This is a genomic window from Rickettsia sp. Tenjiku01 (assembly GCF_001653015.1).
In the GTDB taxonomy this organism is placed as follows: domain Bacteria; phylum Pseudomonadota; class Alphaproteobacteria; order Rickettsiales; family Rickettsiaceae; genus Rickettsia; species Rickettsia rickettsii.
Window position 1 is genome coordinate 1 of sequence record NZ_BCMR01000009.1, and the last position, 54,495, is coordinate 54,495.

Sequence of the window (54,495 nt, forward strand, 5' to 3'; positions counted from 1 at the left end):
GCGGGAATGACATAAAACACCATATAAATCTACCCTTTAAACTTCTTAGTTATTTCAACTATTCTTTTACCAAAGAAATTAGCAGTTTTTACATCGCCTTGAGTAGGAGTAATATCAGGAGAAGATTTGTGGTTAGATTGAGTCATACGTCCTGACCAGCTACCTAAGCGGTTAATTTTATCGGGATCAGGCATCTTATGATCAGAAAAATTTGGAGCAGCTTCAGCTTGCCCGACCCAAATCATACAATGCTGTATAGCGAAGTGAAATAGCTGCTGAATACTGCAAACTTATCACCTGAATAAAAAGCAGAATTAGTAAAAGCTGCAGCTATTTTATCTTTCCATTTTTTTGTTGTGCCCATCTAGTTGAGGTAGCTTCCATAAATATTTTAAACGATCTGGCTAAACTACCCATATAGGTTGGGACTCCGAAAATGATAGCACCTGCATTGTCTAATAAATCCCAATCGAGATTATTAGGTTTATCTTTATTTGTATAAGAAACATTTGCTCCTGCTTCTTTTATGCTCTTATTTAGTTTTTCAGCTACTTTTGCAGTATGACCGTATCCACTATAATATTACGATAGCTACTTTAACCATTTTATTCTCCATATTATAAATTGACTATAAACTCGGCTTCAGTTTTAGACTTTATTTCTTCAATAGTAACATCGTCAGCTTGTCTAACTAATATCATTTCATCTTTATCAATATCAAAAATTCCAAGATCGGTAATTACTCTGTTAACTACTTTTTTACCTGTTAACGGAAAGCTGCATTCTTTAATAATTTAGCACCGCCATCTTTTGCGTTATGTTCCATTATAATAACTACTCTTTTGGTGTTAGCGACCAAATCCATAGCTCCTCCCATACCTTTAACCATTTTACCCGGAATAGTCCAGTTGGCAAGAGCGCCTGTTTGTGAGACTTGCATAGCACCTAAAATAGTTAAATCGACATGTGAACCTCTAATCATCCCAAATGAAAAGCTACTGTCGAAATAGCTGCTTTCAGGAATAGCAGTAATAGTTTGCTTACCGGCGTTAATTAAATCAGGATCTTCCTCTCCTGCGTAAGGAAATGGTCCCATACCAAGCATACCGTTCTCGCTTTGAAATATTACATTCACTCCTTGATGTATATAATTTGCTACATGCGTAGGCATACCTATACCAAGATTGACATATAATCCGTCTTTAAGTTCCTCTGCGGTTATTTGATAAATTTCTTCTTTGCTCCAAGGCATATCTTATTTTTCCCTGACAGTTAATTGCTCAATACGTTTCTCATATTTTGCACCTACTATTAATCGCTGTATGAAAATATTAGGTGTGTGAATATTGTTAGGGTCAAGCTCTCCCACCTCAACTATTTCCTCTACTTCACAAACTGTAACTTTAGCGGCACCTGCCATGACTGCATTAAAATTTCGTGCAGTTTTATTATAAATCACGTTGCCGCTTTTATCAGCTTTAAAGCCTTTAATAATAGCAAGGTCAGCTTGAAGGGCAGTTTCCATTATATATTTTTTGCCGTTAAACTCCTTTGTTTCTTTACCTTCCTCTACAATTGTACCTATACCTGTTTTAGTATAAAAAGCCGGAATTCCCATACAAGCAGCCCTAATTCGTTCAGCTAAAGTTCCTTGTGGGTTGAGCTCAAGCTCTAAAACCTTATCAAGATATTGATGCTCAAAAATCTTATTTTCTCCGACATACGAAGAAGTCATTTTTTTTATTTGTTTAGTTTGAAGAAGAAGCCCAAGTCCGAAATTGTCAACACCGCAATTATTGCTTATAACTATTAAATTTTGAACATTGCTTTTAAGAAGTGCATTTATTAAATTTTCAGGAATACCGCATAGACCGAATCCGCCCGACATTATAGTCATGCCGTCATAAAGAAGTCCTTCAAGAGCAGCTTCAGCCGAAGGATAGAGTTTATTCATATTAAAGATAGATACATGGCAAGTAACAAAATTAATCCTACTTACGGTATAGGTTATTTATGGACAAGACTAGATCAAGCAAGTTATATTTTTAGTACTAAGTTTGATGGCACAGATAAAAGCGGTAATGATATAAATACATATGTAAAAGCGATTAACTCCATATACGGTAAAAATTATATTACTAAAAATAAAATTTTTTCATATGCTTATTTAGATTTATTTGATCCGTTTTTATTCTATTCAGGATATTCATTTATTAACTTAAATAATATTCCGATGATTGAATTAGGACCGGTTAAATATTTACCGGCTACTAGAGCGATACTTGCTCCATACGGTTTAGAGCGTGGTTTAGTTCACCATTTTGTTGTTGATAACAAATATATTCAAGTTAATATTAATTACGGCAAAAATCAAAAATTTAAGTCTTACGGTATCGGAGTTAAAGCTAATAACTTAGTCAAAGTTGAATTTATCGGTTTAGGTTTAGAAACGACATTTTAATCAGCCTAAATATGTTAACCGCTACCCCTTTAAAAGAAGGTTGTAAGCAAGGTGGACTTGGAGCCGTTAATTTTGAGCTTAGCTTAAATGAAACATTTAAGATAGTCGGCTCAGACGGTTACAAAACAGCGGGATTTATAGAAGGTATGCCTTTAAAATCCTCAGCTATAGTTAGAGCAGGGTTAAAATTAGATTTATAAGAGAAGGCTTTGTTGCATGATTAATATGTCATTCCTGCGAAAGCAGTAATCCAGAAAAAAGCGCGATACATCAAGCTTTTAATTTTCAAAACTTACTGTGTATACACCGTTTAATTACTGGATTCCCGCTTTTGCAAGAATGACATATTAATCATAATTTATATATTTTATTATTCTTCTTTTATTATAAAGTATATATATATATTGGTATATAAGATAATTATGACTATATATGCTAAATATTTTAGAAAAATTCTTATTCTCTTCTGTAAAAACGTTCATCAATATACGTGCAGATACCGTATCTGCTCTTAAAAGGCTTGGTATTAACAATATTCGTGATTTATTATTTTATCTACCTGTTTCATATCAAAATAAAATATTATCGCCTAATTTAACTGAAGTTAGAGACGGTGACATAATCCAAACAGAAATTGTAGTTGAGAGCATTAATTTACCAAAGAAAAGTAGTCAGCCTTTAAAAATTACAGCTAGCAATGATACTGGTTCTTTGTTATTAGTGTTTTTTCATAAACCCCCACCGTTTATTTTTAATAAGCTGCAAGTTGGTACTTCTCATATTATCAGCGGAAAGGTACAATTTTTTGATCATTACTTACAAATTGCGCATCCTGAATTTATTGTAAATCCTAAACTCGCAAAAGAAATAGAGCCGATTTATTCCCTGACATATTTACTTAGTAACAAGCAGTTATATTCATATATCATAAAAGCAATAGAGATATTTGAAGAGAAGTGTAAGAGTATAGAAGATAAAGAAGTAAAAGATTATTTAGATATTATATTGCAGAATTTGCAAATGTTGCATGTTTTCCATCATTGCGAGGAGGCATGCATGCCGACGAAGCAATCCAGTAATGTAAAATTAATAAATTCTAGATTGCCGCAGCCCCTAAAGGGGCTTCGCAATGACGATTTATATACTAACGCCAAAAAACAACTAGCAGCTAAGGAGCTTATCGCTAATCAAATATCTCTTTTAAATGTACGTACGCAAATAAGTAGAAGACAAGGTAATATTTACCCTAAAGCTGTATCTATTCAAGCAAATATATTAAATGAGCTAGGATTTGAGTTAACTTCTTATCAAAAGCAAGTCATAGAAGAAATAGAGTGTGATCAAAGCGATAAAATAGAAATGATGAGATTGTTGCAAGGCGATGTTGGCTCCGGTAAAACTTTGGTAGCTCTGCTGACGATGGTAAATGTGGTAGCCACTGGATTTCAAGCAACGCTTATGGCTCCAACTGATTTGCTTGCCAATCAGCATTATGAGTTTTTTGTTAAAGCTTTAAAAAATACTAATATAAGAGTCGGATTACTTACAGGTAAGATACTGGGGGCAGCTCGTAAAAATATTATGATACAACTTGACAACGATGAGATTGATATATTAGTCGGCACTCATGCTTTATTTCAAGAAAAAGTAAGTTTTAAGAAACTAGGTTATATAGTTATTGATGAGCAGCATAGATTTGGGGTACAACAGCGTTTGAATTTAATAAATAAAGGAGTAAATCCCGATGTGTTAGTTATGACTGCAACGCCGATTCCTCGAAGTCTTGCACTTACTATGTTTGGTGATATGACTATCTCAAAGCTAATGGGTAAGCCGAAAAGTCGTTTACCTATCGCTACAAATACCATCTCTGTTAATAAGATAGAGCATATTATAGTAGCGATAAATAAGAAGCTTATTGCAGGTGAGCGGGTATATTGGATTTGTCCATTGATAGAGCAGGGAGAGAAAGAAACGCCGGAAGAGGATAGTTTATTGATGGATGTGATGAATCGTTTTAACTCTATCGACAATATCTATCAAGGTTATACCGGTATTATTCACGGTAAGATGAAGAACGAGCAGAAAGACCAAATAATGAAGCAATTTAAGGAAGGTGAAATTAAGATATTAGTTGCAACAACCGTTATTGAAGTCGGAATAGACATACCTGAAGCCACTTTGATAATTATTGAAAATGCTGAGCAATTTGGTCTCGCTCAACTTCATCAGCTTAGAGGTAGAGTAGGGCGGGGTAGTTTGCAGTCATATTGTATATTGTTATACAATCCTAAAAGGCTTAGAAAAGTTGCACGAGGTAGGTTTGAGATAATGAAACAAACTAATGATGGATTTTATATAGCTGAGCAGGATTTAAAACTGCGAGGTAGCGGTGAGATTTTAGGAGTAAAACAAAGCGGCGAAATCGCATTTTTCTTCGCCGATTTAGCCGACGATTATGACCTACTTCTTAAAGCGCATAAATTTGCGGCAATAGGCTCGAAAGGTAATGTAAATTTTGTTAACTTTCAGATCAAGCTCTTTGCCAAATCTCAAGTAAGCGAGTTGGTTTAGTTTGAATATGCTATTTCCGCTTGGCATTGGCGTTGTTGCGTGGATCGATTTTTCCGTCATTGCGAGAAGAATTACGCAGTAATTCGGATAAAGCAATCTCGTGCCAAAATCCTGAGATTGCCGTGCTCCTTTCAGTCGCTCGCAATGATGAAAAACCGTACCGTGCAAGCAAGCTTTTTTATAAAATCTAGAATATATAAGTTAAAGCTAATCCTGTATGATTTCAGCAAGTCTAGTAAACAGAGCGTCAATCATATCCCAGCCTTTTTTTTGAATAATGAGTAAAGAAGAATCATTAATGTTTATTTGTTTTAATAAAGCTATTCCCATTTGTTCATGTTCAGGATCAACATACATATGTGTTTTGAAATGTTTTGCTGCTTTATGATTAAAAAATATTGATCCTAGTTTTGCATAAAATATAGTAGCACAAGACTCTATTACTAAATGGACAAGGACGGCTCTTTCACTATCTCCAAGAGTCATCATTTTTAGTGTAAACCAAGAACCTAAGGCCTCAAAAATAGAATCTGTAGTTTCTTCATTATTTTCTAGATTTTGGAATAATTCTATATTATGTCCAAATTCATCGGTAAGATGCTCCCATGCAAGTTGTTGAAATTCTTTTGTTTCAGAAAACACTACTCTTGCTAATACCATTTTTTGAAATTCGTCTGACCAAATCCGAAAATGTTTAAGAAATTTATTTTTTCGTAGCGTACTATCTAACTTAATTTTAAATAGTTTGTTTTTTTTAAATTGCTCTTTATATTGTTCATTATCCAAAATTAAACGATCTATTATATTCATATATTTAATTATCAATTTATTTAAATATATTAATATTAACTAAATTACGCTGTCACTCATTATTAATGTTTATTTACCAATTTTTAAAACCATATGTGTGTTTATAGATGAATATGAATTGTAAGATCATAATGTGTATGCAGTAAATATATAAAACATTGCGACTTATCCATTTTAGATGTATAGCTATTTTTTGTGAATAATTGCTTAGGATCATTAATATATAGGTCATTGTTAAGAAAGTGAGGTTTAAAATTAAGTCAGTATTTGAAAAATTAAACTCATTAAAGGAAATCGCAAGAGTAAAAAGAGTTGAATGCATGAAAGCAGCAAAAATTGCTATAAAACAACAAAGTTTTAAGTTTGCCTGCTCATGTTTTGAAATAAATCCAAGTATCATTGTAGCAATTACAAGAGTCCCATAATCAATCAAAGTCCAGCTAATATACCACAATAGTACCATTATAATTGCATGACAATAACCGCTATAGAAAAAGCGAGTTAAAGAATTACGAAAATAATAAATATACCATTGCCCTAAATAGATAGAGATTAGAATATTTGTAGTAAGAAACTGTTTAAATAGTACAGTGGTATATATTTGTAATAAAACACCGAATATTATTATATGGGTTTTTGGTTTATCATGAAAATTATAACCGGCAAAAAAGCAAAATACTGGCATAGCTGTACGACCTATGATCCGTATAATCGTTAATTCAGGATATAGATATAAACCTACATGATCAATGATCATGGTTATAATAGCTAAGGCTTTTAGCCAATCCTGATAATTTGATTGGTGCTTATTTTTTGTTATTATCATAATTAACCGCTTTTAATAAATATGCCGTGCCGAAAAATGCTCCCATTCCAACTGCAATTGTACTACCTAGCATACAGACTTTAATCAGTAAATATTCCGAATAAAAATATTCTAAATAATAATGCTTTATTAAAGCAATTATAATAGACATTAATATACAGCATAACAAAATTTTACCGCAGAAAAGTTTTATACCGGCTTCTATATGAAGCTTATTTTGTTTTGTATTATAGCTATATAATAAACCTAGATTATACCAAGCTGCAATAGATGTACCGACTGCAATACCGATATGTTTCAAAGAATCCATTAATAATAGGTTCATGCCGGTATTAATTATTATTGAAAATAAGGTTATTTTGAGCGGTGTTTTAGTATCTCCGTTAGCATAAAAAATAGGAGTTAAAATTTTTGCCAAAATAAAAGCAGGGAGCCCAAGTGCAAACGCAGAAATAGCCTCAGCTGTATTTGTAGTATCTTGGCTCGTGAATATTCCTCTTTCATAAATTATATTAATAATCGGATGAGATAGAATTATAATACCGAATGTAGCAGGCAACGATAATAATAATCCCATTCTAATAGCATTATTCTGTATTTTTTTTGCAGCTACTATGTCATTTGATTTATAGATTTTTGACAGTTCCGGTAGCAATATAGTAGAGAAGCTAGTACCTATTATTGATAGAGGAAATTGATATATCCGGTCGGCATAAGATAATATAGAAATAGCACCTTCAATAAAGCTAGCAATAGATTGGGATATGAAAAGGTTTAATTGCTGTATGCCGGAGCTAATGGTTGCCGGTCCCATATTAATCAAAAGCTTTTTTACATCGGGATCGCTTGGGTTAAAAATTATCGGAAAGTTTAAATCCGCTCTTTTCACACAGACAAACATAAACGAAACTTGTAATATTCCGGCCATTATTAAAGATAAGCTAATTGAGATAGTAGATTCTATATAATGATCAAATGTTAAAGTAAAAATTATTACGCATATACTTAAAATAACCGGTGAAAAAGCAAATGCAGCGAATTTTTTTACAGAGTTTAATATTCCGCCAAGTAGAGCCGTTAATGAAACAAATATTAAATAAGGTATTGTAATTCGGCATAAAAATACCGTAAGTTCAAACTTTTCTTTTTTACCGTGAAATCCAGGAACAATAAACAGCATTAATTGTGGCATGAAGATTTGCATTAATGCTATTATTACTATTAATGTCAGAAGTAAAAGGGTAAAAATCTCACCTGAAAAATTATTAGCGGCTTTCTTAGAAATAAGCATTTTTTCATTATAAATAGGAATGAATACGCTTGATAATGCTCCTTCTGCAAAAATTCTTCTAAATAGATTCGGTAGTTTAAAAGCAACATTAATGATATCACCCATAGGCGTAGAGCCGAATAATGATGCGATAAACTGTTCACGCACTAAGCCACATATGCGAGAAATTAATGTGAAAAAAGCTACTACGACTCCTGAACGAAATAAGCGACTTCTTGCATCACTTGCTTCTAAAGGTAATTTGTGCGTCAATCCGGTACTCGCATTCTCACGTACTAAAGTGTACGCTGCGGTACTGCGTTCCGTGTTTCCTTCAAATTCCTCTTTATTAGCTACGTTATGCAAGAAGTCGGTCACTGTTTGTTTTTTATCTTATTTTTCTGATGTCATTCCCGTGGAGGCGGGAATCCAGTAAAACCTATAAAAACTTGTTTTTATAGGTTTATTTTGTTAATTAATGTGTAATTGTTGAGATTGGGATTAAGGCTACTTTTTCTGGATTCCCGCCTCCGCGGGAATGACATCAAGCACCATGCAAGCAACGTCATGAATTCTTATCCCTAGCTGACCCTATCTATTCCTTCATTGATTAAAGCGTCTGCTTTTGATTTATTTTCCCATCCAGTAACTTTAACCCATTTACCTTTTTCTAAATCTTTATAATGCTCAAAGAAATGCACGATACGTTTCTTGAGCATGTCACATAAATCATCTAGCTCTTTAATATGATCGAAAGTAATATCGAGCTTAGAAGTTGGTACTGCGATTATTTTCTCATCAAGCCCTGATTCGTCTTCCATCATCAATACACCGACTGCTCGGCATTTTATAATCGACCCAGGCACTACCGGATGATGAGCTACGACAAGTACGTCTACCGGATCACCGTCATTTGAAAGAGTATGAGGAATAAAACCGTAATTGCATGGATAGCTCATGGTAGTTTGCATAAAGCGATCAACAAAAACTGCTCCTGATTCTTTGTCAAATTCGTATTTGATTGGACCGCTATTCATCGGAATTTCGATAATTACGTTTATTTCGTAATTATTTGCTTTTGCTTTGATTTTATCTATAAACATGTTTTTATTTATTTGGTTTAGTTATTTTTCGTCATTGCGAGGAGAATTACAACGTAATTCGACGAAGCAATCTCAGGCCTATTTTACTAGATTACCACGTCGCTGCGCTCTTCGCAATGACGTTGTTATTGCGGAGGTCTGTAATGCTCATCATGTTTTGCAAGTAATTGTCTTGCTATAAATTTCCCGTTCGATAATTGCCCGATGGCAATAATTCCTTGTCCTTTACGAAATAGAGCCGGAAGGGCTCCTTGATATAATATCTCGAAATCCTTAATATTATCGGTAATAACAAAACTTATCTTATCATCAGCAATTTTATTTATTGAGTCTGTTTTAACAAGCCCACCGACTCTTAACTCTTTGCCTTGTTCTATTTCATTAATTTTTGACGGCGGCAAAAAAAATACTATATTTTTCTCTAAATTGTACAGTATTATACTAATTCCTAAACATGCTGAGCAGAAACAAATAATTATTGTTATTAATCTATTTCTTACTCTCTTTTTCATTAAAGTTCTGTTCATTTTTCAATGACTTGTAATTTAAAAAACTTACAATTAACAATGTCGCTAAGGTTAAAAAGGTAAATAAATACGCTACCGATATATAATTATTCATTTCTTAAAAATTCCATAATTTCCTTAGGTGAAGAATCTAAATAGAAATGTTTCAGATATTTGCCGTTTGCATCGATTAAATATGTAAAAGATGAATGATCAAGCATATAGTTCGGGTCGTCATCATCACCATGCACACGAGCATAGAAAACCTTGAATTTATCAGTTACATCTTTTATTTGCTGCTCATTACCGGTAAGACCTATAAATTTCGGATGAAAATGTTTTAGATATTCTTTAAGTGCTATAGGAGTATCACGTTTTGGGTCAATAGTGATAAAAACAGGTAGAATATCTATTTTATGTTTATTTAAAATTTCTACAATCTCCGTCATTTTATTTAGAGAGGTTGGGCATATATCAGGACAACTAGTAAATCCAAAGTAAATGAGGCTTAAGTTGCCTTTCAACTTATCACTATTAAATATCTCTCCATTTTGGTCTATTAGTTCAAAATTACCGCCGATTTTTACGTTATCTTCATAGATATTAACTTGACCGGCAAGTGGCTTTTCAGGCGTTCTTAAAGATAACAACAAATATAATGCTCCTACTCCTATTAATAAGCTAATTACGATAATTATTTTTATAACATTTGACTGTACTTTCATAAGATATTATCCATTTTTGCGTTGTCATCCTAGCTGCTCCTGCTGTGGCGCTTATGTTATTCCTGCGAAAGCAGGAATCCAGAAAAAAGTGAAAATGTCATATCGTGTGGCTTGACTACGGTATCTTATATCACAGGCCGTGTTCTGAGATCCCGCAATCAAGTTGCGGGATGACATTAAAGGTTACTGGGTTCCCGCTTTCGTGGGAATGACATAAAAAGACCATACAACAAAGTCTACTCTTTTACACAAGCCCTAATTTTTTAGGTTTTAAATATTGTACCCAAATATCTATTAACAATTTAGTAATGATAATCGCCGAAAACATTGAAGATATAATCCCGATCGTTAATGCAACGGCAAAACCTTTTATTGCACCTACTCCAAATATATAAAGTAAAAAAGCAACGATTAAAGTAGTTAGGTTAGCATCAAGGATAGTGGCAAACGCAGATTCAAAACCGGTTCTAATAGCATAAAGATTAGATACTCCTTTATGTAGTTCCTCTTTAATTCTTTCGTAAATCAATACATTAGCATCAACAGCCATACCCATAGTGAGTATTATTCCTGCAATTCCCGGCAGAGTTAAAGTAGCTTGGAAAAGTGAAAGTAAAGCTAAAATATATAACAATGCAAGGCTTAAGGCTATATTGGCAAATAAACCAAGCACACCGTAAGACCAAACCATAAATATACACACTGCTATAAATCCTATAAGTCCTGCCTTTTTGCCCGACTCTATAGAATCAGCACCCAAATTTGGACCTATACTTCTCTCTTCAATAATTTTAAGTGGGGCAGGAAGCGAACCGGCTCGCAATAATAGTGCAAGCTCATTTGCCGACTCAACGGTAAAATTTCCTGTTATTATACCGCTTCCGCCCATAATCGCTCCGTTTATCGTTGGAGCACTTAGTAATTTATTGTCTAAAACTATAGCAAGACGTTTACCGGTATTATTTTTAGTTATTTCACCAAATATTTTACTACCTAAATTGTTGAAAGAAAAAGCAACTACCGCTTGCGAATTTTGGTCAAAAGAAGCTGAAGCGGTTGTAAGCTGATCCCCACCCAAAACAACTTTTTTCTTTATAACGACATAATACTCTCCATGACTTTCGTTATCTCCCTTAACTAGCATTGAACCTACTGGAACATGTCCTTTTATCGCTTCTTCGATATTGGCATTTTCATCAACTAAATGAAAAGTTAGCTTTGCAGTTTTCCCTAATATATTCTTCAGGTAAGAGGGATTTTCTTCACCGGGAACTTGCAGTAATATATGCTTATCGCCTTGTTTCTGTAGGGTCGGCTCTTTAGTGCCGGTACTATCAACTCTCATGCGAATGATCTCAATAGATTGGTCTACTACCTTATTAAGTAAGTCATTTAATCTAGATTTGCTGTAGCTAAGCTTTATTTTATTTTCATTTACTTCAGCGATAATTTCTGGATCGATTTTATTAATTATTTTCTTTAACGGCTTTAATTTTTCAGGCGATCTTACTTCTAATTGAATGCTATTTTGTCTAACTAACAGATTTTTATAGCCGATTTTATCCTCACGAAAATTTTTGCGTAAAGTGTCGGCAAGATTTTCCATTGAATCATTTAAGTAGGTGTCAAAATCAACATCGAGTAATAAATGGGCTCCTCCTCTAAGATCAAGTCCTAGATTTACTGAATCATGAGGTAGAAACTTAGAGTTTACCTGCATGAAATTAGGTAAGGCACAAATAACCGCAAAAACCGTACATATAATTGAAAGAAAAATTTTCCACTTAGGAAGATTTTGCACCGCTTACCTTCGTATTTTTTTTGTTTTCTTTTTTTACTGCTACTTCTTTTGTACGACTAGTTATATCGATAATAGCACTTTTTAAAACTTTAATACGTACATCTTTAGCTATTTCGATTTCAATATTATTGTCATTTTCACTTACTTTAGTGACAATACCATAAATGCCGCTATTTGTTAGAACTTCTTCGCCTTTTTTAACTTCACTTACTAATTTCTCTCTTGCTTTGCGTCGTGTTTCTTGTGGACGTAATAATAAGAAGTAAAATACAGCAAAAATTAAAACCATCGGTATTAAGCTTGTTAACCCCGATTGTAAAGCATTTGTTTCTACAGGCACTACATCAGTTTCCTGTATTTCTATAGTGTCATTATTATTTGCCTGATTATCTTGCGTATTTGTTGACATATGTAATTTCCTAATTGTTGCAATAGTCTTCCTATATAACCTCTTTCTAAAAGTAATTTGTATACCTTTGATACCTCAAGATTTGGTACGTCAAATTTTAGGCTTCGCCTTTGCTCATGTAGTTTTCTACGCTCCGCAGGCTCACCACTTAATTTGGCTTCCAACTTTTGAAGTATCTGCGGTATACATCAATCCGGTACTCGCATCTCACATTCCTTTTTGTACGCTGCGGTGCTGCGTGCCGTGTTTCCTTAAAATTTCTCTTTATAAGATAGGTTATGCACTAAGTCTAATAAAATAAAAATAGCTACCTAATAGCTTGAATGCAAGGGTAAAATAAAAAATATATTTAAATGTATTTTATACTAATATAAGTTATCACAAAACCGATAAATGGCTATTTTTATGACAGTTATAACTACTAGAATTTCTAATGAATTAGATATTATACTTTCTAATGTTGTTAAGGAAATCGATAGACCCAAAGGATATATTATACGTAAAGCAATAGAAAGTTATATAGAAGAAAAAGCAGATTTATTAATTGCTTTGTCTTGTATAGAAACAAAGAGAAGAAGTAATTTCATTAGAAGATATTAAGAAAAAATATGGTTTGGAAGATTGAGTTTATGATAAACTTACTGATGTCATTTGCAAAAGGGCGTTGTTGCTTAGCTTGAAAAACATACTCTATGTCATTCCCGCCTACGTGGGAATGACATAAAACGGACAAAATCACTGGAGCGGGTGAAGGGATTCGAACCCTCGACTTCAACCTTGGCAAGGTAGCGCTCTACCCCTGAGCTACACCCGCTTAAATAAAATAACGGTGTTTTAATGTAAAAAGTTTAAGGGGATCAAAATTAATTATATATAAAACACCTTAGTGCTTTTTAATCTAAGCGAATCTGAATATAAGTAATTATAAGATAAATTGCAAGTATTAAATTAGAAATTTATTGGCATTGCTAAATAAAGATAGATTATTTAATAAATTAACGCCATTGCAAGGAAATTACAAAGTATATTGACTAAGCAATCTAGTTAAACACTCTGTAAACTAGAATTTATTATTATTTTTTTAGATTGATATGCTCCTTTCAGTCGCTCAGCTCATTACGACACCTGTATTGAGTTAGCAATGCTATAAAAAATCTAATTTTGTTAACTTGACTTTTATTTTTATATAAAACAGTATAGTTCTTTATTAATTTTAACTAATCTGTCAAAAAGTATGTAAAGTTACGCAAAAGAGCAAAAAAGTTTAGCCCGTAATCAAGAAGAAGCAATAGGGCTACTATCGATAGGTACGTTTCTTGAATATTTTGATCTCACGCTCTATGTACACATGGCGGTAATACTTAACGAGCTATTTTTTCCTGAAGCCGATGCACGAGCAGCTTCTCGATATTCTGCCATTGCATATTGTGCAACATATGTATTTAGACCTATCGGTGCTTTAATATTCGATTGGATAGGAGATACTATAGGTCGTAAGGCAACGGTCATTATTACAACTTTTTTAATGTCGCTTTGTTATCTTATAATGGCTAATTATAAAAACTTATGCCGTAATTGGTATTACGGCGACTTTTGTAGTAACTGCGTGTCGTATCGCTCAGGGGATGTCCTTTATAGGGGAGGTAGTAGGTGTCGAGCTTTATCTAAACGCAATGACAAAAATTCCTCAACGTTATTGGGTGGTGGCTTCGCTTGTTGTTTTTGTAATTTTAGGTGCAACCGTGTAGCATTGGCGGTAGGAACACTTGTTACTTCTTTTGGACTTGATTGGCTGTATTGCATTTTGGTTTGGAGCAGCTATTGCTATAGTTGGTGCTATTGTAAGGACAAATCTTAGGGAGAATCCAGATTTCATTGATGCAAAAAGACGAATAAAGAAAACTGTAGCACAAGCAGGGATAGATAGTAATCGGCTAAAATCAAGCCCTATTTGGAGTGAAAAAATTAATAAACCAACAGCAATCGCTTTCTTTTTGGTACATTGTGGAGATCCGTTATGGTTTTATATTGTTTATATTTATTGTGGTAATATGCTAAAAACTCATTTAATTACAGTGCTACTCAAGTAATTCATCAAAATTTTATTGTTTGTGGTACAGAATTAATAAGTACAATAATTGTTACTGATTTGGTTTGTAAAATACATCCTTTAAAAGTCCTTAAAGTAAGATTAAGAATATTTTCTATGGTAGCCCTTATGTCTCCTATCTTACTAAATAATATTTCAAATACTATAGAATTACTTTTATTCCAATTATTTATTGTAGTATTTGCCCCTACTACTTTTCTGGCAGGTGCAGTGTTTTATGCAAGATTGCCAGTATTAAAACGTTTTACATGCGGCAGTTTTATATTTGCTTTATCACGAGCTTTAATGTTTGCAGTTTCTTCTTTTAGAACAATTTACTTGATAGATTATTTTAATCACTGGGGATTATTATTCTTGATTATTCCAATTCTAATTGGTTATACATTTGGAGTAAATCATTTTATAAAGTTAGAGGAGGAAGCAGAGAGTTATTATTAAAAAAAGCTTTGTGTCTTTCAAGTTCAATATTAAAAACTTTTAGGCATAACTTAGCAAATTCTTGTTCTAGTTTATAATTTATATTAGCAGCGACCAAAAGAAAATTTATTAAAGTTGCTTCAATAATTTTTCTAGCTTTCTCAGGTGATTTAACTCCCAAAGTTTGCAACATTATGAATTCGGTCAAATAATTTTATTAATGCCGTATTGTATCTTTTCTCTTTAATTAATAAGTTTAGGCTTTCTCCGCTACGTATCTTCCCTTCTAGTTAGACCTTCTACGTGTTTTGCTACTTCCGGTCCAAAAATGTCGGTAATTGCTTCTTCAGTTAATTCAGTGTCTTCAATAGTATCATGAAGTAAAGCGGCTTGCAGCATAATAATGTTATAAAGTTTAGGTGCTTCTTCAGCTACAAATTCAGCAAGCATAATTTTTACCTCAATCGGGTGCGAATAATAAGGATCGCCTGATTGACGCATTTGAGAACCGTGTTACGTGCATAGTAGATACCTTTTTTGATTTCGAGTATATCTATAGGATTTGCTACTTTAGTATTTAAATATTCGAGTTTATCAAGTAATGTTTACTATAAACACAAATTGCAAACTTTTCTTTCCAAGAGCTTATATCTTCTATAAAAGTTATTTCTTATTTCATTATAATTTGTGGGCTATTAATTAAAAAATTAGGCATTGCCTAGAAAAAGTTGATAATTTGAACAGTTTACGTCATTGCCACGCTCTTTGCAGTCGCTTAGCTCATGACTATATCAACCTTTTCGAGGAAATGCCAAAAATTGCAGTAATAAATAGCTGCAGATTAGGTTCTATGAAGGAAAATTAAATTAATCTATTTTTGCTGTAAATCATAAGATTTTTTTGAAATAGGAACAACTATTACTGCAAAAATCTTATTAATGTTCGCTAAAAAATATCTGAAAATATAAATAATTTAATTTTCCTTCACAAAACCTAAAGATTATTGTTATATTATTTTAAATATTAATCCTAAAGTCAAAATATAACTATGCCAAACCGTAATAGTTTAGAAGTACAAGAGTACGCACAAGCTAGCTCCTTAAATAATACTAATCTAACTGCATCACAGGGTGAGTTAATACTAACTGTTGCAAATTTATTGTTCAAAGAGTCAAATATTAATAATAATCAGAATATACAAAGAGATAATAATATATCTTATGAGAATAATATTACCGACTTTGAAAATCCGGATACAAGTTGTGGTATATGTAAATGTCTTGGAGCGATAGCTACTGTTTGCTGCAATGTGTATGTATGTTTATTTGAATAAATACCAAATTTTACACTAAAAAAATATGCGCAAGGCTTAAGAAAGTTAGGAAACCTAGAGCATCGGTTATGGTTGTTAGAAATACACCGGAGCCTGTAGCAGGGTCTATATCAAAATAATGCAGTATTATAGGAATAGCAGAGCCGAATAATCCGGCTACTAAAAAATTTAAAATAACTGCAATAGCAAAAATAACGCTCAGATTTAAGTCAAGCAACATCACAAAGCTAAGTCCTGCTCCGATAATTGCAAGTACAAAACCGTTAAAAGCCGATACGGCTATTTCTTTTAATATAACTTTATTGACATTATTATAATGAATATCTTTATTAGCAAGGGCTCTAACCGTAACGGTCATGGCTTGTGTTCCGGCATTTCCGCCCATTGAAGCTACAATAGGCATAGTGGCTGCAAGCGTTACAAGTTTTGCAATAGTATCGTTAAAATGGTTAATGATAAGTGAGGTCATGCAGGCAGTGATTAGATTAACAAAGAGCCAAGGAAAACGATGTCTAACGGTATAAAATACATTGAAGAAAGTATCTTGAGTGTGTACCCCGCTTAATGATAATATATCTTTGCCGGCTTGTTCTTCAATAATATAAATTATATTATCGATTGATACGCTACCTACTAACTTACCGCTTTTATTTACTACCGGTACAATAGTTAAAGCATATTGTCTAAAAATGAAGCTTAGTTCATTTAAGTCGGTAAAAGCATCTGCAAGCTTAAAATCTTTGTTCATCAAATCTTTTATCAATTCATTTTTTTTGCCTTTAATTAGCGTGCTAAGAGAAATAATACCGATAGGGCGTAATTTATTATCTGTAACGATTGCCGCATAAAAGTCATTCTTTACGTTCTTGATAAAATTTAATGATTCCTCGACCGTCCATCCTTCTTGCAGATTAATAAAATCTCGTTCAATTACCCTACCTACCGTATTTTCGGGATATGTACAACCTACGGTAATTTGGTGTTTTTTTTCTTTAGTGAGATTACTTAGGATAAGGTTTTTTATATCATCGTCTAGATCGATTACTACTTCAATAGCATCTTCTATAACTAGCTTATTGATTAATTCTGCAGATTTTTTTATGCCTAAAGTTTCTATTATTAAAGGTTTACTATAAGCATTTAATGATACTAACGTTTCAGGCTTAATTTCATCCTGTAATAAAGGAATAATTATTTTATATGTTTTATTGTTAAGATTATCTAAGAAATCTGCTAAATCGGCATAATGAAGCTTGGCCAGCCTGCTTGCAGCAGCATCATAATTGTGATCTTCGATCAGATTGTTAATTTGATCAAAAATTTCAGCAAATTGATCGTGATGATCTGGTAAGATGCTTTTAAATATATTGAAATTAGGCATAGCCTATTGACCTAATAGTTTATTATAGACTTATTATAATTATTTAAAGCTGGGTAGGCTTGGCACAGAATTGTGTACAATTTGCTAATCAATATAAATCACAGAGTACAAATAAGCAATAGTTTTTATTTCAACTCCTTTTCATTTATCAGGAGTATACAATTAGCACAAACATTTGCTAACAAGACGAACTTAGGAGTAAATATAAAATCTGAAGTGTTGAAACAAACAAAAATTTGACTTTGTGAAAAACCAGCGAATGGTGCGGTCGAGAAGACTTGAACTTCCAATCTTTTTACAGAACAGCACCCTCAATGCTGCGCGTCTACCAATTTCGCCACGACCGCTTAAGTTTTACTCTATAGCAGATTATGAGTAAAATATCAATAGAATTCTTTTGATGTTATTTCCACCTTTCTATGTCATTCCCGCTTCCACGGGAATGACATAAACTAGCCATGCGACAACACCTTTAGTCGTTCGCAATAATGGCAAAGCTATTCAAGATAAATCAACAACAAAACTAGGTGTAATCGATTGCTTAACAGCAGCTTTCATTAAACTATCTAGTTTTTCATCAATATTATCAAAATCAATATGATATTCTCTAGAATTTCCGGTTAACACTAGGGCAGAGTCTATACCAAGGCGATTTGCTGCAAGTATATCGGTGTAAACAGTGTCCCCAATCATTAACATGCGATTTTTAGGGGTATTATGACATTCTTTTAAAATTTTACTATATATTTCTTCATATGGCTTACCACTATAAATTACTTTTCCGCCAAGCTGCTTTATTTTTTCGGCATAATAGCCGCTACAATATCTATAAACACCGTGCTGATTTATTCCAAGGTCAGGATTAGCACAAATATTGACCATTTTACGTTGTACAACAATTTTAAATAATTCATTGAATTCGTTTAAATCTAAATTTTCGTTTTCGTCTCTGTAAATAGTCATTAAGAAAATATTAGCTTTGTTAATATCATCAGTGATAGGACATTGAATTCTGTTTATTATATCATTTTCTAAATGTCCTAAATGATATATTGCTGGTTTTTCTATACCGAACCGCTTTTTACTTTCTAGTATCATTTCTACTGCTATTTCGCCTGAGCTAATGATCATTTCCGGTTCTACATTTAATCCCCACGATTTAATTGTTTGATGCAGTGACAAAATATTGCGTGGAGCATTAGTAACAAAATATACTTTTTTTCGTTCAATAATCTTATTGATATTTTGTACGACGCCCGGATAGGTACGCCCCCCTTCAATTATTACCCCCCAAAGATCGAATAAAAACACGTCATAATCATTAATTACGTCGAAAATATGTTTTAACTTTAATATATTCATTGTTATCTCGCTAATTTGGTATTGACTAGAATCAATTGATATCGTCATTGCGAGCAGCCGTAGGCTGCGTGGCAATCCCGTCAAATATTCTGAGATTGCGGACGTACAATTACTTCGTAATTTTCTTGCAATGACGTAATCTTTTTAGATTATCAATCTTTATTTTGTTATCTCGCTAATTTTAAATCAAGAAACTTTACTATTTTAATAAGTTACGTTATAGTCATTTTTATTGTTTCTAGCAACAAGTAATAGAGCCAAATATATAATATGTCGGAAATTGAAGAAAAATTTAACGAATCATCATACGGTGCTGATTCCATAAAGGTTTTAAAAGGTCTTGAAGCCGTAAGAAAAAGACCGGGAATGTATATCGGGGATGTTGGAGACGGGTCGGGTCTACATCATATGATTTATGAAGTAGTCGACAACGCTATCGATGAGTCGCTTGCTGGTTATTGCGATCTAGTACGAGTAACATTAAATAAAAACGGTTCAGTAACTGTATCCGATAACGGGCGAGGTATACCCGTTGAAATTCATGAAGAAGAAGGAATATCGGCAGCTGAAGTTATTATGACGCAACTTCACGCCGGCGGTAAGTTTGACCAGAACGCTTATAAGGTTGCAGGCGGTCTACACGGTGTTGGTGTATCGGTTGTAAATGCTCTTTCTGAATGGCTTGAGCTGCGTATTTGGCGTAATAATAAGGAATATTTGATGAGATTTAATAACGGTATAACGGAAGCTCCGCTTGCAGTTGTCAAAGAAAATATTGATAAAAAAGGTACGGAAGTTACTTTTTTTCCGTCTGTAGAAACGTTTACTAATATAGAATTTGATTTTGGCACTATAGAGCATCGTCTTCGTGAGCTTGCTTTTTTAAATTCAGGCGTAAAGATTTTACTCGTCGATAATCGCTTTGAAGAAGTTAAAGAAGTAGAGTTTTATTATACGGGCGGTATAGAAGCTTATGTAAAATATATAGACAGAGCGAAGCACGCTATCCATCCATGTATAGTAGTTAATACGGAGAATGCTGAGTCCGGTATAAGCCTTGAGCTTGCGATGCATTGGAACGATTCTTATCATGAAAATATTTTATGCTTTACTAATAATATTAGGCAGCGTGATGGCGGAACTCATCTTAGTGCTTTCAAATCAGCGATAACACGTGTTATTACCTCGTATCTTGATACTACGGGTCTTAATAAAAAAGCTAAAAATTACTTTAGCGGTGAAGATACTAGGGAAGGGCTATGTTGTGTGCTTTCCGTTAAAGTGCCTGATCCTAAATTTTCTTCTCAAACAAAAGATAAGCTAGTAAGCTCCGAAGTACGACCGGTTGTTGAGAATGCCGTTTATACAAAGGTTCTTGAGTGGTTTGAAGAGCATCCAGCAGAAGCTAAGGCAATTATAGCTAAGATTATGGAAGCTGCGAATGCTCGTGAAGCTGCTAGAAAAGCAAGGGAACTCACTCGAAGAAAATCAGCTTTAGAAGTTTCGAATTTACCAGGTAAACTTGCAGATTGCCATGCAAAAGATCCTGCTATTTCAGAATTGTTTATTGTTGAGGGGGACTCTGCGGGCGGTACTGCAAAGCAGGGTAGGGATAGCAAAATTCAGGCTATATTGCCTTTGCGTGGTAAAATTTTGAACGTTGAACGTGCAAGATTTGATAAAATGCTCGGTTCGGACCAAATCGGTACGTTAATTACAGCGCTTGGAATTAGTGTTGAACGAGAATTTTCCTTAGAAAAGCTTAGATACCATAAAGTTATTATTATGACCGATGCTGATGTTGATGGCTCGCACATTAGAACTTTATTACTCACGTTTTTCTATCGTCATATGCCTGAGCTAATAAATAAAGGCTATCTATATATAGCTCAGCCACCGCTTTATAAAGTAAAGAAAGGAACAGCCGAGTTTTATTTAAAGAATGAGCAAGCGCTGCAAGATTATTTGATCAAATCAACTATTAATGATGCAACCTTAATTCTAGACGATAAAGAGCAGTTAGTGGGTGATAATTTAGAAGAGCTAATTAATAAAGTGGTTAAGTTTAATGGCTTGCTTGACCATGCTAGCAAAAAATTTAATCGCTCAATTACCGAAATTCTTGCTATTAATGACTTACTTAATAACAAAATATTTGAGCCTGAAAGTGATTTAAGACTTAAAAAAGCTTTAGATGTTTTAAATAGCTTAGAAGATTCGCCTGATAAGACTAATTGGGAAGTTTTAAAACATGAAAATAAAATAGAGTTCTTCCGCTTTAGTAGGGGTTTAAAAGAAAGTAAAATATTATTGAAAGAGCAGTTAGAATCATTTGAGTTTGTACAAATATCAAAGCTTGCTTTAACAATTTTTGATATATTTAGTAAGCAATTAAAGCTTATAGTGAAAAGTCAGGAATTCGATATTTTAACACCGAGTCAGTTGTTAAATACCATTATAGAATGTGGAAAAAGAGGTATAAATATTCAGCGTTTTAAGGGTCTTGGTGAGATGAATTCCGACCAGCTATGGGAAACTACTCTTGACCCTACAAAAAGAACTTTGCTTCAGGTAAGAGTTGCAGAAATTGATGAAGCAGAAGGCATTTTCTCTACTTTAATGGGTGACGTTGTTGAACCTCGCAGGTTATTTATCCAAGCAAATGCGTTGAATGTAGTGAATTTGGATGTGTAGTATAATCAGTGTCATACCGTGGCTTGACCACGGTATGACAGTTTAATCAGTTTCTCCTTGCAATGACGTTACAATTTTATCATAATAATTTATGCACAAATTAATTATTCAAGGTGGTACACCTCTTAAAGGTATTATTAATATTAGCGGTGCTAAAAATGCCGTGCTACCTATTATGGCAGCGTCTATTCTTATCGATAAACTGCATATTACTAATGTTCCAAAGTTAACGGATGTTAGTACTATGAAAGATTTGCTCCGAAGTCACGGGGCAGATATTGAAATAATAGAACATCAAGATGAATTTGAGCTTATAATTGATACCAAAAATATAAATAACTTTACTGCAGATTATGAAATAGTCCGTAAAATGAGAGCATCGATTTGGGTGCTTGGTCCTTTGCTTACCAAATACGGTAAAGCAAAAGTATCGCTTCCGGGTGGTTGTGCTATTGGAGCAAGGCAAGTAGATTTGCATATTGCTGTATTAAAAGCTATGGGAGCTGAGATTGAAATAGAAGACGGTTATATTAACGCTTCAAGTAAAGGACGCTTAAAAGGTACTCATTTTGTTTTTGATAAAGTTTCCGTAGGTGCTACGATTAATGCAATACTTGCAGCTGTTTTAGCAGAGGGGGAAACTGTGCTTTTTAATTGTGGTCGAGAGCCGGAAATAGTTGATTTATGTAATTGTCTTATCACAATGGGAGCCGATATTGCAGGTATCGGCACTAGCGAAATAACAATTAAAGGCAAGGATTCTTTAAATAAAGCGAGCTATAAAGTACTTTCTGATCGTATTGAAGCCGGTACTTATATGTTTGCGGCAGCTATTACTAAAGGTGATGTAAAAATTTGTGGGATTGATTACCATATTGTAGAAAATATAGCTTTAAAACTTATCGAAACGGGTATCAAAGTCGTGCCGATCAATAACGGAGTTCAAGTAACTTATGAAGGGCAGTTAAATTCAGTTGATTTAGAAACTAATCCCTATCCTGGCTTTGCTACTGATTTGCAAGCTCAATTTATGAGCCTTATGACGCTTAGTAGCGGTGTTTCAATGATCACCGAGAATATTTTTGAAAATCGTTTCATGCATGTCCCTGAATTATGTAGAATGGGAGCAGATATAGTAGTACGAGGTAATAAGGCGGTTGTTCGAGGTGTAGAAATGTTAAAAGGCGCAGAAGTTATGGCAAGTGATCTTAGAGCTTCGGTATCGCTAATACTCGCCGGTCTTAGTACTAATAGCAAAACCGTATTACACCGAATATATCATTTAGATCGTGGCTTCCAAGATTTAGAAAAAAAATTAAGTAATTGTGGTGCAGATATAAAAAGGGTATAATATATTCGATCAACTTCAAAAATGGGCTAAGTCGTTCTACAAGAGCTGCGGTACGCACGTATTAAGTATACGCTGTGTTCCTCGCCTTGTGAACTCCTTGCTCTTTTTGAAGTTGATCTGCGTATATTCGTTTCCTATTTATTTGTAGTATACTATTTTTAACGGAGAAAAATTATGGCACGAATTACAGCAGAAGATTGTAATAAAATTATACCGGATAGGTTTCGGCTTGTTGTCCTAGCAACAAGATATGCTAAATTATTAAATTATAAAGTAGAAACTAATCAAATCAAAAAAGAAAAACGTGATAAGCCTCCTGTTATCGCATTACGTAGAATTGCTGCCGGAAAAGTATCGGTAGCTCAGTTAGAACAAGATTTAATAAATAGTCTGCGTGCAAGAACTATGATAGAGCCGCTTGTTAATCAAGATGAATCAGAAGCTGTAGAAGAAAAATTTGAGTATTTACCTGAAGTTTATATCGGGGAAGATTATTCTGATTTAGATGATCAAATCGTTATTGATGAGAATGGCGAAGATTATGAAACCGATAAGTAAATGCTTATCGGTGTTGGTACTGATATAGTACAAATTCCTAGAATCGAAAAAATATTACATTTATATCCAGAACTTTTTGCTAAAAAAATTCTAACTTCAAAGGAATTAAAACAGTTTGCTTTGTTGGGAAAAATAAACCATGCTGCTTTTTTAGCCAAGCGTTTTGCTGCTAAAGAGGCTGTTAGTAAAGCCTTTGGAGTCGGTATAGGTCAAGGTATAAATTTTAAAGATATTACTATACTAAATAATGATTTAGGTAAGCCTATAGTAGAAGTTAGCTCAAACTATACAAACAAACTCTCTCCTTTTAATATTCACCTTTCTCTTGCTGATGATTATCCTGTGTGTGTAGCATTTGCTGTGATTGAGAGTAGTTATAATGTTACTCTTGGGTAGAGGCGTGTTACTGAACCCTATTTCATTCCCGCGGAGGCATTGTTGCGTGGATACCCAAACCATCATTGCGAGGCGCGAAGTGACGTGGCAATCTCATGCAGTAATAACAAACTCCTGAGATTGCTTCGTCAAAACTTAAAGTTGTTCCTCGTAATGACGACTTGGTATACGGGGAATGCCCGCTCTCGCAATGACAAAATATAAATTACGATCCGGTTTTGCTGTCTGTTTTAGGTAACATGATTTTTAAATTAGCTTTAGCTTCTAAATCAGCAATATATTTCTTTAGTACTTCTGCAGCTAATATATTATCAATAGTTACTTTTGCTTCTTCTTTTGTTGGAATAGGCACAGGTTTTTTCTCAAGCACTTTGATAATATGCCAACCGAAATCGGTTTTTACAGGAGTTGAAACTTCATTTACTTTTAACGCAAAAGCTTTCTTTTCAAATTCTGGTACTAACTGCCCAGGTTGATTTAGTAGAATGTAACCGATGACGCCGCCGTTTGAAGCTGAAGCTTTATCAAGAGATAACTCTTCTGCAAGCTTAGTAAAGTTTCCGCCTTTGCTTAATTTGGTTTTTATATCATTAGCTTCTTTTTGAGATTTAACTAAAATATGAGCAACTTTTATTTGTTCTTTACCTTTAAGATTACCGACATATTTATTATATTCGTCATCAAACATCTTATCTGTAATGTTAGATTTTATGTAGTTTGCTAGTAATTCTTGTTGAGCTAATTGATTTTTTGCATTTTCAAGTTTTTCTTGGAATTCTTTAGAAGAAGTAATATTTGACTTAGCAACTTCTTCTTTTAACAAAAGATTGTTAACATAAATTTTTATTAATTTTTCCTGATCTTGTGGTGGAAAATCATCAAAATTTTTGATTGTTTCACCTGATTGAAGATTAAGCTGAGGCTTAAATTCTTTCATAATTTGCGATTCTTTTACTTCACCGCCTTTATAGGTAGCAACTACCTTGTCTTTATCAGCAAAAGCAATGCCGGAAAGCATGCTAACTGATAAAAATATAACAGATAATTTTTTCATTTATGACTCATAATTGTGTTAAATATAAGCTTAAATTTTATAAAAATAATATATAACCGTCAACAGCTATTTGAGAATATTTTATTTATTAATAATAATTTACAAATATTTGTAGTAAAAAATTATTCATTTAAATAAAATTATAACATTTGATAATTTTATAAAATATACCTATATTTAAGTACTAAAATACTAAAAATATCATAAGGACTTTAATGCTTTCTATTGTAAAAAAACTTTTCGGTACTGCAAATGATCGTACTGTAAAAAAACTATTTTCTGAAATTACAAAAATTAACTTGCTTGAACCTGCTATACAAAAATTATCAGATGAGGAGTTGAAGAATAAAACTGTGGAGTTTAAAGAAAAGCTTAAAAACGGAGCTACTTTAGATGATATAGTATATGAGGCGTTTGCGGTAGTTAGGGAAGCAGCTAAAAGAGTTTGCGGTATGCGTCATTTTGATGTTCAGCTTATAGGTGGCCTGATATTACATCGAGGTATGATTACCGAAATGCGTACTGGTGAGGGTAAGACCTTAGTTGCAACGCTTCCTGCTTACTTAAATGCTTTAACTGGAAAAGGTGTACATGTTGTAACCGTAAATGATTATCTAGCACGCCGTGATTCTGCTTCCATGGGTAAAATTTACAATTTTTTAGGTTTATCGGTTGGATGTATTGTTGGCGGTATGCCTGATGAGGTAAAACGAGCCGCCTATAACGCCGATATTACTCATGCAACAAATAATGAACTCGGTTTCGATTATTTAAGGGATAATATGAAGTATAGCTTGCAGGAGCGGGTACTTCGTCCTTTTAATTTTGCTATCATCGATGAGGTTGATTCGATTTTGATAGATGAAGCAAGAACTCCGCTCGTTATCTCGGGTCCGGTTAATGATAATGCAGAATTATACGGTAAAATTGATAAAATAGTACGTCTGCTTAATGCAAGTGATTTTGAAAAAGACGAAAAATTAAAAACTATCAATTTAACGGAAACCGGCATTACACATATAGAATCGCTTTTAAGTAAAGAAAATATTATAACACCAGATACCAGTTTATATGATTTTGAGAATTTAACTTTAGTACATTATGTTAACCAAGCCTTAAGAGCTCATAATATGTTTACTGTTAATGTAGATTATTTGGTGCGTGAAGGTAAAGTAATGATTATTGATGAGTTTACCGGTCGTGTAATGGAAGGGCGTAGATATTCGGAAGGGTTACATCAAGCATTAGAAGCAAAAGAAAATGTGAAAATTCAAAATGAGAACCAAACTTTAGCATCTATTACTTTCCAAAATTATTTTCGTAATTATCCTAAATTATCGGGTATGACCGGTACGGCTATGACTGAAGCACCGGAACTAAAAGATATATATAATCTCGATGTGGTCGCAGTCCCAACCCATAATAAAGTTACAAGGCTTGACCTTGATGACGAAATTTACGGCAGTAAAAAAGAAAAATATGATGCTATCTTAAAGCTAATTAGGGATTGTTACAATCGTGGACAGCCTATACTTGTCGGTACGATAAGCATAGAAAAGTCAGAAGAACTGTCAAGCGTTTTAAATAAAGAAAAAATCCCTCATAAAGTATTAAACGCCAAATTTCATGAGCAGGAAGCTTGTATTATTGCTCAAGCAGGTAGGTTGAAGGCAGTAACGATTGCAACTAATATGGCAGGGCGGGGTACTGATATTATGCTTGGCGGTAATCCTGAAATGTTAATAGAACAGCTGGATAAAGAACATAATTATGAAGCTAAAATAGCTGAAATAAAAGCTCAAATTGCCGAAGAAAAGAAGCAGGTTATTGAAGCAGGCGGCTTATTTGTGATAGGTACGGAAAGGCATGAAAGCCGTAGGATAGATAATCAGCTAAGAGGAAGATCAGGTAGACAAGGTGATCCTGGTAAAACTAAGTTTTTCCTATCGCTTGATGACGATTTAATGCGTATTTTTGCATCAGATCGTATATCAGGAGTCCTTAGAACACTTGGATTGAAAGACGGAGAGGCTATCCACCATCCAATGATTAGTCGTTCACTTGAGAAAGCGCAGCAAAAAGTGGAAGGACATAACTACGAAATGCGTAAAAATTTATTACGTTTTGATGATGTAATGAATGACCAACGTAAGATAATATACGAGCAACGTACTGAAATTATTAAATCTAAAGATAGTCACGGTTTCTTAGATAGTACTACTGAGGAACTCGCCAAAAAGATAGTATTAACTTTCATGCCGGTAGGCTCTTATAGAGAAGATTGGGATATAGAGAATTTAAGTGTAGAATTACATCGTGTTTTTTCTATAAAATTTGATCATAATGTAGTAAGTAAAAATGATGTAACGGAAGAAGAAATCACGAAGACCGTTATACAAATGGCTCATGATATATATAAGTCAAAAGAAGAAGCCTATAGTAGCGAGTTAATGCATAATGCTGTGAAATATATTTTATTAACTACCCTTGATCAAGTTTGGAAAGATCATTTATATAGCTTAGATCATTTAAGACAAGGCATATCTCTTCGAGCTTATGGCCAAAAAGACCCTCTTAGTGAGTATAAAAGAGAAGCATTTAACTTATTCGAGCAGATGCTTAATAATTTAAAAGAATTATTTATTCAAACCGTATACCATTTCCATATTGACTTAAAACATGTTCAAAAAGAAGATGTTTCGCTTGAGTATAAAAAACTTCAGAAAAATATGCGTGAGAGTCGGGAAGATCCGGCATTTAGTAAATATAACGCAGGCAGTAGCCTTGAGACTGACCTTAAACCAGTCGTATCACGCATTGATCCAAAAGATAGAAACCCTGACGATCCTACTAGTTGGGGTAGGGTATCTCGTAATGAGCTATGTCCGTGCGGTTCAGGCAAGAAATATAAATATTGTCATGGTGCAAATGAATAGATGAAAACCTATAATACCCTAGATTTTTACTCTATGTTTTACCTCAGCGTTCTCTAAAAATCCAAGCTAGGCTTAATTTTATAGTGTAGCAAATTCTAGATATTGCACAAGATAAAATCGCTATGATTATCTTTGGCGCTTTTGCAAGAGGTGATTGAGTGCGTGATCTACCTAACGGTTACCATACGGCAAGGATTAATCAGTAGGAGTGCTCAGTATTGTCTGCGTGACTTCCTAATCGTCATTGCGAGGAAATTGCATAGCAATTGACGAAGCAATCTCAGGAGTTTGTTATTATTTCATAAGATTGCCACGCAGCCTACGGCTGTTCGCAATGACGATTTGGGTATCCAAGCAAGCCTTTTGCAGGAATGACAATGAGATCTTTATCACCTTTAAGAAATACAAAGTATAAATAAGTAGAATATGATAAAAGAACTATTAAGTAGTAGTGCAAGATATAGAACGTTATGTAAAACAATGTAGCTTTGAAAGTGTTTTAAAAGAGTCTATGGTTCTCTTGATAAAGTGGGCGTAGTAAGGAGTTTAAATGAATTACGTGCAGTATCTACTACTGAACTATTTGCGGTATCTACAAATCATGCACTAAAAGTTGGCTAAATAGTTAGTTGAAGAAAAAAAAGCAAATGTTAATATGTGTAGTGATATTTTGAAGAATACTCCTTGAAATTCAGCCGCACGTCACGGAAATTGTAGCAGAATATCTAATATCAAAAGGCGCTGCAGTAAACGGGAACGAGGAGCTTGGCTAGGATCACCTTTATATGAAGCAGTAAGCACTTTAATGTAGCAAAACTATTACTTAAGAACGGAGCTGAGGTGGATCAAAGAAAATCCGGAGGCATACCTTTGCATGCGGTTGCTAAAAATGTTCGATGTACTTCTAAAGATATTAAGGATGATGAAATATATAAGCTGTTATATGGTGCTGATATCAACGCAAAAGTAGAATTTAAAGGAGTAGGGTTTAGTATATATGATGGAAAAACGATATCAGAAATAGTAGAATTTAAAATAGCATTTGTCGGTGAAAGTGAAGTAATAACGGAAGAATAATGATGTTTTGGGATATCTTAACATATTTATAGGCATTGCCTAGAAATCGTTGATACCGTCATTGTAAGCGGCTGTAGGCTTCTGTTGCATGGATACCAAATCGTCATTGCGAGCGACTGTAAGGAGCATGGCAATCCAGAACAATAATAAAAATGCTACGCATTTTACTAGATTGCTTCGTCAATTACTTTGTAATTTTCCTCGTAATGACGTCAACTTTTCAAATTATCAACTTTTTCTAGGCAATGTCTATTTATTGACACGGTAGTTATTGACAAGTTTAGGAAAAAGTTTTATATTCTTCACAAGTGTAAGAAAAAGTTAATAGTATATGTCTAAAGCAAAAACAGCTTCCAAAAATAACCCGACTTCTAGGGAACAGGCTAAAGAATATTTTCATAACGGTCAGAAAATCAAACCGGTCAAGCTTATTGCTGCTCAAAAGTCTTTTCTAGCTGCCGAATATGAATCTTCCGGAGATTTAGTCGTAGGAAGCAATGGTCAGCCATTACCTTGGGGATTAGTTAAAAGCTTATCTTAATATTTTCACTTCCAAAAACCTCGCCAATAAATAATCGGGGGCATAGCTCAGGGGTAGAGCATCTGCTTTGCACGCAGAGGGTCAAGGGTTCGATTCCCTTTGCCTCCACCACTTCCAATCAGGGTTCAAGGCTTTTTGAAATTTAGTAAAAACTTTGAATGTTCCTTTTGTTTTAATTTTCGCTCCATGTCTTGCTAAAAAAATATTCTGTACCTACTATTATTGGTTATGGGAAGTATTTACAACAGCAGAATCTAGGCAAAAATAATAATCTACATACTCAAAAGCTGAGGTGACTATTTCCTTGAGAAAGAAATATACGAAGCTTTGCTAGAACTCAGTAATTATAGCAGTGAAGATATTAAATACGACTTATTGACTTATTAATATTATTTTCTTATAAATTAACAAAAAAATAAGGACATAAATGAGTGGTACAACAAAAAATATAAATGCAAAGGGAGCGGCAAGCATGGGTCTTGATAGTTGGCTTGGCGTTACTGTAGGTGATAATATTACTCACTCTTTTAGTTTAGATACTAATAGTAATATTTTTTAGGTATCACCAATACTATGAATTACTATAATGGCTTAGGTAGTATAGACATAAATAATGCACGTGTTAATTTTAATATAACTAATAGAGCTTTAGAAATAAATGCTAATAACAGACCTTTTAAATTGATTGTAGACGAGGATTTTTCTGTAAAAATTGCAGAGTTTAACACCTATGATTCTCTTGTAATAGAGATATATCAAGGCATTATTCTTAGAATACTAGACGAAGAATGTCCTTCTATGCCTATAACTTTGGGGCAAAATGCTAAAGTTAATTTTATTTATGAAAATGAGCAATATACTTTTACAAATCATTATCAAGATAAAATAAGTTTCCAAGATATAAATACGTTAGCAAAAATAACTAATCTATCTCATAAAGAATTTGTTAAAATTTTATCTAATAATTATACGCTAGAAGAAATAAAGGAGATTGCAGATAAATATAAAGCAATAGATAAAGAGGCATTAAATTTATTTATAGGACAAAATTATAAGCTTTTTTATAGCTCTGATCAAACTGAAAATCCTTTTAAAGATCATACTCCATTTTTAAATTAGTAGACAAGTCTTTAGAAGCAAGTCCAATCCTTAATCTAATGCCTGTTGACCTTAAAATATCATATAGCTTCTTATTTAGAGGACGAAGTCGATATAATACAGCTAAATCCTCTATCTACTACAATGCAAGCTGGCATACAATACATATTGGCATGCAAGCAGATTTAAGCTATACTGCAAAGTTTGCCAATCACTTAATACATAATGGCTTGATGTTCTAGATCAGGCATTAAATTTATACCAGCTAGGTACTCAGACTATGCAGATAGCAGGCGATATAAGAAAGCTAGTAGCAGGCACATCGCTGGTAGACTTAAAGAAAAATTTACAAAATCTTGACTCTATAAGATTTGGTATGTAGGTATCAAGGGGAGTAAGTACTACAAATAATTTAGTAGTTGAGAGTTTGCAGGACGTAATACAAGATTTTGATATGATTACTAATGGATTAAATCAAGAAGAAAAAGCAGCTTTGAAAACAAGATTCAGTTGCTCAAAGATGCTTGCTCAAACAAAGGAAGCTATGTATGCCAAAGCATTTGATATTTCAACGCACTATTTAAAAACGTTTAAAGGCACAGGTTTAAAAGGTATGTTAATAGCTCCTTCTAGATTAATTGCCGTTCGTTTTAAAAAATTTTTAGATGATATAGGACAAGTAAGTTCTGAAGTTGTTATATCTGCTAATGATGACCGGGACGGTTATAAAGATATTGAAAGCGAAAATGAAGTAGATAAATTTATAAAAAACATGAGGGAACAATATGGAGCAAAATTCAATAATAGAATTATTAAAAATTTAAAAGTTCCGATGATCCTGAAATTTTAATTGTAGTTTCAAAATTACTAACCGGTTTTGATGCACCGCGTAATGTTGTTATTTACATATGCAAAGAATGAAAAGAGCATAATCTTTTACAAGCAATTGCTCGTGCGAATCGTCTATTTGAAGAAAAAGGGAAAACAAAGAATACGGTTACATAATTGACTATGTAGGGTTATCGAATCAATTAAAACAAGCACATCAATTTTAGGAAAATTATGGTTTAAACAATTTTGATAGAGAAGATTTAGAAGATGCTATATTTTTTGTAGATGATAAATTGAAAGCATTTTTTCCGTTACTACAAGACATTAAAAATATTTTTATAAATGTGCCTAACGATTTGGATTCTGAACAGCTCGAACAGCATTTAGCCGATGAAGTTATACGCAATAAGTTTTATTTCTTGTTGAATAAATTTAAAAATCTGATGTCTATAGCTTCTAATTCTTATGAATTTTATGAAGAAAAAGAATAAGTTAATTTACAATATGAATAAAATTTAATAAGCTCAAAGAGATAGTGGAAAAGCGTTATAAAGAAAAACCGGATAAAAAAATATATACCGCTCAAGTCATGAAGTTGCTTGATGAGTATGTTATTGCTGGTCATTTTACTAAAACTGAAGTGGTTAACATTCGGTCATGGATATGGCTAATCAAATACAAGATACTATTAAGGATTATATCAATATCGATCCTGCCTTTTATCAAAAATTTTCTACCCTTAATAAATAACACAATAATACAGCATCATAATAAACGTTTATCAGATAGTGATCTTTTAAATAGAATTAAAAAATAAGAGCTGAATTTAAAAATGATGTGCCAAGTGAACTCGGCACTAACAAAACAATAATAGCTTCTTACAGAATCGAAAAGATCAAAATCAGCGTGAAAATGCCATTCAAATTGCTCTTGATACCTATGACATCATTAAGCAGAAAATAATTGTTCATTGGACAAAAAACACTTCCATTTTAAATGAAAAATTCACTTGATGATTATTTTGTTGATGTTGTTAAAAAAGAAATGAGGATTGACTTTAGTAATGAAAATTTAAGTGATGTTGTGGAAAGCCTAATTGATTTTGCTAAAGATCATGAAGCTAAATGATTTGGCTTAAATAACGCAAATAGCGAATTATTGCATAATGCGCTATTGTAGAATTTTTAAGCTATCAATATTTATATAATATCTTTAGTCGTATTATCGTATTATTTTCCTAATATGTCTAAAGCGTTTTGATCATAGTCATTTTGAGCTTCCATATGCCATACTGGTTCATAATCGCGAGCTGCTAAAAAATGTTTTGTATAATGTTTTAATTCTCTCTCACCTGAGTTACCAAGTTTGTATGAAAGTGTATAAGAAATGGTGGGTTGATTTGGAGCCTTTTCTATTTTTTATTGAATATAATTATACTGTAATTCGTTTGTATTGCCTATAATGTGGATATGAAATTTATGCGTCTGTTGTAAGTTATATAGCTCTGTTAGCTTTTCAGGTTCTATTTTGCACATAGCATTCCAGCCTTTATCAAATACCTCATTATCTCGTATAGGATTACCGTTTTTTTTTTTGTATAAGCTCATTCATTTTCTTACGAAATTTTGCGGTAGTTATTTTACCGGTTTTATACTGATCTATTATTCCGTTAGTTTTTCTGCTTCTTTTGCCATAGTAGCAATATCCGGTATACTTAGTCCGCTGTATTTGCTAAATTTTATTATAGCGAGGTCCCTCTTGGTGAAAATTACCTGAGAATATTTAAAAACATGAGCTTTTATCATAGTGATTACCTATAAATTGTTAGTTTTAAAAATATAAAATTGTTAAATAAAAAATCAATATTATAATATTAAGAAATCATATTTAGGGTAAAATAATGAGTTTAAAATCCGCTTGGCTAGATACGCCTCTTGGTTCTATGCTGGCAATTAGTGATACAGAGAGGCTTTATTTGCTCGATTTTGTTGAAAGTAAAGGATTAGAGTATAAAATTAAAAGACTTAAGATTAACACAAAATTGGCTATTACTGAAGATCGCACTAGACCGATTATATCAATTGAAGAGGAGCTTAAATCTTACTTTAGCGGTACTTTGCAACAATTTAATACTCCGATATATCTTTTAGGAAGCGAATTTCAAAAATTAGTATGGCAAGAGCTAATGAATGTACCTTACGGTGAAACAAGAAGTTACTTTACCCAAGCTAAATTAATAGGTGTGGAAAGATCTTATAGAGCCGTTGCAAATGCTAATGGAGCAAATAAATTTGTTATAATTATTCCGTGTCACCGCATCATCAATAATAACGGTAAGCTTGGCGGTTATGGTTCAGGGCTAGATCGCAAAAAATGGCTTATCGAGCATGAGAGACAGAAGTATTAAATAAAAAATCAATGCCTGAATTTCGGTTACAGGAGTTTTAAAAAGTGTATATAATATAATTATACATTTATATTATAGGATAAATTAATATGTTTAATAAGCTTCAAAGACAAGAATATTATCAGGCATTAATTAATAAAGATGACAGATATGAAAATATCTTTTTTGTAGCGGTTAAAATAACAAGAGTATTTTGTAGACCGACTTGTCCTGCACGGAAACCTAAATTTGAAAATTGTGAATTTTATAAAACTGCTAAGGAAGCTTGGCATGCTTCATAGTTGCAAGCTTCTTTCACATCCTTGGCGAAGCTTCAGGTTTAGTTTGTACTCTTGTTAATGCTATTGAGTTTAATCCTGCTAAAAGATGGAAAGATGGTGCTTGTGATGAGCTATCAGTAGATGCTTCTACAGCACGTTGCCAATTTAAAAAACGTTTCGGTATGACGTTTGTAGAATATGTGAGAGCAAGGCGTATGGGTATTGCGATGAAGCAAATTCGCATGGGTGAATCGGTCATTAATACACAAATTGATATGGGTTATGAGTCAAGTAGCGGTTTGCGAGATGCTGTCTCTAAAATAATGGGAGGACCGCCGACAAAATTTAACCGGCATTTAAATATTTTAAAAGCGGCTTGGCTCTAGATACGCCTCTTGGTTCTATGCTGGCAATTAGTGATGAAAAATTGCTTTATTTGCTAGAGTTTGTTGATAGAAGAGGTTTGGAGCGTGAAATTGAGAGGCTAAGGATTAAGACAGAATCTGCTATTATTCCTGGAAGCACTGAACCGATGTGAATGATTGAAGAGGCAATTGTACTTTAACGGTACTTTACAAAAATTTAATACGCCTATATATCTTTTAGGAAGCCCATTTCAAAAAATGGTTTGGCAAGAATTAATTAATATACCTTACGGTGAAACACGAAGCTATTTAAATCAGGCTAAAGTTTTGGGCAAACCTAATTCTTATAGAGCTGTTGCAAATGCTAATGGTATGAATCAGTTAGCAATCATTGTTCCTTGTCATCGTATTATTAATAGCAATGGCAAACTTGGAGGCTATGGCAGGGGATTACATCGTAAAAAATGGCTTATTGAACATGAGAGAAAATTTACAACAAATTAGAAATATTTTACTTGAGAATGCTACTATTCCTGTAGAACGTAGAACGCTATTCTTGAAAACTAGAGAAGGAGAGTATGAAGAGCATGACCGATTTATTGGTGTTACCGTGCCAACTTTACGTACAATAGCTAAAAGTTATTTATAATTTGGATATGGAGGATTTAAGCCGACTTATTACTTCAGAATTTAATGAAGAGAAATTTTTAGCATTAGCTATTTTGATTATGCAATATCAGACAGCACAAGATAAAGAGTTTTTGTATAATTTTTATTTAAACAATATAAAACACATAAATAATTGGAATTTAGTGGATGCATCAGCTCATCATATAATCGGAGCTTATTTATGGGATAAAGAAAAGGATTATCTCTTTACACTAACAAAATCGGAAATTCTATGGGAAAGACGAATAGCTATAGTTGCTACTTGGTATTTTATCAAAAATAATACATTAGACACGACTTTTGAAATAGCAAAATTACTCTTAAACGATAAACATGATTTAATGTATAAAGCAGTAGGTTGGATGCTACGTGAAGCAGGAAAAAAAGATGAAAAACAATTAATAGATTTTTTGGATCACTATACTTTACAAATGCCAAGAATCACAGTTCGTTATGCTATAGAGAGATTACCACAAGAAGTGTACAAAAAATATCTTTTAAAAAACTAGATTTATATTTAATCTATGCTAATATTTCATTTTAATTTATTAAGGGTATTTTTATGCTAAAAACATTACTAATTAGTTTTATAACTTTAATTTGTGCAGTAAGCTATGCTGATAACCAAACAGCTCAAAATCCTAATTCTACAAATTCTTCTTCTGATCAGCCCGATGATTTACCTGCAGAGGCAGCCGTTCACTTTGCACAGCCTTGGGCAAGACCTACAACAAATGTGCAAGGTAAAGTGAGCAATTCTGCTATGTATTTTACATTAATAAATAGTAGAAGTAAGAGTTATAATTTAGTGAATATATCTTCAGATAAGATAAGTGGAATAGAAATTCATCAAACAATTAATGATCAAGGGGTTAGTAAAATGGTAAAAGTGGATTATCCATTTTTAATTGCCGGTAATATTAATGTTGATTTTAAGCCCGGTGACATGCATATTATGCTTTATGACCCAAAAGTAGATTTAAATGTAGGAGATGAGTTTAAAATAACCTTTTTCTTTGATGACAATACACGAAAAATAGTGAATGTTAAAGTCGCAAATGACAATCCGTATAATAAAACGGGGAATTGAAGGTTATTGTTGCATGGTGCACTCTTCTATGTCATGCCCACAAAGGCGGGAATCCAGTAAAACCTATAAAAAACTTGTTTTTTTAGGTTTAATGTGTAATTTTTATATCAATATTAAGGTTATTTTTGCTGGATTTCGGCTTTTAGCTAAGAATGACATAGGACACTATACACATGACCCTAGAAATTACCGGAAGTGAGTTAATTAAATCTAAACTTATAGATGCTCCTGAACGTTCAGGGGTTTATAGAATGTTTGACGTTAACAAGCAAGTTCTCTATGTCGGTAAAGCTAAAAATTTAAAGAAACGCCTTACTAATTACATTAAAAGCAATTTAGATAATAAGACGCTTCGGATGATTGCAAATACTTGTTTTTTAGAGTATAGCATCACTAATTCCGAAGTTGAAGCACTACTTTTAGAAGCACAGTTAATCAAGAAATTTCAGCCGAAATTTAATATTCTTCTTAAGGACTGCAAGTCTTTTCCTTTCATTAAGTTACGTTTAGATCATGATTTCCCACAATTACTAAAATATCGAGGTAAAACTCTAAGTGAAGGGAAGTTTTTTGGTCCTTTTGCCTCGAGTGCGGAAGTTAATACTACTTTGACCGAACTACAAAAAATTTTTAAATTACGTTCCTGCACGGATAATTACTTTAATTCACGTACTCGTCCTTGCTTACAATATGAAATAAAACGTTGTTATGCTCCTTGCGTCGGTAAAATAAACAAGGAAGTCTATAGAGACTTAGTAACTCAGGTTAAAGATTTCTTACAAGGTCGCACTAAAGAACTCCAAGAGAACCTATCTAGAAAGATAGAAGAGCTAAGTAGTCAGATGCGTTTTGAAGAGGCGGCAGAAATTAGAGATCGCATTAAAGCACTTAGTTATGTGCAGCTTAAGGCAGGGGTTTCAGATGTCGTTAAAGACGCAGATATAATCGCTATTGTGGAAAAGAACGGGCATTATTGCGTGGAAGTGTTTTTATATAGGGCAGGGCAAGCATGCGGTAATATCCCTTATTTTCTTACTTCTACCGAAAATAGTACCAAAGAAGAAGTATTAGAATATTTTTTATTACAATTTTACCAAAAACAACACGTGCCTGCGGCAATTATAATTAATCATGAAATTAATGATAAAGAGAATGTGATAGAGGCGATTAAGCAAATCAACAATATACTTCAGCTTAATATTACAGTGCCTAATAAAGGCGGTAAGGCTAAATTAGTTCAAAATGCTGAGACAAATGCTTTATTTTCTCTAGAGCAGTATTTGAAGAAATTTGCAAAAAATCAAGAGATTATGTTTGAAATTAAAGAGCTATTTGGTCTTTCTGAAATTCCTGAAAGAATTGAGATTTATGATAATAGCCATATTCAAGGTAAGTTTGCGGTTGGAGTGATGGTAGTTGCTGGTAAAGTTGGTTTTGATAAAAAAGAATATCGGATTTTTAATATCCATGCTCCCTCTCTCATATGTCATTCCCGTGAAAGCGGGGATCCAAAAAGGTTAATGGATTCCTGCTTTCGCGAGAATGGCATAAAGAACTGCGGGGGTGACATCAAAGGTGACGATTATGAGATGCTCCGGCAAGTCCTAACAAGGCGGCTTACAAGGTTAAGGCAAGAGCCGCATAAATTGCCAAGCTTAATGATTATAGATGGCGGCAAAGGGCATTTAGGCGTCGTTAAAGAGGTGATGGATAAATTTGAAATGAATATTCCTTTTGTTTGTATGTCAAAAGGAGTAGATAGAAATGCCGGTTTTGAACAGTTCCATGTGATAGGTAAGGAAGTATTCATTCTAGATAAGAATTTGCCGGTTATGAAATATTTACAAATCTTGCGAGATGAGGCGCATAATTTTGCCATAAAGAATCATAGACTAGGTAGATCACGTGCTATAAAAATATCAAGCCTTGACGATATAGAGGGTGTAGGTGAAACTCGAAAAAAAGCATTACTGCATTATTTCGGTTCGTATAAAGCAGTATGCGACGCAACCATATATGAGCTTGCTAAAGTCAATGGTATTAACAAGTTACTTGCTGAGATGATTTTTAATATTTTGCACAGAAAAAACTAATATTATAACTCATGAAAAACCTAGTTGTATGAGTCGCGATGTTATTCCCGCGGAGGCGGGAATCCAGTCACTAAAAAGTCTAGACATACTAAATTTAAAAAATTAAAAGCTCGATTTTCCTACTTGTCACTGAATTCCCGCTTCCGCAGGCATGACATCGAGCAGGTTTCTGGATTCATGCAATAAGGCTAGCTTTTTATATCCTCAATAGGATCTTTAAGTTCTTGGCATGTTTCGCCTATTAATTTAGGTTCATCATTCTGAGATAAATCATTAATATTAAATTTAGTTAAGTCAGATAATATGGAGTCATTGTACCATGAATAGAATAATTTAAAGTTCCTGTCATTAAAGAGTTCACCGCATCATTTTTTTGCTTAGTAGAGTAATACATGTTACGCATATTTTCTGAATACGTAGCCTATATCAGCTAAAGTGCTGCCATTAACGTCATCACGTGAATTAAGCTTAAATTTTATTCTCCCATTCTTGTCTTCAATAGGAATTATTATGCTATATTTTCCTTCAATACTATTTTGCTTAGATATAAAATCCTCATAATTCAATTATTAACCTTGAGTTAATATATTAAATTATTTAAAACTTCAAGTAAATAGATAATATATTTTATATGACTTTCCTCGTAATGACATTAGAATACCACCATCCTAGAATAAATATCACAAGACTCACCATTGTCCCTATAAACACTCCTCTAAGGTTGAAATATTGCAACGATAAAGAATAATATTCCCATATTAAGAAGATAGCTGCTCCGCCAAGTGATGATAAGACCATTATAGTTTTAGATGTTCTGATACCAAAAAGCGTTGTTATTAACGGTACTAATGTTACCGGTCCCCAGAAACCAGTGAAGAATACTACTAAGTCAATTACATTACTAAATTTTAAAGCTACAATTATTGCAAAACTTCCTATTATAACGTTAATAATTCGAGCAATTAATAATAATTTTTGCTGATTTTTAACCTTAACAATAGGATTGATTATATCTTTAACAATAGCTATAGAAGTAACGTTTAAATCAGAATCAGCAGTAGACATAACGGCAGCTAAGAGTCCACTCATTACTATCCCTTGAATTAAATGTGGGATGATTTGGTTGATTAAATAAGGTAATACTAAATTTGACGGTTGGTTTGGATAAAGCTTATAAGCAATTAAACCATTTAAAGTAATGCAAATCAAGAAGAAAAAATATATAGCGGATTTTGCATATATTGCTTTAGTTGTTTGCGTAGAATTTTTATTAATTAAAGCTCTTTGAATAAATGTAGGATATAGATTCATGACGCTAAAACTTAAAGCTGCTGCAATTGTATAAGAAAGTAGGTTGCTCTGATCAAAATTTGCATTTTCCGTAGGTAGGTTATTAATAAAATCTACAAAACCGATTTTATTTAAACTGATAAAAGTTATGGTTGGTATAGCGATTATCATCGCCAAAAATTGCAGTAAATTAGTAAAAACAATAGATTGTAAACCGCCTATTGTAGTATATATAAGTACTATACTATAACTTAAAATTACCCCATTTACATCATTTATTTCTAAGAGATATTGAAAAATATAGCCGCTTACGCTTATTTGAGCAGCCAAAAACCCCACTGAAACGATAACCGCACTAACCCCTCCGATAAAACGACCTATATTACCGTAATATGTACTGAGGATATCGCCGATGCTTTCAGCTCCGTGATGTTTGGCAATTAAAGGCACTATATAGATTGCAATTAATATATCTATAGGTATTGTAAGTATAAGAGCGTAAGCATAATATTCATGCCCCACAAAAGCCTTTTCCATAATGCCGAAAGTGGTGGCTCCTCCGACAGAACTTACAAATATCGTAGCTATTAATAACAGCTTACTATTTTGCGCTTTACTTTCAACATGTGCATAGTTCTTAAAACTACTATTTTTAGCTCGGTAATATATACCAATAAGTAGAATAGATATTAGGTATATGAATACGATAATATTATCAATAAGTAAATTAAACATAAATTAGATTTTAAAGCTCAAACTTAGCATTTGTTCACAATATATATGTAGTCAAGAATGCTAGATTTATAATTATGTGTCATAATCTGTTCCAAGAAGTTCAGTATCCGGTATCCAAATATCTTGGTTGGGATCATATTTCTGTATTTTACCGTGGGGTTTAATTTTTTTTCAGTAGTTTTTTTCTTTAGGGGATAGTTAGCGTTTGATTGAGTTGTAGTTTTTATATTTTTACAATATTTATGTATTTTAAAAATACCTATTTTAAGTTGCGGCATAATTAACCTTTATTTATGTAAAAAATAAAATCATTATTAACATTAATCAATAATTATTGCAAATAAAACATAATAAGTCAATATTTTTTAAATTAACCTATATTAAAATAGTTCTATAGGTCATTATTGAGTATGTTTAAGAAACCTCTTCATGTACTTCACCAGCTAATTCAAGTCCCAACTCTTCAGGATTTTCATTAGCAAGCACAACAGTTTTAGATATTCTTGAACCGGTATAGAAATTTGTAGTATCATTTAATTTTTCTATATCTTTAGTGGTAACAAGAGCATTATCGATTGTGCTAGCTAGAATTATTATTTTGAGACGCTATTGCACGGCTTAAAAAAGCTTTTAATTCAGATTTATCATCGGGTACTAATTCTATTAGTTTTTATCTCGATGATCTGCTCCATATTATTAAATTTAACCATTTCTGTGTAGCCTTCATGAATAACTAATTGAAGAGGTGTATATCCATCTAAATCTTTTAACTCTGTTGAAGCTCCTTTTTCTAGTAAAAATTCAGCTATATCATAAAGTTTGCGGTAAATGGCCTTATGTAGAACTGTATGATTAAACGAATCTTGAATATTGATATCATCACCTTGATGATCTATAATCTTTTTTATAAGATGTTTTAGTTGAGCGGTTTGAAAAAACTTGGATTGGTAAAAAGAATATGCTCCGTAAGTGATGTAAAACTGTTCGAATAGTTTATCTAGTGTAATGTTGTAGTCGGAGTCTTGTGCAGAAGATGAAGATATCAGTGGTACTTCTTGAATGGCCGATAAACTAATGCTAGGGATAAAATTGGAAGCAGCAATAGGAGTTAGGGTGTCGTCTTGCTCTAGTAAGGTAATATTCAGACACCATACCTGTATCATAAGAAGATGTTTGTTCTGTTATTAGAGTAGCCATCGTTTCTATTGCTCTAACCTTAGCCATAAAATTACTATAATCATTTACCTTAAATTAATATATTAAATAATATGAATTTTCAAGGTGAAAATCACTTAAAAAAATCCATAAAATCATTGGATTAAGCTTTGTTGTGTGGTTCGATGTTATTCCTGTATGGCGTTGTTGTGTGGATCAATTCCCCCTCTATCATCCCACGACTTGATCGCGGAATCCATTCTAAAACTAATATTAGTATTTTAAATTATTTTTTTGGATACCGTGGTCAAGCCACGGTATGACATCTTAATAATTTAACTCATCCTTGTTAAAAACCCTTGACTCCTTGATATTCCTATAATATCCTATAATTTCCCATTAAATCCCAAATTAACCCAAATTATACCAATGAATGTATTTTTATCTAAGTATGTAAATGGTGTTGATAAAAAGAGTAGGGTGTCGGTGCCGGCGAATTACCGTGCGGTACTAGGGAAAGAATTATTTAACGGTGTAATTGCTTATCCGTCGATTAGGAATAATTGTATAGAGGTATGCGGTATTTCGCATATCGAGAAATTAAGGCAGATGATAGAGACGCTTGATCCTTATTCCGAGGAGCGTGATGCGTTTGAGACTATGATATTCGGGGAAGCTGTACAACTGTCCTTTGATGGGGAGGGAAGAGTTATATTGCCGCAATCTTTAATGAAGCATGCAGGAATCGAAGAGCAAGCATGTTTTGTAGGTAAAGGGGTGATTTTTGAGATTTGGCAGCCGCAGAATTTTGAGAAATATTTAAATGCCGCTCAAAAAATTGCTCATGAAAAGCGCTTGACTCTAAGGAATGCTCATTAATGATACAATCTCACGTGCCTGTAATGCTAAATGAAATGTTAGAGGCCTTAAGCCCAAAAGACGGTGAGTCTTATTTAGATTGTACGTTTGGAGCAGGAGGATATAGCAAAGCAATATTAGAAAGTTGTAACTGTTATGTCACAGCCTTGGATCGTGATCCAAACGTGATTAAAAGAGCCGAAGAAATTCAGCAAAATTACGGTGAGAGATTTGATTTTGTAGAAACAAATTTTGCGGATAGTTTTGCAAAGCTTAAGGAAAAAAAATTTGATGGGATAGTGCTGGATTTAGGCGTTTCATCAATGCAGTTAGATATAGCAGATAGAGGATTTTCGTTTTTGCATGACGGACCACTCGATATGCGTATGAGTGGGCAAGGGCTTAGTGCCGAGGAGTTTGTAAATGCGGCAGAGGAAAAAGAGCTAGCTGACGTAATTTACAAATACGGAGATGAGAGCTTTTCACGAAGAATTGCTAAGAGAATTGTAGAATATAGAAAAACGGCGAGAATTGATAGTACAGGCAAGTTAGCCGAGATTGTTAGAAGTAGTATAGGATTTAGAAAAGGCAAAATTGATCCTGCAACTAAAACCTTTCAAGCCATTAGGATTTATGTAAACGATGAGCTTGGGGAGTTAGAACAGTTTTTAGTGAATGTAAAAAATATATTAAAGAAAGACGGACGTTTAGTTGTGGTGTCTTTTCACTCTTTAGAAGATAGGATAGTTAAGAATTTCTTTAAAGAAAATTCGGAAAAGCCGGTAGTAAGATCAAAATATGCTAAAGACGACATGACGATTGATCCAAATAAATGGCTTAAGATTATTACTAACAAAGCTCTAGCACCGTCAGATAAAGAAGTAGGGCTAAATATTAGAGCAAGATCGGCAAAACTTCGAGCAGCAAAAGCGATATATGAGTAATTAATTATGAGTATAAGAAAGCTTCACTATTTAACATTATTGATAACAATTATAGTAATATGTAGTTTGTTTAGCATAAAGGAGCGAGTCTCAACTCTTGATTATCAATTAAGTAGCGTTGTAAAACAGATAAATAGTGAGAATAATAATATTCATATTTTAAAAGCAGAGCAAGCTTATCTACTTTTGCCAGCTAGATTGGAAAAACTTGCGGCGGCTTATTTAAAATTAGAAACAGTTAAATCTTATCAAATGATAAAAGATCCGTTAGGGCCAAATATCGATCAAAATATTAAATTTAATCATAATATTAGTATTTCCAAGAGTAGTAAATGGCGTTACAAAAGAATTACAAATAATAAGTATATACAGACTGTTTCGAGTAGAGTGAAGGATACTCGATGAACTTCAAAAATTGGCTACGTCATACTACAAGTACTGTGGTACTCACGTATTAAGTATACGCTCCGTTCCTCGTCTTGTGGATTCTTTGCTCTTTTTGAAGTTGATCTTCGTATCTTGGTAGGATTGTTGCATGGCTTGGAAAAAGCGTTCGATATCATTCCTGCGTAGGCGGGAATCTAGGGTAAAGCGAGATAAATCGAGCTTTTCAAAAAATCTTGATTTCAAAGATTTTTTATTTTTCAAATCAAGTTTTGAAAAGGTTTTAAAGTACTGGATTCCCGCTTTCGTGGGAATGAAATAAGGCTTGCGGAAATATTAGTGTTTGAAACACCATAAATAACATATGAAACAAATTTGGGAAAAATGGAAACCTACAATTAAAAGTCTAACAATTTGGAATGTTTGTAGTAAAAATACAAAAATCCGATTATTAGTGGTTATTTGTGTCTTTTCTTTTCTTTTTTGTACTTTATCTTACAGATTGATAATCGTTGCTACGAATGTTTACGATAAAAATATTAATTCCTTTAAAAAAAATCATCAATTTAGAAAAGAAATAGTTGATCGAAACGGTAATTTATTAGCAGTGAACCTACCTTCTGCCTCATTATTTGCTAATCCACAAATAGTACTTGATCCTGAAACTTCCGTAAAAAAGCTAGCAGAAATTCTACCTGATATTAATAAAGCTAAATTACTTGCAGAACTTAAGTCAAATAAAAGCTTTATATGGGTAAAAAGGGATGTACTACCTAGTCAGCAAGAAAAGATAACTAGCCTTGGGTTACTTGGTTTTGAATTTGAAGAAGAGCAGAAACGAATTTATACCTTTTCTAATTTATTGTCGCATGTTGTCGGTTATGTAGGTAGAGACTCGGTAGGGCTTAGTGGCTTAGAGCTCGCTTATGATAAGTATTTAACTAATTCTGATTATGAATTAAACGAACCAAAGAATCGGAAAGAACCGCTTCAATTATCTATTGATATCAGATTACAAAGTATTTTAAGTGAGGAGCTTGATAAAACTTTAAAGCAATTTAAGGCCATAGGAGCAGTAGGCATTATTGCTGATCCAAATAATGGCGAGATTTTAGCATTAGTAAATAAGCCTGATTTCGATCCACATTATCCGAGTTTAGCCAAACCGGAAGAGCTGTTTAATATAGCAAGTCTCGGGATTTACGAAATGGGTTCGGTGTTTAAGGCATTAACTATGGCAGTCGGCTTTGATACCGGTGCAATAAATATGAATGATGCTTATGATATAAGTTATATGAAAGTAGGAGGATTCCAGCTTAAGGATTATACGCCAAGGCAAGGATGGCATAGTGTACCTGAGATTTTTCTATATTCTTCAAATATTGGCACAAGTCAAATTATGCTTGAAATCGGTAAAAGCAATTTTAAAAAATACCTAAAGAAATTAGGTCTATTAGATCAGTTACAAATAGAATTACCTGAACGAGGTACTCCGTTATTTCCTTCCGAGAAAAGATGGAATGAGTTAACGAGTGTTACTATGTCGTATGGCTATGGCATTTCGATTAGCCCTTTGCATTTTGTTAGAGCAATGTTACCGGTTGTTAACGGCGGTACTTTTTATGATCTTACTTTTTTAAAAAAAAAGGATGAAAAAGAAATAGGTAAAAAAATTTTTAGTGAAAAAACCTCTACCCAAATGAAGAAATTATTTAGAGCGGTAGTAAAAGAAGGTAACGGTAAAAGAGCAGAGGTCAAAGGCTATCTTATCGGCGGTAAGACCGGTACGGCAGAAAAACTTTCACAAGGGGCAGGGGGGAAAAAGAAATATCTAAAAAATAGTAGAGCGTCATCGTTTTTAGGTATGCTGCCTGCATCTAACCCGCAATATATTATTTTTATTAGATTTGATGAGCCGAAACCGACTAAAGAAAGCTTTGGCTTTGCAACTGCAAGTTGGACGGCTGCCCCTACTGCCGGTAGAGTATTTGAACGTATGATATCTTTATATGGTTTAGAACCGATAGAACAAAGTGAGGAAGAAAGTTAAAATATTACCTAATAATTATAGATTTTGTCATTGTGAGCAGGCATTGTTGTGTAGATCAGTAAAACCTACTTGATGTCATCCCCGCCTATGCGGGGATGACATCAAACGATCTGTGCAACAAAAAGCCTAAATTTTCTGGCAATGACGTATTTATAAGCTAAAAAGGAGGTTTTTATTTCAAAAAATAAAAATATAACAGATAAACCTAGTATACCTATCCCACGGCTTAAGTCTTTTGATCCTACGACAACAATAAATAATATTATATCAAAACAACTATTTATATCCACAAGTTCCGAGGTACAAGAAGAATTAGAGCTTAGCGATAATGATAAAAGACCTAACCCTAGTTGTTGTGAGTTATTGTAGAATCCATATTCATTTTTTAAAACTGTACAAAATAGAAAATTAATTTATATTTTGTATATGGTTGATATGGTCGTTGGGTGGTTGCAATTTTTCTATTGTCACCCCGTGGTCCAGTAAAAATGACCACATAAAATGTTGTTTATATAGATCCCGCGATCAAGTCGTGGGATGACAACCTAATTGCCGATCAAGTCATGGTATGACACAATACAAAACTATATAACAAAAAACTATTTATGTTAAAGATAAAACAGGAAATATATAAAAATAGCTTACAAATAATATTAAAATTGCTGTTTGCTTTGCTATGTTTTTTTATAATATTATTTCCGTTAGTGAGTTATAAAATAAATATTCAAAGCAGAATCTTTCCGGCGATGGAAATTATATTTATTTATTATTTTATGTCGTTATATTCCTTAAATATTTTTAGCATATTTTTTCTCGGTCTATTTATAGATCAAATAAGTGGTATGCCTATCGGTACAAATTCGCTAGTTTTCTTATCGGCATATACGATTTATAAATTATTTTCAAAATATTTTGTAGCTAAAAACTATTTAATAAATTTCATTATTTTTTGCGTTTATTGTTTATTTATATTGAATTTTAAATATTTACTAATAACAATCAAGAAGCTAGAAGCAGATGGATATTTAATAATTTTCTTTCAATTTTTAACAACTATATTTTCTTATAATATAATTTGTCTTATACTTGACTCTCCTATGAATTACTTTAAAAAGTATGCTAAATAAGAAAATACTACATGGTGAGTTAATTTCACGAAGAGCCTTTATAATCGGATTAGGTAAACTCGGATTTTTATCGTTGCTTGGAATAAGAATGTTTTATTTACAGCTTATTAAAAGCGAAGAATATAAGACTTTATCGGATAAGAATCGTATTAGTTTCGTTGTACTTCCACCGACTAGAGGAAGAATTTACGATTTAGACGGCAATATTTTAGCTACTAATAAACCATGTTATCAGCTAGTAATAGATAGGAGCATTAATAATAATTATAGGGATGAATTAGAAATAATTAGTAATATTCTAAATTTATCTCCGGAAAAATATAATTATATTAAGCAAAAAATTAAAAAATCTAGTCGCCACACTCCTTTAATAATATTTGATCAGCTTGATTGGCAGCAAGTATCAATGATTGAAGAACAAAAGCATAAACTCACTTCAATATTTATTGATATAGGTTATTTAAGGTTTTATCCTTTTTCAAGCGTTACTTCTCATTTAATCGGTTATCTTGGTCAAATAAATGAGCACGAGAAGCAGGAATTAAATATACATAGTTTAAGCGATTTTAATATCGGTAAATCCGGTATTGAAAAATATTACGATAACAAACTAAGAGGAGCATTTGGTTATAAAAAAGTTGAAGTAAACGCTTACGGTAAGCAGGTAAGAGAAATAGCAGGAACCCATACTAAATCGGGTGAAGATATGCATTTAAATATCGATGCGTCTCTTCAGCAAAATATCCAGCAATATTTAAATCCTAAAGGTTCTTCGGCAATAGTTATGGATACTAAAACCGGAAATGTACTAATTTGTGCTTCCACTCCGGGTTTTGAATCAAATCGTTTCAGTAAATTATCGGAAAATTATTGGCAAAGTTTAACGAGTGATCCTTATAAGCCTTTAATTAATAAGGTAATACAAAATTCTTATCCTCCAGGCTCGGTTTTTAAAATAATTACCGTACTTGCAGCCCTTGAAGTAGGCATTAATCCTAATAAAACCGTTTTTTGCGACGGTAGCTCTGCTCTTGGTACTAATAGCTTTAGATGTTGGAATCATAGCGGACACGGAACGTTAGATATGATGTCTGCTTTAAAGCATTCTTGTAATATTTATATGTATGAATTAGCAAGAATAGTAGGTCCGGATAAAATTCTTGAAGTTGCAAGAGAATTTGGCCTCGGTTCAAAAACCGGTATCGATTTAGCTCCTGAAAGTAGCGGGTTTGTACCGTCAAAAGAGTGGAAAAAGAAAAAATTAAAGCTGCCTTGGTCAATAGGAGATAGTTTTAATTTAGCAATCGGACAGGGGTTTCTAGGGGTAACGCCGATGCAGCTTGCAAGGTTTATTACAGCTATTGCAAGTAACGGTAAACTGTATACGCCTAGAATATTAAAAAATGATCCGGAATTTTATAATGTCAATATTAAGTCCAAAAATATCACAATAATCCAAGAAAGTTTGTATAATACCGTTAATGTTGCGGGAGGTACGGCGTATTATAATAGAATTTTAGGCACAAATAGGCAGCTCGCTGGTAAAACCGGTACTTCGCAGGTGCAAGGCAAACTAAATGCTAAAGATGATTTAAGCCGTAAATCTATTCCTTGGGAGAGGCGTAATCATGCCTTGTTCTTAGGCTTCGCTCCTTATCACGATCCTAGTTATTCCGTTACCGTCTTTATTGATCATGGCGGAGGCGGTAGTAAAGCCGCCGCCCCTGTAGCTCGTAAAATTATGTCGGACGTGTTGGATAAGTATTTATAGCTTTTTGCAGTTTGTAGTTTGTGCTATTATGTGTCATAATGTGTTATTAATTCAAGATAGGTCACAAGATGGCCAGACTGAATTTAACTATTCCGGACGAACTAAATAATAGTTTAGCATAGTCAGCAAAAAACTTAGACAGATCAAAAGGGTATATAGTACGTAAAGCAATTGAATATTATCTACAGGAAATACAAGAAGATTCAGAAGATGCAAAATTGCTTTGCAAAGAATTAATGCCTCTGATTTTAAAACTTACACTAATGATGAAGTGAGGGAATGGTTAAAAAAGAAAAATGTTTAAAGTTGTATGAGAAAATAAGGCATGTGCAGAATTAGCTGAATTGTGTGGTATCCAGAAAACAACTTAAAATACTAATATTATTAGTATTTTAACTAGATCTCGTGATCAAGGAACTAGGTGACAATGGCAAAACTGATCCACACGGATAATGCTAGCTTTATATAATTATATCTTAACTCATATCAGAAAATACTTTATTTTAGTTAGTAGTTTGTGTTATTAATAACTAGGCTTTGCATGCGGAAAATTAAATTAATCTATTTTTTGTTGTAAATCATAAGATTTTTTTGAAATAGGAATAACTATTATGGCAAAAATCTTATTAATTTTCTTTTACAAAACCTAGGAATTATTATAGAGGTATATATATGTCTAAGAAAAAGCAGGACGATCAAATAATACAAGAATTAGAAGAAAGACTAGCAAAACTTAAAGGCACTCCTCCATCACTTGAAGAATTAGAAGAAAGGTTTGCAAAGCTCCAAGATAGACCTTATATACCCACAAAAAAATCCGGTAATGAAGTAGACGATCTAATTGAGCAGCTGCAATCTGAGCTTAAACTAGAACAAAAAAGTAAAAGCCTTAATGATCAAAAAGACCAAGCAATACGTGATAGGCTAGATAAATTAAGAGAAGACAAGCCTATAACGCAAAAAAAGACACCTATAGATCTTTCTTTTAATGATACTAAATCAATAATTACCAATACTATAGATGCTCAGGCAGATATAGCTAGTTCATATGCTAATCGCTCTACCGAGTTAGAGGAGAAAAAAGCATTACTCCATTTAGCTAATAATCTAACTGAAGCGAGAGATATTATTAGGGATATACCCCCTATATCTAAAGAATATGCACCTAAACTATTAGATGTTATTGCTAGTGGGTTAGGTAAAATTTATGAAGGAATAAAGAAAATAGCTTCGCCTGCAGTTAATATTATAAAAGAAATAGGTAGTAGTCTTGTTAATTCGATTAAATCACTTCCTCACAAATCTTCCAAGCAACAAATAAAATTAAAGAAGTTATATAGAACATATGTTGATTTGAAAGGAATAAAGCCAAAGATAAAAGAAGAGTTTCTTAAAAAACATTATGAGCGAATTGATCAGCTACAAACTCCTAAGGAAATATTTGTAGAAACTGCCAAAATTACTCAAGCTATAAGGATAGCCGGAAAACAAAAGATAAATACTCTTAAACAACAGCAAATTATTAATAGAATGAAGCAGCAAAGTCCTACTGCTTTTATAAATAATAATTCATTTACACCGTCTAATACTCCTACTAATAAAGCAAGGTTTTCCAAGAGCAACCACAGGTAAATGCTATGTTATTCCTGTGAAAGCAGGCATCTAGAAAAATAACCCTTAATATTGGACAAAATTATACCTGAAAATAATCATATAAAAAATTTTTTATATGTTTTACTGGATTTCCGCTTTCGCGGGAATGACATAAAGAGCATTTACTGATCCACGCAACAATGCCACGCGGGGATGACATACTGAATGTTCGTATAAGGACCAAGGTATTTAATAAAGATTATTCTACTCCTTTCATTCCGCTTGTCTTAGCTTTATCAAACGAAGTATCTTTAATTGCTGCTTCGGTCAAATCGGCATTTGTTAGGTCGGAGTTATTAAAGCCCGCCTGATCAATTTTAGCTGATTTAAATATACTATCTGTTAATATTGAGTTTGAAAAATCTGTTTTAGTAAGTATTGCTGCAGAAAAATTAGCCTCTTTTAAAATAGAATTTTTTATTACCGTATTTGTTAGGTTAGCTTTTTTAAAGATACTATTTGAAAAATCTACTCTATCAAATATTAAGTTGCTCAAGTCAAAATTTGTTAAATTCATATTTGCTAAGTGAGTTATTTTTTGCAAATCTTTTACCGAATTTATTACTATATTATTTGGTAGAATTTTGCTCGAATTATCACTATTTAAAATAATATTATTAGAAACCTTAGTATTAATAAAACCGGAATACGCTTGGTAGTTAATATTATTTATTTGTGAATTAGAAAGGACGGAGTTAATAACCGCAGTATTTGTTAGAGTGGAATTTATTAGAGCTACTTGGTTTAAATTGCCTAAAGTAATTTTAACATCTGAAAAATTTACGTTTTGTATTAAAGATTTAGAAAAATTTATATTATTAAATTGTCCGTTAGTTATATTTGAGTTTATTATTTCACTGCTGTTTAAGTCAGTATTAATCACTATAAATTGTTTAAAATCATTATTGCTAAAAATATTATTAGTATAGCTAATATTATCTAAAGTAATATTTGAGCCTTTAGTTTTATTAATCCTTACAAAATTAGCATTACTATTTTTTATTGATAAATTATTAAATTTATTATCGTTTAGACTCATATTATTTAATATCGCATTATCGATTTTAAAATGCTTTAAAACTGAACTACTAATTGTACTATTTTGTAAATCACATTTAGTAAGGCTAATATTTTGTAATGTTGAATCTTGAAAGGAAGCGTATGAAAAGCAAGAGTTATTACTTTGTACGTTATTAAAATTTACTTCATTAAAAATACTTTGTGTGAAGTTAGAATCCTTAATTATTACTGCTGTTAATATAGTTTGACTTAGGTTGCTAGATTCAAAATAATTATTAGTAAAATTGGTATTATTTATTATACTTTTTTCTAAATCCGTACCGTAAAATATTGAATTTGTTATATTAGTATTTTTAAAGCTATTATTCTTTAGGTTAGCTTTTTGAAAATTAACACCGTCGATAGTATTATTGCTCCATAATACATGACTAAATTTAGAATTTTCAAAGTTGACATTTATTATAGTAGTTTTATTAAAAGCAGTATCGCTAAAATTTGATTGAACAAAATTTGTATTTTGTAATGTTATATTGTGAAAAATTGAACCTTGAAAGTCAGCATTATATCCGGAAATATTTTTTATTACCGAATCTGCAAAATTACTTTCTTGAATTATAGCATTTGTAAGTATTGCTTTTTCTAAATTGCTACCTGCAAAATTAGTACGTAATATTTCGCAGGAAGTCAAATCTATTCCTGATAAATCTTCATTTATTAGCTGTACTCCTATTAATTTTACTCCTTTTAAATTTGAACCGAACTTCTCTTTAAGGTTCACTTTAAGGTTTTTAGAATTTTGCGATATTATATAATGCCGAATTACCGTGCTTTGGCTATCCGTAAGTAATCCGTTCGCATCACGAGTAGATTCGGAGCAGCTGCTTAATAACAAATAAATCGTAATTATTGATATGACTTTAAGCATTTGCTTCCTCATATTCTTCGTCATTTATTCTATTTGTAGGAGGTATATGTAAGCTTAATAATTTTAATTTACGATGCAAAGCCGATCTTTCCATACCGACAAATGAGGATGTTTTTGAAATATTATTATTAAAACGACTCATTTGTGCCGATAGATATTGACGTTCAAAAACTTCTCTAGCTTCTCTAAGCGGCATAGATAACATATCAAAGCTATCTTCAAGTTTTGTAAGATTAGCACTATTTGCTAATATTTCAGAAGGTATCATATAAGGTTTTATAATTTCATTATTACCTGTAGTTAACGGATTCATAATTAAAGTCCATTCAACAACGTTACGTAATTGTCTAATATTGCCCGGCCATTCATAGGATTGAAGAGCAGCGATAGTTTCATCGGCAAAGCTACGTTCTTTTAAACCTGAAAATTTTGAAAGTTGCTTAACAAAATACTTAACGAGTAGCGGTATATCTTCTTTTCTTTCATATAATGAAGGTACTTTTAGAGATGATACATTAAGGCGATAATATAGATCTTCTAGGAATTTGCCGTTATTAACTTCATCTGGGATATTTTTAGAAGTACCGGTGATAATTTTTATATCAATTTTAATATTTTTTCCGCAAGGTTTTGTAATAGTTTGATCTTTAAGGAATTTTAATAATTTTACTTGGATAGGAATAGGAATATTACTGACCTCATCTATATATAAAGTACCGTTATTGGCAAATTCTAAGATAGTAGGGCGTTTATTATTTGCCTGCTTTTCCGATTCGCCGAATAATTCTTGATTGATTTTTTCCGTAGTCATACAAGTAGGGCTGAAAATAATGAACGGATTATTAACCCTTTTAGATTGTTTATGAATTAATCTTGCTGCAAGTTCTTTACCGCTACCGACTTTACCGTGAATCATTATACGACTGCTAGAGCTAGCTGCCTTTGCTATTGCCATTTTATATTTTAAAGTTACCGAACATTCGCCTACTAATTCAGTTTTATCTATAACCTTTGATTTTAAATCTATATTTTCGCGTTTTAACTTTGTTACTTCACAAGCTCTTGTAAGTAAAATAACTAATTTATCATTATTAAACGGTTTTTCTATATAATCGTAAGCACCCATTTTTATAGCATTTACTGCTGTTTCTATAGTACCGTGACCGCTAATAATTATTACCGGCATTAAAGGATAGCGTTTTTTTATTATCTCTAAAATCCCAAGTCCGTCAATTTCGCTTCCTTGAAGCCAAATATCAAGTATAACTGCAGAGACCGGTTTTTCGGAAAGTATTTTAAGGGCTTGAGTACTATTAGCGGCAACCTTAGGGTTAAAACCTTCATCTTTCAAATTTGCAGCAATGAGATTTCGTATACTCTCTTCATCGTCTACTATTAAAACATCTAGTTGTGACATTACAATTTACCTTAAAAATATTAATACTAGGTTCTTGCGTACGATTGTTAATTGATTTAATATTTTACGATATTTTTTAGCGAAAATTAATAAGATGTTTGAAAGAATTAGTTATTCATTTTTCAAAAAAAATCTTATAATTTGCAGCAAAAAATAGTCAAAATTAAATCTTTTAGAAATCGTACGTAAGAACCTAAATATATACGTTAATGCCGAATGTAAAAGAAAGCAACATTTTTTTATAACATTTTTGTCACAATAGCTATTTATAATGTAAAGGTTGGCTAAGATTACATAATATTAAAATTATTTAAGGAATTTTATTTGCAGTTTGTAGTGTTATAAATGATTATATATAATGAGAGGGGTAGGATATCCAAGTCGTCATTGCAAGCGACCGTAGGGAGCGTGGCAATCTCATGAAATAATAACAAGCTCCTGAGATTGCTTCGTCAATTACTTCGTAATGTCCTCGCAATGACGATGACGATTGTGTATCCAACAGTAAAACCGATTTTAAAAATTATGCTTAACATCTTTTTAATTATTATTGCATTATTTATTTGCTTAATAACCTACCTATTTATCAGTAAAACGGATATTTTTACAAATTTATTGATTTTAAATAGCTTCACGACTTTAGTGAGTTTATTGATTT

Annotated in this window: 50 protein-coding genes, 3 tRNA genes and 11 pseudogenes; 39 read left to right on the forward strand and 25 right to left on the reverse strand. The window is 32.8% G+C overall.

Features of this window, described 5'->3' with window-relative positions:
- Positions 1 to 29: 29 nt before the first annotated feature.
- The 4 genes and pseudogenes from TENJIKU01_RS09610 to TENJIKU01_RS03325 form a co-directional block, all read right to left on the reverse strand.
- Positions 30 to 245 carry a hypothetical protein gene (locus TENJIKU01_RS09610; protein WP_064429198.1) on the reverse strand — a complete coding sequence of 72 codons (216 nt, stop codon included), beginning with the start codon at positions 243 to 245 and terminating at the stop codon, positions 30 to 32.
- Between the two features lie 85 nt (positions 246 to 330).
- On the reverse strand, positions 331 to 528 hold the full coding sequence (locus TENJIKU01_RS09615; RefSeq protein ID WP_227779931.1) for a hypothetical protein: 198 nt from the start codon (positions 526 to 528) through the stop codon (positions 331 to 333).
- 89 nt (positions 529 to 617) lie between these two features.
- Positions 618 to 1,252, reverse strand: a pseudogene (locus tag TENJIKU01_RS03320) (3-oxoacid CoA-transferase subunit B).
- Positions 1,253 to 1,255: 3 nt separating this feature from the next.
- A complete protein-coding gene (locus TENJIKU01_RS03325) occupies positions 1,256 to 1,954 on the reverse strand; it encodes a CoA transferase subunit A (RefSeq protein ID WP_064429199.1) in 699 nt (232 codons plus the stop codon).
- A gap of 15 nt (positions 1,955 to 1,969) precedes the next feature.
- Here TENJIKU01_RS03325 and TENJIKU01_RS03330 point away from each other — a divergent pair, with 15 nt between their 5' ends.
- The 3 genes from TENJIKU01_RS03330 (at position 1,970) to TENJIKU01_RS03340 (ending at position 5,035) form a co-directional block, all read left to right on the forward strand.
- Positions 1,970 to 2,461 (forward strand): hypothetical protein, encoded by a 492-nt coding sequence (locus tag TENJIKU01_RS03330; protein WP_227779919.1) that lies wholly within the window; start codon positions 1,970 to 1,972, stop codon positions 2,459 to 2,461.
- 11 nt (positions 2,462 to 2,472) lie between these two features.
- Complete coding sequence (locus TENJIKU01_RS03335; RefSeq protein WP_064429201.1) at positions 2,473 to 2,661, forward strand: hypothetical protein; 189 nt, start codon at positions 2,473 to 2,475, stop codon at positions 2,659 to 2,661.
- A gap of 232 nt (positions 2,662 to 2,893) precedes the next feature.
- Positions 2,894 to 5,035, forward strand: coding sequence for an ATP-dependent DNA helicase RecG (locus tag TENJIKU01_RS03340; protein ID WP_064429202.1), 2,142 nt, complete (start codon positions 2,894 to 2,896; stop codon positions 5,033 to 5,035).
- Positions 5,036 to 5,242: 207 nt separating this feature from the next.
- Here TENJIKU01_RS03340 and TENJIKU01_RS03345 read toward each other — a convergent pair whose 3' ends face one another.
- From TENJIKU01_RS03345 to TENJIKU01_RS10370, 9 genes and pseudogenes are all read right to left on the reverse strand, one after another.
- Positions 5,243 to 5,845 (reverse strand): hypothetical protein, encoded by a 603-nt coding sequence (locus TENJIKU01_RS03345; protein WP_064429238.1) that lies wholly within the window; start codon positions 5,843 to 5,845, stop codon positions 5,243 to 5,245.
- A 73-nt stretch (positions 5,846 to 5,918) separates the two neighbouring features.
- Complete coding sequence (locus TENJIKU01_RS03350; protein WP_064429203.1) at positions 5,919 to 6,671, reverse strand: TraX family protein; 753 nt, start codon at positions 6,669 to 6,671, stop codon at positions 5,919 to 5,921.
- Positions 6,652 to 8,214: a murein biosynthesis integral membrane protein MurJ gene (gene murJ, locus TENJIKU01_RS03355; RefSeq protein WP_410528026.1), complete on the reverse strand. Its 1,563-nt coding sequence runs from the start codon at positions 8,212 to 8,214 to the stop codon at positions 6,652 to 6,654. The genes TENJIKU01_RS03350 and murJ overlap by 20 nt, the downstream gene beginning before the upstream one ends.
- Before the next feature lie 308 nt (positions 8,215 to 8,522).
- Positions 8,523 to 9,044, reverse strand: a complete 522-nt coding sequence (ppa, locus tag TENJIKU01_RS03360) for an inorganic diphosphatase (protein ID WP_064429205.1) — start codon at positions 9,042 to 9,044, stop codon at positions 8,523 to 8,525.
- Between the two features lie 125 nt (positions 9,045 to 9,169).
- On the reverse strand, positions 9,170 to 9,556 hold the full coding sequence (gene ccmE, locus TENJIKU01_RS03365; RefSeq protein WP_064429206.1) for a cytochrome c maturation protein CcmE: 387 nt from the start codon (positions 9,554 to 9,556) through the stop codon (positions 9,170 to 9,172).
- 101 nt (positions 9,557 to 9,657) lie between these two features.
- The gene (locus TENJIKU01_RS03370; RefSeq protein WP_064429207.1) at positions 9,658 to 10,275 is read right to left on the reverse strand and encodes an SCO family protein; all 618 of its coding nucleotides are present in this window, start codon (positions 10,273 to 10,275) and stop codon (positions 9,658 to 9,660) included.
- 244 nt (positions 10,276 to 10,519) lie between these two features.
- Entirely contained in the window at positions 10,520 to 12,076 is a 1,557-nt protein-coding gene (gene secD / locus TENJIKU01_RS03375) for a protein translocase subunit SecD (RefSeq protein WP_064429208.1), read from the reverse strand.
- Positions 12,060 to 12,485, reverse strand: a complete 426-nt coding sequence (gene yajC / locus TENJIKU01_RS03380) for a preprotein translocase subunit YajC (RefSeq protein ID WP_064429209.1) — start codon at positions 12,483 to 12,485, stop codon at positions 12,060 to 12,062. The genes secD and yajC overlap by 17 nt, the downstream gene beginning before the upstream one ends.
- Before the next feature lie 20 nt (positions 12,486 to 12,505).
- A pseudogene (locus TENJIKU01_RS10370) lies at positions 12,506 to 12,790 on the reverse strand (palindromic element RPE1 domain-containing protein); the annotation flags it as partial.
- Positions 12,791 to 12,878: 88 nt separating this feature from the next.
- Between TENJIKU01_RS10370 and TENJIKU01_RS03385 the strand changes: the two are divergent.
- Positions 12,879 to 13,110 (forward strand): annotated as a pseudogene (locus tag TENJIKU01_RS03385) (antitoxin of toxin-antitoxin stability system).
- 114 nt (positions 13,111 to 13,224) lie between these two features.
- Here the strand turns inward: TENJIKU01_RS03385 and TENJIKU01_RS03390 are convergent.
- Positions 13,225 to 13,299, reverse strand: a tRNA-Gly gene (locus tag TENJIKU01_RS03390).
- A gap of 534 nt (positions 13,300 to 13,833) precedes the next feature.
- On the opposite strand from TENJIKU01_RS03390, the gene TENJIKU01_RS09620 reads away from it, so the two are divergent.
- The 3 genes from TENJIKU01_RS09620 to TENJIKU01_RS09630 all read left to right on the forward strand — a co-directional run bounded on the left by TENJIKU01_RS09620 (position 13,834) and on the right by TENJIKU01_RS09630 (position 15,033).
- Positions 13,834 to 14,343 carry an MFS transporter gene (locus TENJIKU01_RS09620; protein WP_255374197.1) on the forward strand — a complete coding sequence of 170 codons (510 nt, stop codon included), beginning with the start codon at positions 13,834 to 13,836 and terminating at the stop codon, positions 14,341 to 14,343.
- The gene (locus TENJIKU01_RS09625; protein ID WP_227779921.1) at positions 14,270 to 14,575 is read left to right on the forward strand and encodes a proline/betaine transporter; all 306 of its coding nucleotides are present in this window, start codon (positions 14,270 to 14,272) and stop codon (positions 14,573 to 14,575) included. The genes TENJIKU01_RS09620 and TENJIKU01_RS09625 overlap by 74 nt, the downstream gene beginning before the upstream one ends.
- 116 nt (positions 14,576 to 14,691) lie before the next feature.
- Positions 14,692 to 15,033, forward strand: a complete 342-nt coding sequence (locus TENJIKU01_RS09630; RefSeq protein ID WP_064429211.1) for a hypothetical protein — start codon at positions 14,692 to 14,694, stop codon at positions 15,031 to 15,033.
- Here the strand turns inward: TENJIKU01_RS09630 and TENJIKU01_RS03410 are convergent.
- Positions 14,996 to 15,670: pseudogene (locus tag TENJIKU01_RS03410) on the reverse strand (HD domain-containing protein). The gene TENJIKU01_RS09630 and the pseudogene TENJIKU01_RS03410 sit on opposite strands and share 38 nt — an antisense overlap.
- Positions 15,671 to 16,060: 390 nt before the next feature.
- Here TENJIKU01_RS03410 and TENJIKU01_RS03415 point away from each other — a divergent pair.
- The gene (locus TENJIKU01_RS03415; protein ID WP_064429212.1) at positions 16,061 to 16,345 is read left to right on the forward strand and encodes a hypothetical protein; all 285 of its coding nucleotides are present in this window, start codon (positions 16,061 to 16,063) and stop codon (positions 16,343 to 16,345) included.
- Positions 16,346 to 16,355: 10 nt separating this feature from the next.
- On the opposite strand, the gene mgtE is transcribed toward TENJIKU01_RS03415, so the two are convergent.
- The 3 genes from mgtE to TENJIKU01_RS03430 form a co-directional block, all read right to left on the reverse strand.
- Positions 16,356 to 17,726: a magnesium transporter gene (gene mgtE / locus TENJIKU01_RS03420; RefSeq protein WP_064429213.1), complete on the reverse strand. Its 1,371-nt coding sequence runs from the start codon at positions 17,724 to 17,726 to the stop codon at positions 16,356 to 16,358.
- Between the two features lie 260 nt (positions 17,727 to 17,986).
- Positions 17,987 to 18,073: transfer RNA gene (locus tag TENJIKU01_RS03425), tRNA-Leu, on the reverse strand.
- A gap of 154 nt (positions 18,074 to 18,227) precedes the next feature.
- Positions 18,228 to 19,088 (reverse strand): TIGR01459 family HAD-type hydrolase, encoded by an 861-nt coding sequence (locus tag TENJIKU01_RS03430; RefSeq protein WP_064429239.1) that lies wholly within the window; start codon positions 19,086 to 19,088, stop codon positions 18,228 to 18,230.
- A 270-nt stretch (positions 19,089 to 19,358) separates the two neighbouring features.
- On the opposite strand from TENJIKU01_RS03430, the gene gyrB reads away from it, so the two are divergent.
- The 4 genes from gyrB (at position 19,359) to acpS (ending at position 24,087) form a co-directional block, all read left to right on the forward strand.
- Positions 19,359 to 21,782, forward strand: a complete 2,424-nt coding sequence (gene gyrB, locus TENJIKU01_RS03435) for a DNA topoisomerase (ATP-hydrolyzing) subunit B (protein ID WP_064429214.1) — start codon at positions 19,359 to 19,361, stop codon at positions 21,780 to 21,782.
- 91 nt (positions 21,783 to 21,873) lie between these two features.
- The gene (gene murA / locus TENJIKU01_RS03440) at positions 21,874 to 23,133 is read left to right on the forward strand and encodes a UDP-N-acetylglucosamine 1-carboxyvinyltransferase (protein WP_064429215.1); all 1,260 of its coding nucleotides are present in this window, start codon (positions 21,874 to 21,876) and stop codon (positions 23,131 to 23,133) included.
- A gap of 174 nt (positions 23,134 to 23,307) precedes the next feature.
- Positions 23,308 to 23,691: a DNA-directed RNA polymerase subunit omega gene (gene rpoZ, locus TENJIKU01_RS03445; RefSeq protein ID WP_064429216.1), complete on the forward strand. Its 384-nt coding sequence runs from the start codon at positions 23,308 to 23,310 to the stop codon at positions 23,689 to 23,691.
- Positions 23,692 to 24,087: a holo-ACP synthase gene (gene acpS / locus TENJIKU01_RS03450; protein WP_064429217.1), complete on the forward strand. Its 396-nt coding sequence runs from the start codon at positions 23,692 to 23,694 to the stop codon at positions 24,085 to 24,087.
- A gap of 205 nt (positions 24,088 to 24,292) precedes the next feature.
- On the opposite strand, the gene TENJIKU01_RS03455 is transcribed toward acpS, so the two are convergent.
- On the reverse strand, positions 24,293 to 25,141 hold the full coding sequence (locus TENJIKU01_RS03455; RefSeq protein WP_064429218.1) for a peptidylprolyl isomerase: 849 nt from the start codon (positions 25,139 to 25,141) through the stop codon (positions 24,293 to 24,295).
- A gap of 215 nt (positions 25,142 to 25,356) precedes the next feature.
- Between TENJIKU01_RS03455 and secA the strand changes: the two genes are divergently transcribed.
- The 10 genes and pseudogenes from secA (at position 25,357) to TENJIKU01_RS10205 (ending at position 32,752) form a co-directional block, all read left to right on the forward strand.
- The gene (gene secA, locus TENJIKU01_RS03460) at positions 25,357 to 28,077 is read left to right on the forward strand and encodes a preprotein translocase subunit SecA (protein ID WP_064429219.1); all 2,721 of its coding nucleotides are present in this window, start codon (positions 25,357 to 25,359) and stop codon (positions 28,075 to 28,077) included.
- Positions 28,078 to 28,136: 59 nt separating this feature from the next.
- Positions 28,137 to 28,232: pseudogene (locus TENJIKU01_RS10375) on the forward strand (nucleotidyltransferase); the annotation flags it as partial.
- 685 nt (positions 28,233 to 28,917) lie between these two features.
- Complete coding sequence (locus TENJIKU01_RS03465; RefSeq protein ID WP_064429220.1) at positions 28,918 to 29,154, forward strand: hypothetical protein; 237 nt, start codon at positions 28,918 to 28,920, stop codon at positions 29,152 to 29,154.
- A gap of 331 nt (positions 29,155 to 29,485) precedes the next feature.
- Complete coding sequence (locus TENJIKU01_RS03470) at positions 29,486 to 29,695, forward strand: hypothetical protein (protein ID WP_004998070.1); 210 nt, start codon at positions 29,486 to 29,488, stop codon at positions 29,693 to 29,695.
- A gap of 36 nt (positions 29,696 to 29,731) precedes the next feature.
- A tRNA-Ala gene (locus tag TENJIKU01_RS03475) sits at positions 29,732 to 29,806 on the forward strand.
- 316 nt (positions 29,807 to 30,122) lie between these two features.
- Positions 30,123 to 30,254, forward strand: a complete 132-nt coding sequence (locus tag TENJIKU01_RS10200; RefSeq protein ID WP_016728225.1) for a hypothetical protein — start codon at positions 30,123 to 30,125, stop codon at positions 30,252 to 30,254.
- A 14-nt stretch (positions 30,255 to 30,268) separates the two neighbouring features.
- Positions 30,269 to 30,814: a hypothetical protein gene (locus TENJIKU01_RS03480; RefSeq protein WP_064429221.1), complete on the forward strand. Its 546-nt coding sequence runs from the start codon at positions 30,269 to 30,271 to the stop codon at positions 30,812 to 30,814.
- Positions 30,815 to 31,247: 433 nt separating this feature from the next.
- Positions 31,248 to 31,714 (forward strand): annotated as a pseudogene (locus TENJIKU01_RS03485) (UvrB domain 3-containing protein).
- A 203-nt stretch (positions 31,715 to 31,917) separates the two neighbouring features.
- Complete coding sequence (locus tag TENJIKU01_RS03490; RefSeq protein ID WP_064429222.1) at positions 31,918 to 32,115, forward strand: hypothetical protein; 198 nt, start codon at positions 31,918 to 31,920, stop codon at positions 32,113 to 32,115.
- Positions 32,116 to 32,620: 505 nt separating this feature from the next.
- Positions 32,621 to 32,752, forward strand: a complete 132-nt coding sequence (locus tag TENJIKU01_RS10205) for a hypothetical protein (protein ID WP_255374198.1) — start codon at positions 32,621 to 32,623, stop codon at positions 32,750 to 32,752.
- A gap of 290 nt (positions 32,753 to 33,042) precedes the next feature.
- On the opposite strand, the pseudogene TENJIKU01_RS03500 reads toward TENJIKU01_RS10205, so the two are convergent.
- Positions 33,043 to 33,235: pseudogene (locus TENJIKU01_RS03500) on the reverse strand (hypothetical protein).
- 289 nt (positions 33,236 to 33,524) lie between these two features.
- Between TENJIKU01_RS03500 and TENJIKU01_RS03505 the strand changes: the two are divergent.
- The 8 genes and pseudogenes from TENJIKU01_RS03505 to uvrC all read left to right on the forward strand — a co-directional run bounded on the left by TENJIKU01_RS03505 (position 33,525) and on the right by uvrC (position 38,508).
- A complete protein-coding gene (locus TENJIKU01_RS03505) occupies positions 33,525 to 34,031 on the forward strand; it encodes a methylated-DNA--[protein]-cysteine S-methyltransferase (protein ID WP_064429224.1) in 507 nt (168 codons plus the stop codon).
- 89 nt (positions 34,032 to 34,120) lie between these two features.
- Positions 34,121 to 34,312 carry an Ada metal-binding domain-containing protein gene (locus TENJIKU01_RS03510; RefSeq protein WP_082894496.1) on the forward strand — a complete coding sequence of 64 codons (192 nt, stop codon included), beginning with the start codon at positions 34,121 to 34,123 and terminating at the stop codon, positions 34,310 to 34,312.
- Positions 34,313 to 34,473: 161 nt separating this feature from the next.
- Positions 34,474 to 34,584: pseudogene (locus tag TENJIKU01_RS10655) on the forward strand (bifunctional transcriptional activator/DNA repair enzyme protein Ada); the annotation flags it as partial.
- Positions 34,585 to 34,614: 30 nt separating this feature from the next.
- Positions 34,615 to 35,160: pseudogene (locus tag TENJIKU01_RS10660) on the forward strand (methylated-DNA--[protein]-cysteine S-methyltransferase).
- The gene (locus TENJIKU01_RS07495) at positions 35,135 to 35,305 is read left to right on the forward strand and encodes a DNA alkylation repair protein (RefSeq protein WP_082894498.1); all 171 of its coding nucleotides are present in this window, start codon (positions 35,135 to 35,137) and stop codon (positions 35,303 to 35,305) included. Before TENJIKU01_RS10660 ends, TENJIKU01_RS07495 begins: the two are co-directional and overlap by 26 nt.
- A gap of 7 nt (positions 35,306 to 35,312) precedes the next feature.
- Positions 35,313 to 35,834 (forward strand): DNA alkylation repair protein, encoded by a 522-nt coding sequence (locus tag TENJIKU01_RS03525; protein ID WP_064429240.1) that lies wholly within the window; start codon positions 35,313 to 35,315, stop codon positions 35,832 to 35,834.
- 53 nt (positions 35,835 to 35,887) lie between these two features.
- Complete coding sequence (locus TENJIKU01_RS03530) at positions 35,888 to 36,415, forward strand: copper chaperone PCu(A)C (RefSeq protein WP_064429225.1); 528 nt, start codon at positions 35,888 to 35,890, stop codon at positions 36,413 to 36,415.
- A 173-nt stretch (positions 36,416 to 36,588) separates the two neighbouring features.
- Positions 36,589 to 38,508 (forward strand): excinuclease ABC subunit UvrC, encoded by a 1,920-nt coding sequence (gene uvrC / locus TENJIKU01_RS03535; RefSeq protein ID WP_064429226.1) that lies wholly within the window; start codon positions 36,589 to 36,591, stop codon positions 38,506 to 38,508.
- A gap of 188 nt (positions 38,509 to 38,696) precedes the next feature.
- Here uvrC and TENJIKU01_RS07500 read toward each other — a convergent pair.
- The 3 genes and pseudogenes from TENJIKU01_RS07500 to TENJIKU01_RS03545 all read right to left on the reverse strand — a co-directional run bounded on the left by TENJIKU01_RS07500 (position 38,697) and on the right by TENJIKU01_RS03545 (position 41,696).
- Positions 38,697 to 38,911, reverse strand: a pseudogene (locus TENJIKU01_RS07500) (hypothetical protein).
- A gap of 224 nt (positions 38,912 to 39,135) precedes the next feature.
- Complete coding sequence (locus TENJIKU01_RS03540; RefSeq protein ID WP_064429227.1) at positions 39,136 to 40,533, reverse strand: sodium:solute symporter; 1,398 nt, start codon at positions 40,531 to 40,533, stop codon at positions 39,136 to 39,138.
- A gap of 644 nt (positions 40,534 to 41,177) precedes the next feature.
- Positions 41,178 to 41,696 carry an ankyrin repeat domain-containing protein gene (locus TENJIKU01_RS03545; protein WP_064429228.1) on the reverse strand — a complete coding sequence of 173 codons (519 nt, stop codon included), beginning with the start codon at positions 41,694 to 41,696 and terminating at the stop codon, positions 41,178 to 41,180.
- Between the two features lie 421 nt (positions 41,697 to 42,117).
- On the opposite strand from TENJIKU01_RS03545, the gene mraZ reads away from it, so the two are divergent.
- From mraZ to TENJIKU01_RS03585, 8 genes are all read left to right on the forward strand, one after another.
- Positions 42,118 to 42,567, forward strand: a complete 450-nt coding sequence (gene mraZ / locus TENJIKU01_RS03550) for a division/cell wall cluster transcriptional repressor MraZ (protein WP_010977464.1) — start codon at positions 42,118 to 42,120, stop codon at positions 42,565 to 42,567.
- Positions 42,567 to 43,490 carry a 16S rRNA (cytosine(1402)-N(4))-methyltransferase RsmH gene (rsmH, locus tag TENJIKU01_RS03555; protein ID WP_064429229.1) on the forward strand — a complete coding sequence of 308 codons (924 nt, stop codon included), beginning with the start codon at positions 42,567 to 42,569 and terminating at the stop codon, positions 43,488 to 43,490. Before mraZ ends, rsmH begins: the two co-directional genes overlap by 1 nt.
- A gap of 6 nt (positions 43,491 to 43,496) precedes the next feature.
- Positions 43,497 to 43,895 (forward strand): hypothetical protein, encoded by a 399-nt coding sequence (locus tag TENJIKU01_RS03560; RefSeq protein ID WP_064429230.1) that lies wholly within the window; start codon positions 43,497 to 43,499, stop codon positions 43,893 to 43,895.
- 343 nt (positions 43,896 to 44,238) lie between these two features.
- On the forward strand, positions 44,239 to 45,924 hold the full coding sequence (locus TENJIKU01_RS03565; protein WP_064429231.1) for a peptidoglycan D,D-transpeptidase FtsI family protein: 1,686 nt from the start codon (positions 44,239 to 44,241) through the stop codon (positions 45,922 to 45,924).
- A 174-nt stretch (positions 45,925 to 46,098) separates the two neighbouring features.
- Entirely contained in the window at positions 46,099 to 46,293 is a 195-nt protein-coding gene (locus TENJIKU01_RS10665) for a hypothetical protein (protein WP_082894502.1), read from the forward strand.
- 236 nt (positions 46,294 to 46,529) lie between these two features.
- Complete coding sequence (locus TENJIKU01_RS03575; protein WP_064429233.1) at positions 46,530 to 47,051, forward strand: hypothetical protein; 522 nt, start codon at positions 46,530 to 46,532, stop codon at positions 47,049 to 47,051.
- Positions 47,041 to 48,822 (forward strand): penicillin-binding protein 2, encoded by a 1,782-nt coding sequence (mrdA, locus tag TENJIKU01_RS03580; RefSeq protein ID WP_064429234.1) that lies wholly within the window; start codon positions 47,041 to 47,043, stop codon positions 48,820 to 48,822. The genes TENJIKU01_RS03575 and mrdA overlap by 11 nt, the downstream gene beginning before the upstream one ends.
- Before the next feature lie 672 nt (positions 48,823 to 49,494).
- Positions 49,495 to 50,454 carry a hypothetical protein gene (locus TENJIKU01_RS03585; RefSeq protein ID WP_064429235.1) on the forward strand — a complete coding sequence of 320 codons (960 nt, stop codon included), beginning with the start codon at positions 49,495 to 49,497 and terminating at the stop codon, positions 50,452 to 50,454.
- Positions 50,455 to 50,674: 220 nt separating this feature from the next.
- On the opposite strand, the gene TENJIKU01_RS03590 is transcribed toward TENJIKU01_RS03585, so the two are convergent.
- Both TENJIKU01_RS03590 and TENJIKU01_RS03595 read right to left on the reverse strand, forming a co-directional pair.
- Positions 50,675 to 52,420, reverse strand: coding sequence for a pentapeptide repeat-containing protein (locus TENJIKU01_RS03590; protein ID WP_064429236.1), 1,746 nt, complete (start codon positions 52,418 to 52,420; stop codon positions 50,675 to 50,677).
- Entirely contained in the window at positions 52,413 to 53,837 is a 1,425-nt protein-coding gene (locus tag TENJIKU01_RS03595; protein WP_064429237.1) for a sigma-54-dependent transcriptional regulator, read from the reverse strand. The genes TENJIKU01_RS03590 and TENJIKU01_RS03595 overlap by 8 nt, the downstream gene beginning before the upstream one ends.
- A gap of 483 nt (positions 53,838 to 54,320) precedes the next feature.
- Here TENJIKU01_RS03595 and TENJIKU01_RS07515 point away from each other — a divergent pair.
- Positions 54,321 to 54,495 (forward strand): annotated as a pseudogene (locus TENJIKU01_RS07515) (cation:proton antiporter); the annotation flags it as partial.

Excerpts from the sequence above, each read along its gene's own strand:
- TENJIKU01_RS03370 (WP_064429207.1), bottom strand. The coding sequence starts at position 10,275 with ATGAAAGTACAGTCAAATGTTATAAAAATAATTATCGTAATTAGCTTA.
- TENJIKU01_RS03510 (WP_082894496.1), top strand. The coding sequence starts at position 34,121 with ATGTTTAATAAGCTTCAAAGACAAGAATATTATCAGGCATTAATTAAT.
- TENJIKU01_RS03595 (WP_064429237.1), bottom strand. The coding sequence starts at position 53,837 with ATGTCACAACTAGATGTTTTAATAGTAGACGATGAAGAGAGTATACGA.
- TENJIKU01_RS03470 (WP_004998070.1), top strand. The coding sequence starts at position 29,486 with ATGTCTAAAGCAAAAACAGCTTCCAAAAATAACCCGACTTCTAGGGAA.
- uvrC (WP_064429226.1), top strand. The coding sequence starts at position 36,589 with ATGACCCTAGAAATTACCGGAAGTGAGTTAATTAAATCTAAACTTATA.
- TENJIKU01_RS03345 (WP_064429238.1), bottom strand. The coding sequence starts at position 5,845 with ATGAATATAATAGATCGTTTAATTTTGGATAATGAACAATATAAAGAG.
- TENJIKU01_RS03565 (WP_064429231.1), top strand. The coding sequence starts at position 44,239 with ATGAAACAAATTTGGGAAAAATGGAAACCTACAATTAAAAGTCTAACA.
- TENJIKU01_RS03590 (WP_064429236.1), bottom strand. The coding sequence starts at position 52,420 with ATGCTTAAAGTCATATCAATAATTACGATTTATTTGTTATTAAGCAGC.
- TENJIKU01_RS03455 (WP_064429218.1), bottom strand. The coding sequence starts at position 25,141 with ATGAAAAAATTATCTGTTATATTTTTATCAGTTAGCATGCTTTCCGGC.
- TENJIKU01_RS10200 (WP_016728225.1), top strand. The coding sequence starts at position 30,123 with ATGAGTGGTACAACAAAAAATATAAATGCAAAGGGAGCGGCAAGCATG.
- TENJIKU01_RS03350 (WP_064429203.1), bottom strand. The coding sequence starts at position 6,671 with ATGATAATAACAAAAAATAAGCACCAATCAAATTATCAGGATTGGCTA.
- TENJIKU01_RS03335 (WP_064429201.1), top strand. The coding sequence starts at position 2,473 with ATGTTAACCGCTACCCCTTTAAAAGAAGGTTGTAAGCAAGGTGGACTT.
- TENJIKU01_RS03340 (WP_064429202.1), top strand. The coding sequence starts at position 2,894 with ATGCTAAATATTTTAGAAAAATTCTTATTCTCTTCTGTAAAAACGTTC.
- TENJIKU01_RS03525 (WP_064429240.1), top strand. The coding sequence starts at position 35,313 with ATGGAGGATTTAAGCCGACTTATTACTTCAGAATTTAATGAAGAGAAA.
- TENJIKU01_RS03430 (WP_064429239.1), bottom strand. The coding sequence starts at position 19,088 with ATGAATATATTAAAGTTAAAACATATTTTCGACGTAATTAATGATTAT.
- TENJIKU01_RS03575 (WP_064429233.1), top strand. The coding sequence starts at position 46,530 with ATGTTAAAGATAAAACAGGAAATATATAAAAATAGCTTACAAATAATA.
- rsmH (WP_064429229.1), top strand. The coding sequence starts at position 42,567 with ATGATACAATCTCACGTGCCTGTAATGCTAAATGAAATGTTAGAGGCC.
- TENJIKU01_RS03540 (WP_064429227.1), bottom strand. The coding sequence starts at position 40,533 with ATGTTTAATTTACTTATTGATAATATTATCGTATTCATATACCTAATA.
- ppa (WP_064429205.1), bottom strand. The coding sequence starts at position 9,044 with ATGTTTATAGATAAAATCAAAGCAAAAGCAAATAATTACGAAATAAAC.
- TENJIKU01_RS03560 (WP_064429230.1), top strand. The coding sequence starts at position 43,497 with ATGAGTATAAGAAAGCTTCACTATTTAACATTATTGATAACAATTATA.
- secA (WP_064429219.1), top strand. The coding sequence starts at position 25,357 with ATGCTTTCTATTGTAAAAAAACTTTTCGGTACTGCAAATGATCGTACT.
- TENJIKU01_RS09630 (WP_064429211.1), top strand. The coding sequence starts at position 14,692 with ATGGTAGCCCTTATGTCTCCTATCTTACTAAATAATATTTCAAATACT.
- mrdA (WP_064429234.1), top strand. The coding sequence starts at position 47,041 with ATGCTAAATAAGAAAATACTACATGGTGAGTTAATTTCACGAAGAGCC.
- TENJIKU01_RS07495 (WP_082894498.1), top strand. The coding sequence starts at position 35,135 with ATGAGAGAAAATTTACAACAAATTAGAAATATTTTACTTGAGAATGCT.
- TENJIKU01_RS03585 (WP_064429235.1), top strand. The coding sequence starts at position 49,495 with ATGTCTAAGAAAAAGCAGGACGATCAAATAATACAAGAATTAGAAGAA.
- TENJIKU01_RS03530 (WP_064429225.1), top strand. The coding sequence starts at position 35,888 with ATGCTAAAAACATTACTAATTAGTTTTATAACTTTAATTTGTGCAGTA.
- TENJIKU01_RS03415 (WP_064429212.1), top strand. The coding sequence starts at position 16,061 with ATGCCAAACCGTAATAGTTTAGAAGTACAAGAGTACGCACAAGCTAGC.
- mgtE (WP_064429213.1), bottom strand. The coding sequence starts at position 17,726 with ATGCCTAATTTCAATATATTTAAAAGCATCTTACCAGATCATCACGAT.
- TENJIKU01_RS03325 (WP_064429199.1), bottom strand. The coding sequence starts at position 1,954 with ATGAATAAACTCTATCCTTCGGCTGAAGCTGCTCTTGAAGGACTTCTT.
- TENJIKU01_RS10205 (WP_255374198.1), top strand. The coding sequence starts at position 32,621 with ATGAAAAATTCACTTGATGATTATTTTGTTGATGTTGTTAAAAAAGAA.
- ccmE (WP_064429206.1), bottom strand. The coding sequence starts at position 9,556 with ATGAAAAAGAGAGTAAGAAATAGATTAATAACAATAATTATTTGTTTC.
- TENJIKU01_RS03480 (WP_064429221.1), top strand. The coding sequence starts at position 30,269 with ATGAATTACTATAATGGCTTAGGTAGTATAGACATAAATAATGCACGT.
- TENJIKU01_RS03505 (WP_064429224.1), top strand. The coding sequence starts at position 33,525 with ATGAGTTTAAAATCCGCTTGGCTAGATACGCCTCTTGGTTCTATGCTG.
- TENJIKU01_RS03330 (WP_227779919.1), top strand. The coding sequence starts at position 1,970 with ATGGCAAGTAACAAAATTAATCCTACTTACGGTATAGGTTATTTATGG.
- TENJIKU01_RS09620 (WP_255374197.1), top strand. The coding sequence starts at position 13,834 with ATGGCGGTAATACTTAACGAGCTATTTTTTCCTGAAGCCGATGCACGA.
- acpS (WP_064429217.1), top strand. The coding sequence starts at position 23,692 with ATGCTTATCGGTGTTGGTACTGATATAGTACAAATTCCTAGAATCGAA.
- mraZ (WP_010977464.1), top strand. The coding sequence starts at position 42,118 with ATGAATGTATTTTTATCTAAGTATGTAAATGGTGTTGATAAAAAGAGT.
- murA (WP_064429215.1), top strand. The coding sequence starts at position 21,874 with ATGCACAAATTAATTATTCAAGGTGGTACACCTCTTAAAGGTATTATT.
- TENJIKU01_RS09610 (WP_064429198.1), bottom strand. The coding sequence starts at position 245 with ATGATTTGGGTCGGGCAAGCTGAAGCTGCTCCAAATTTTTCTGATCAT.
- yajC (WP_064429209.1), bottom strand. The coding sequence starts at position 12,485 with ATGTCAACAAATACGCAAGATAATCAGGCAAATAATAATGACACTATA.
- rpoZ (WP_064429216.1), top strand. The coding sequence starts at position 23,308 with ATGGCACGAATTACAGCAGAAGATTGTAATAAAATTATACCGGATAGG.
- TENJIKU01_RS03545 (WP_064429228.1), bottom strand. The coding sequence starts at position 41,696 with ATGATACAGGTATGGTGTCTGAATATTACCTTACTAGAGCAAGACGAC.
- gyrB (WP_064429214.1), top strand. The coding sequence starts at position 19,359 with ATGTCGGAAATTGAAGAAAAATTTAACGAATCATCATACGGTGCTGAT.